This is a genomic window from Microcoleus sp. T3_D1, from assembly GCF_036700405.1.
Classification (GTDB): domain Bacteria; phylum Cyanobacteriota; class Cyanobacteriia; order Cyanobacteriales; family Microcoleaceae; genus Microcoleus.
The window spans coordinates 6,818-64,488 of the sequence record NZ_JAUBOV010000033.1 but is presented as its reverse complement, the minus strand read 5'-3'; the positions used below and the strand labels follow the sequence as shown (position 1 = coordinate 64,488).

Annotated in this window: 53 protein-coding genes and 2 pseudogenes (1 of these 55 cut by a window edge); 21 read left to right on the top strand and 34 right to left on the bottom strand. The window is 45.8% G+C overall.

Annotated features, from left to right (window positions below; all coding sequences use genetic code 11):
- A protein-coding gene (gene ylqF, locus QT992_RS16570) for a ribosome biogenesis GTPase YlqF (RefSeq protein ID WP_333340153.1) crosses the window boundary here: on the bottom strand, nucleotides 1-108 show its start. The gene continues 759 nt to the left of window position 1, outside the view; only the first 108 of its 867 coding nucleotides appear in the window; the start codon lies at nucleotides 106-108; the stop codon falls past the left edge of the window.
- Between the two features lie 225 nt (nucleotides 109-333).
- Nucleotides 334-747, bottom strand: coding sequence for a universal stress protein (locus QT992_RS16565; RefSeq protein WP_333128466.1), 414 nt, complete (start codon nucleotides 745-747; stop codon nucleotides 334-336).
- Nucleotides 748-930: 183 nt separating this feature from the next.
- Between QT992_RS16565 and QT992_RS16560 the strand changes: the two genes are divergently transcribed.
- A complete protein-coding gene (locus QT992_RS16560; RefSeq protein ID WP_333340155.1) occupies nucleotides 931-2,130 on the top strand; it encodes a phosphoglycerate kinase in 1,200 nt (399 codons plus the stop codon).
- Nucleotides 2,131-2,321: 191 nt separating this feature from the next.
- Nucleotides 2,322-3,047, top strand: a complete 726-nt coding sequence (locus QT992_RS16555; protein WP_333340158.1) for a pentapeptide repeat-containing protein — start codon at nucleotides 2,322-2,324, stop codon at nucleotides 3,045-3,047.
- Between the two features lie 95 nt (nucleotides 3,048-3,142).
- Here QT992_RS16555 and QT992_RS16550 read toward each other — a convergent pair whose 3' ends face one another.
- The 9 genes and pseudogenes from QT992_RS16550 to QT992_RS16510 all read right to left on the bottom strand — a co-directional run.
- Nucleotides 3,143-3,247 (bottom strand): hypothetical protein, encoded by a 105-nt coding sequence (locus QT992_RS16550; RefSeq protein WP_445251157.1) that lies wholly within the window; start codon nucleotides 3,245-3,247, stop codon nucleotides 3,143-3,145.
- 52 nt (nucleotides 3,248-3,299) lie between these two features.
- Nucleotides 3,300-4,490 (bottom strand): transposase, encoded by a 1,191-nt coding sequence (locus tag QT992_RS16545; protein WP_333319817.1) that lies wholly within the window; start codon nucleotides 4,488-4,490, stop codon nucleotides 3,300-3,302.
- Nucleotides 4,491-4,587: 97 nt separating this feature from the next.
- The gene (locus tag QT992_RS16540) at nucleotides 4,588-4,950 is read right to left on the bottom strand and encodes a response regulator (protein WP_333340161.1); all 363 of its coding nucleotides are present in this window, start codon (nucleotides 4,948-4,950) and stop codon (nucleotides 4,588-4,590) included.
- 201 nt (nucleotides 4,951-5,151) lie between these two features.
- A complete protein-coding gene (locus QT992_RS16535; RefSeq protein WP_333340164.1) occupies nucleotides 5,152-6,495 on the bottom strand; it encodes an EAL domain-containing response regulator in 1,344 nt (447 codons plus the stop codon).
- A 151-nt stretch (nucleotides 6,496-6,646) separates the two neighbouring features.
- Entirely contained in the window at nucleotides 6,647-7,858 is a 1,212-nt protein-coding gene (locus tag QT992_RS16530) for a transposase (protein WP_333319823.1), read from the bottom strand.
- 520 nt (nucleotides 7,859-8,378) lie between these two features.
- Nucleotides 8,379-8,648, bottom strand: a complete 270-nt coding sequence (locus QT992_RS16525; protein WP_015177486.1) for a hypothetical protein — start codon at nucleotides 8,646-8,648, stop codon at nucleotides 8,379-8,381.
- 222 nt (nucleotides 8,649-8,870) lie between these two features.
- Nucleotides 8,871-10,775 (bottom strand): serine/threonine-protein kinase, encoded by a 1,905-nt coding sequence (locus QT992_RS16520; protein ID WP_333319826.1) that lies wholly within the window; start codon nucleotides 10,773-10,775, stop codon nucleotides 8,871-8,873.
- Nucleotides 10,776-10,904: 129 nt separating this feature from the next.
- Nucleotides 10,905-12,077 (bottom strand): transposase, encoded by a 1,173-nt coding sequence (locus tag QT992_RS16515; RefSeq protein ID WP_333319849.1) that lies wholly within the window; start codon nucleotides 12,075-12,077, stop codon nucleotides 10,905-10,907.
- Between the two features lie 183 nt (nucleotides 12,078-12,260).
- A pseudogene (locus QT992_RS16510) lies at nucleotides 12,261-12,383 on the bottom strand (helix-turn-helix domain-containing protein); the annotation flags it as partial.
- Nucleotides 12,384-12,696: 313 nt separating this feature from the next.
- Here QT992_RS16510 and QT992_RS16505 point away from each other — a divergent pair.
- The 3 genes from QT992_RS16505 to QT992_RS16495 all read left to right on the top strand — a co-directional run bounded on the left by QT992_RS16505 (nucleotide 12,697) and on the right by QT992_RS16495 (nucleotide 15,102).
- Nucleotides 12,697-14,277: a phenylacetate--CoA ligase family protein gene (locus QT992_RS16505; protein WP_333377334.1), complete on the top strand. Its 1,581-nt coding sequence runs from the start codon at nucleotides 12,697-12,699 to the stop codon at nucleotides 14,275-14,277.
- 85 nt (nucleotides 14,278-14,362) lie between these two features.
- On the top strand, nucleotides 14,363-14,779 hold the full coding sequence (locus QT992_RS16500; protein WP_333340170.1) for an element excision factor XisH family protein: 417 nt from the start codon (nucleotides 14,363-14,365) through the stop codon (nucleotides 14,777-14,779).
- Nucleotides 14,767-15,102, top strand: coding sequence for a XisI protein (locus tag QT992_RS16495; protein ID WP_333340173.1), 336 nt, complete (start codon nucleotides 14,767-14,769; stop codon nucleotides 15,100-15,102). Before QT992_RS16500 ends, QT992_RS16495 begins: the two co-directional genes overlap by 13 nt.
- 41 nt (nucleotides 15,103-15,143) lie before the next feature.
- On the opposite strand, the gene QT992_RS16490 is transcribed toward QT992_RS16495, so the two are convergent.
- The 6 genes from QT992_RS16490 to QT992_RS16465 form a co-directional block, all read right to left on the bottom strand.
- On the bottom strand, nucleotides 15,144-15,875 hold the full coding sequence (locus QT992_RS16490; RefSeq protein WP_333340194.1) for a Uma2 family endonuclease: 732 nt from the start codon (nucleotides 15,873-15,875) through the stop codon (nucleotides 15,144-15,146).
- 153 nt (nucleotides 15,876-16,028) lie between these two features.
- Entirely contained in the window at nucleotides 16,029-17,135 is a 1,107-nt protein-coding gene (locus QT992_RS16485; protein ID WP_333340175.1) for a Rho termination factor (modular protein), read from the bottom strand.
- Between the two features lie 267 nt (nucleotides 17,136-17,402).
- Nucleotides 17,403-18,332 (bottom strand): ParB N-terminal domain-containing protein, encoded by a 930-nt coding sequence (locus QT992_RS16480; RefSeq protein ID WP_333340177.1) that lies wholly within the window; start codon nucleotides 18,330-18,332, stop codon nucleotides 17,403-17,405.
- Nucleotides 18,332-19,834: an AAA family ATPase gene (locus QT992_RS16475; protein WP_333340180.1), complete on the bottom strand. Its 1,503-nt coding sequence runs from the start codon at nucleotides 19,832-19,834 to the stop codon at nucleotides 18,332-18,334. Before QT992_RS16475 ends, QT992_RS16480 begins: the two co-directional genes overlap by 1 nt.
- A gap of 279 nt (nucleotides 19,835-20,113) precedes the next feature.
- Nucleotides 20,114-21,166, bottom strand: a complete 1,053-nt coding sequence (locus tag QT992_RS16470; RefSeq protein WP_333319842.1) for a fatty acid desaturase — start codon at nucleotides 21,164-21,166, stop codon at nucleotides 20,114-20,116.
- A 710-nt stretch (nucleotides 21,167-21,876) separates the two neighbouring features.
- A complete protein-coding gene (locus tag QT992_RS16465; RefSeq protein ID WP_333340184.1) occupies nucleotides 21,877-22,158 on the bottom strand; it encodes a hypothetical protein in 282 nt (93 codons plus the stop codon).
- Between the two features lie 120 nt (nucleotides 22,159-22,278).
- Here QT992_RS16465 and thrC point away from each other — a divergent pair, with 120 nt between their 5' ends.
- On the top strand, nucleotides 22,279-23,403 hold the full coding sequence (thrC, locus tag QT992_RS16460) for a threonine synthase (RefSeq protein ID WP_333204358.1): 1,125 nt from the start codon (nucleotides 22,279-22,281) through the stop codon (nucleotides 23,401-23,403).
- Nucleotides 23,404-23,752: 349 nt separating this feature from the next.
- On the opposite strand, the gene QT992_RS16455 is transcribed toward thrC, so the two are convergent.
- Entirely contained in the window at nucleotides 23,753-23,941 is a 189-nt protein-coding gene (locus QT992_RS16455) for a hypothetical protein (protein ID WP_333340187.1), read from the bottom strand.
- 43 nt (nucleotides 23,942-23,984) lie between these two features.
- Between QT992_RS16455 and purU the strand changes: the two genes are divergently transcribed.
- Entirely contained in the window at nucleotides 23,985-24,839 is an 855-nt protein-coding gene (gene purU / locus QT992_RS16450) for a formyltetrahydrofolate deformylase (protein WP_333340190.1), read from the top strand.
- Nucleotides 24,840-24,976: 137 nt separating this feature from the next.
- On the opposite strand, the gene QT992_RS16445 is transcribed toward purU, so the two are convergent.
- From QT992_RS16445 to QT992_RS16435, 3 genes are all read right to left on the bottom strand, one after another.
- Nucleotides 24,977-25,966, bottom strand: coding sequence for a mechanosensitive ion channel family protein (locus QT992_RS16445; RefSeq protein WP_333319847.1), 990 nt, complete (start codon nucleotides 25,964-25,966; stop codon nucleotides 24,977-24,979).
- 405 nt (nucleotides 25,967-26,371) lie between these two features.
- On the bottom strand, nucleotides 26,372-27,895 hold the full coding sequence (locus QT992_RS16440; protein WP_333377332.1) for a peptide ligase PGM1-related protein: 1,524 nt from the start codon (nucleotides 27,893-27,895) through the stop codon (nucleotides 26,372-26,374).
- Between the two features lie 395 nt (nucleotides 27,896-28,290).
- On the bottom strand, nucleotides 28,291-29,907 hold the full coding sequence (locus tag QT992_RS16435; RefSeq protein WP_333377331.1) for a glycosyltransferase family 39 protein: 1,617 nt from the start codon (nucleotides 29,905-29,907) through the stop codon (nucleotides 28,291-28,293).
- Nucleotides 29,908-30,223: 316 nt separating this feature from the next.
- Here QT992_RS16435 and recA point away from each other — a divergent pair, with 316 nt between their 5' ends.
- The 3 genes from recA (at nucleotide 30,224) to QT992_RS16420 (ending at nucleotide 31,977) form a co-directional block, all read left to right on the top strand.
- A complete protein-coding gene (gene recA, locus QT992_RS16430; RefSeq protein ID WP_333342599.1) occupies nucleotides 30,224-31,360 on the top strand; it encodes a recombinase RecA in 1,137 nt (378 codons plus the stop codon).
- Between the two features lie 190 nt (nucleotides 31,361-31,550).
- A complete protein-coding gene (locus tag QT992_RS16425; RefSeq protein WP_333377339.1) occupies nucleotides 31,551-31,724 on the top strand; it encodes a type II toxin-antitoxin system Phd/YefM family antitoxin in 174 nt (57 codons plus the stop codon).
- Nucleotides 31,648-31,977: a Txe/YoeB family addiction module toxin gene (locus QT992_RS16420; protein WP_333377329.1), complete on the top strand. Its 330-nt coding sequence runs from the start codon at nucleotides 31,648-31,650 to the stop codon at nucleotides 31,975-31,977. Before QT992_RS16425 ends, QT992_RS16420 begins: the two co-directional genes overlap by 77 nt.
- 22 nt (nucleotides 31,978-31,999) lie before the next feature.
- Here QT992_RS16420 and QT992_RS16415 read toward each other — a convergent pair whose 3' ends face one another.
- Nucleotides 32,000-32,719: a hypothetical protein gene (locus tag QT992_RS16415; protein WP_333342603.1), complete on the bottom strand. Its 720-nt coding sequence runs from the start codon at nucleotides 32,717-32,719 to the stop codon at nucleotides 32,000-32,002.
- A gap of 612 nt (nucleotides 32,720-33,331) precedes the next feature.
- On the opposite strand from QT992_RS16415, the gene QT992_RS16410 reads away from it, so the two are divergent.
- Both QT992_RS16410 and QT992_RS16405 read left to right on the top strand, forming a co-directional pair.
- Complete coding sequence (locus QT992_RS16410) at nucleotides 33,332-33,805, top strand: Coq4 family protein (RefSeq protein ID WP_333342606.1); 474 nt, start codon at nucleotides 33,332-33,334, stop codon at nucleotides 33,803-33,805.
- 29 nt (nucleotides 33,806-33,834) lie between these two features.
- Entirely contained in the window at nucleotides 33,835-34,059 is a 225-nt protein-coding gene (locus QT992_RS16405) for a response regulator transcription factor (protein ID WP_083888111.1), read from the top strand.
- Between the two features lie 226 nt (nucleotides 34,060-34,285).
- On the opposite strand, the gene QT992_RS16400 is transcribed toward QT992_RS16405, so the two are convergent.
- The 3 genes from QT992_RS16400 to QT992_RS16390 all read right to left on the bottom strand — a co-directional run bounded on the left by QT992_RS16400 (nucleotide 34,286) and on the right by QT992_RS16390 (nucleotide 37,280).
- On the bottom strand, nucleotides 34,286-35,182 hold the full coding sequence (locus QT992_RS16400) for an alpha/beta hydrolase (protein ID WP_333322121.1): 897 nt from the start codon (nucleotides 35,180-35,182) through the stop codon (nucleotides 34,286-34,288).
- A gap of 217 nt (nucleotides 35,183-35,399) precedes the next feature.
- Nucleotides 35,400-36,872, bottom strand: a complete 1,473-nt coding sequence (gene dacB, locus QT992_RS16395) for a D-alanyl-D-alanine carboxypeptidase/D-alanyl-D-alanine endopeptidase (RefSeq protein ID WP_445305391.1) — start codon at nucleotides 36,870-36,872, stop codon at nucleotides 35,400-35,402.
- An 81-nt stretch (nucleotides 36,873-36,953) separates the two neighbouring features.
- Entirely contained in the window at nucleotides 36,954-37,280 is a 327-nt protein-coding gene (locus QT992_RS16390; RefSeq protein WP_333322118.1) for a (2Fe-2S) ferredoxin domain-containing protein, read from the bottom strand.
- 244 nt (nucleotides 37,281-37,524) lie between these two features.
- Between QT992_RS16390 and QT992_RS16385 the strand changes: the two genes are divergently transcribed.
- The 4 genes from QT992_RS16385 to QT992_RS16370 all read left to right on the top strand — a co-directional run bounded on the left by QT992_RS16385 (nucleotide 37,525) and on the right by QT992_RS16370 (nucleotide 41,409).
- Nucleotides 37,525-37,986 carry a CBS domain-containing protein gene (locus QT992_RS16385; RefSeq protein ID WP_333377327.1) on the top strand — a complete coding sequence of 154 codons (462 nt, stop codon included), beginning with the start codon at nucleotides 37,525-37,527 and terminating at the stop codon, nucleotides 37,984-37,986.
- Nucleotides 37,987-38,107: 121 nt separating this feature from the next.
- Nucleotides 38,108-38,782, top strand: coding sequence for a phycobilisome degradation protein NblB (gene nblB, locus QT992_RS16380; RefSeq protein WP_333322114.1), 675 nt, complete (start codon nucleotides 38,108-38,110; stop codon nucleotides 38,780-38,782).
- Nucleotides 38,783-39,423: 641 nt separating this feature from the next.
- Nucleotides 39,424-40,707: a CAP domain-containing protein gene (locus QT992_RS16375; RefSeq protein ID WP_333377325.1), complete on the top strand. Its 1,284-nt coding sequence runs from the start codon at nucleotides 39,424-39,426 to the stop codon at nucleotides 40,705-40,707.
- Between the two features lie 171 nt (nucleotides 40,708-40,878).
- Nucleotides 40,879-41,409: an adenylate kinase gene (locus tag QT992_RS16370; RefSeq protein WP_333343023.1), complete on the top strand. Its 531-nt coding sequence runs from the start codon at nucleotides 40,879-40,881 to the stop codon at nucleotides 41,407-41,409.
- A gap of 69 nt (nucleotides 41,410-41,478) precedes the next feature.
- Here QT992_RS16370 and murQ read toward each other — a convergent pair whose 3' ends face one another.
- The 3 genes and pseudogenes from murQ to QT992_RS16355 form a co-directional block, all read right to left on the bottom strand.
- The gene (murQ, locus tag QT992_RS16365; RefSeq protein ID WP_333343022.1) at nucleotides 41,479-42,393 is read right to left on the bottom strand and encodes an N-acetylmuramic acid 6-phosphate etherase; all 915 of its coding nucleotides are present in this window, start codon (nucleotides 42,391-42,393) and stop codon (nucleotides 41,479-41,481) included.
- A 72-nt stretch (nucleotides 42,394-42,465) separates the two neighbouring features.
- A pseudogene (gene iscB / locus QT992_RS16360) lies at nucleotides 42,466-43,738 on the bottom strand (RNA-guided endonuclease IscB).
- A 505-nt stretch (nucleotides 43,739-44,243) separates the two neighbouring features.
- Nucleotides 44,244-44,618: a DUF3110 domain-containing protein gene (locus QT992_RS16355; protein ID WP_333321172.1), complete on the bottom strand. Its 375-nt coding sequence runs from the start codon at nucleotides 44,616-44,618 to the stop codon at nucleotides 44,244-44,246.
- A 497-nt stretch (nucleotides 44,619-45,115) separates the two neighbouring features.
- Between QT992_RS16355 and QT992_RS16350 the strand changes: the two genes are divergently transcribed.
- From QT992_RS16350 to QT992_RS16340, 3 genes are all read left to right on the top strand, one after another.
- Entirely contained in the window at nucleotides 45,116-51,790 is a 6,675-nt protein-coding gene (locus QT992_RS16350; protein WP_333377323.1) for a translocation/assembly module TamB domain-containing protein, read from the top strand.
- Nucleotides 51,791-51,907: 117 nt separating this feature from the next.
- Complete coding sequence (locus QT992_RS16345) at nucleotides 51,908-52,273, top strand: hypothetical protein (protein WP_333377321.1); 366 nt, start codon at nucleotides 51,908-51,910, stop codon at nucleotides 52,271-52,273.
- A 118-nt stretch (nucleotides 52,274-52,391) separates the two neighbouring features.
- Nucleotides 52,392-53,378, top strand: a complete 987-nt coding sequence (locus QT992_RS16340; RefSeq protein ID WP_333377319.1) for an Rpn family recombination-promoting nuclease/putative transposase — start codon at nucleotides 52,392-52,394, stop codon at nucleotides 53,376-53,378.
- A 167-nt stretch (nucleotides 53,379-53,545) separates the two neighbouring features.
- Here the strand turns inward: QT992_RS16340 and QT992_RS16335 are convergent, their stop codons facing one another.
- From QT992_RS16335 to QT992_RS16310, 6 genes are all read right to left on the bottom strand, one after another.
- Nucleotides 53,546-54,049 carry a DUF2243 domain-containing protein gene (locus tag QT992_RS16335; protein WP_333342373.1) on the bottom strand — a complete coding sequence of 168 codons (504 nt, stop codon included), beginning with the start codon at nucleotides 54,047-54,049 and terminating at the stop codon, nucleotides 53,546-53,548.
- 251 nt (nucleotides 54,050-54,300) lie between these two features.
- Nucleotides 54,301-54,576: a type II toxin-antitoxin system PemK/MazF family toxin gene (locus QT992_RS16330; protein WP_333342371.1), complete on the bottom strand. Its 276-nt coding sequence runs from the start codon at nucleotides 54,574-54,576 to the stop codon at nucleotides 54,301-54,303.
- Nucleotides 54,570-54,818 carry an AbrB/MazE/SpoVT family DNA-binding domain-containing protein gene (locus QT992_RS16325; RefSeq protein ID WP_015174616.1) on the bottom strand — a complete coding sequence of 83 codons (249 nt, stop codon included), beginning with the start codon at nucleotides 54,816-54,818 and terminating at the stop codon, nucleotides 54,570-54,572. The genes QT992_RS16330 and QT992_RS16325 overlap by 7 nt, the downstream gene beginning before the upstream one ends.
- Nucleotides 54,819-54,939: 121 nt before the next feature.
- Nucleotides 54,940-55,164, bottom strand: coding sequence for a hypothetical protein (locus QT992_RS16320; RefSeq protein ID WP_333342369.1), 225 nt, complete (start codon nucleotides 55,162-55,164; stop codon nucleotides 54,940-54,942).
- Nucleotides 55,151-55,447: a hypothetical protein gene (locus tag QT992_RS16315; RefSeq protein WP_333321162.1), complete on the bottom strand. Its 297-nt coding sequence runs from the start codon at nucleotides 55,445-55,447 to the stop codon at nucleotides 55,151-55,153. The genes QT992_RS16320 and QT992_RS16315 overlap by 14 nt, the downstream gene beginning before the upstream one ends.
- Nucleotides 55,447-55,746: a hypothetical protein gene (locus QT992_RS16310; protein ID WP_333321160.1), complete on the bottom strand. Its 300-nt coding sequence runs from the start codon at nucleotides 55,744-55,746 to the stop codon at nucleotides 55,447-55,449. Before QT992_RS16310 ends, QT992_RS16315 begins: the two co-directional genes overlap by 1 nt.
- 502 nt (nucleotides 55,747-56,248) lie before the next feature.
- On the opposite strand from QT992_RS16310, the gene ispG reads away from it, so the two are divergent.
- Nucleotides 56,249-57,469 (top strand): (E)-4-hydroxy-3-methylbut-2-enyl-diphosphate synthase, encoded by a 1,221-nt coding sequence (gene ispG / locus QT992_RS16305; RefSeq protein ID WP_333342367.1) that lies wholly within the window; start codon nucleotides 56,249-56,251, stop codon nucleotides 57,467-57,469.
- Between the two features lie 20 nt (nucleotides 57,470-57,489).
- A partial coding sequence (locus QT992_RS16300; protein ID WP_333377317.1) for a hypothetical protein occupies nucleotides 57,490-57,671 on the top strand: 182 nt, incomplete at its 3' end.

Genomic DNA, 57,671 nt, shown 5'->3' with positions numbered 1-57,671 from the left:
TGGAATGCGGGCATCTCGGACTTCGAGCACCACATCTACCCGCTTTAGCTGTTCTTTTAATGCCCGTTCAGCTTTGGCAATGTGACCGGGATACCAGTGAATTTTCATTAGTTATTAGTTATTAGTCATTAGTCAGCAGTCATTAGTCAGCAGTCATTAGTCAGCAGTCATTAGTCATTAGTCATTAGTTGCTGTGTCAGGGCGGGTTTACGCATACCCTGGATTTACATAATAGATACGGGTGAACCCGCCCCTACAGAATCTACGTTTATTTAGTCGGACACGATATAACACGTGACTAATGACTAATGACTAATAACTAATGACTAATAACTAAGGCACAATCAAAACTGCACAAGGAGACAGATTGATCACCCGATTGGTAACGCTGTCAGACGCCCCATCATCGGTTAAACCCATCCCCCGACAGCCCATCACAATCAAATCGGCCCCAATTTCGTCAGCCACATCGCAAATCGTGAAAGCAGGTTTGCCTTCCCGTTCGATGATTTCAGCTTCAATTCCCTGCTGGGAAAACATCGATTGGGCCTCAGAAAGAAGTTTGGCGACTGCTTCGGGGGAAGTCATCACCTCTCGCGCGGGGGCGTCGGCCTCCTCGGCTGGGGGCTCGACTACCGACAGAATAACTAAGCGAGAACCGTAGGTTTTTACGATATTGACCACCTTTTCGGCAGCTTCGCGGGCTTCTCGGCTTTGATCTACAGGAAATAAGACTGTCTTGAACATACTGCACATCTCCGGGACACGGACTCCGATAAAATGTTTAGGTTAAGCCAATCAGTGCCGTTTGTTCCATCTTCCGTTTTTTGTACGGGCGCGGTTGAATGCGTCCGAGGCCGGGGTGCAAGTTACCAGTGCCGCCATTTCAACGGAATTCGACAAAAACACACATATTAGGAGGTTAATCCTGTGACAAAAAAAACTGTAGCAAATTTATCGGCATCGGACTTATCGGGCAAACGGGTATTGGTGCGGGCGGACTTTAACGTGCCGCTCGACAACGGCAATATCACCGATGATACTCGCATCCGGGCGGCTCTGCCGACAATTCAAGATTTAGCGTCCAAGGGCGCTAAGGTGATTTTGTGCAGCCACTTCGGCCGTCCCAAGGGTGTGACGGAGAAGTTGCGCTTGACGCCGGTTGCTGTGCGCCTGTCGGAATTGTTGGGCAAAGAAGTCAAAAAGACTGACGACTGCATCGGTGATGAAGTCGCTGCTACAGTCGCCGCGATGCAAGATGGCGATGTGCTGTTGCTGGAAAATGTCCGCTTCTACCCAGAGGAGGAGGCAAACGACCCGGAATTTGCTAAGAAGTTAGCTTCTGTGGCCGATTTGTATGTCAATGATGCTTTTGGTACGGCTCACCGGGCTCACGCTTCTACTGAGGGCGTTACTAAGTATCTGAGCCCTTCTGTGGCTGGGTTTTTGATGGAGAAGGAACTGCAATATCTCGGCAGTGCGATCGACAATCCTCAGCGTCCTTTAGCTGCTATAATCGGCGGTTCTAAGGTTTCCAGCAAGATTGGAGTCATTGAAAAACTGTTGGAAAAGTGCGACAAACTGCTGTTGGGCGGTGGCATGGTTTTCACGTTCTACAAAGCTCGCGGCTTGAACGTTGGCAAGTCTTTGGTGGAAGAGGACAAGCTGGAATTGGCTAAGTCTTTGGAAGAGAAGGCGAAGGAACGGGGAGTTACTTTTCTGTTACCTACTGATGTGGTAGTTGCTGACAAGTTTGATGCCCAGGCTAACACTCAAACTGTTCCTGTAGAAAGCATCCCGGAAGGTTGGATGGGTTTGGATATCGGCCCGGATTCAGTAAAAACTTTCCAAGATGCTTTGGCCGATTGCAAAACGGTAATCTGGAACGGGCCGATGGGCGTGTTTGAGATGGAGAAGTTTGCTGTAGGAACTGAAGGTATTGCTCGGTCTTTGGCTGGACTTACTCAAACTGGTACTACCACAATTATCGGTGGTGGTGACTCGGTGGCGGCTGTGGAACAGTTGAATTTAGGTGAACAAATGAGCCACATTTCCACTGGTGGCGGTGCTAGTTTGGAGTTGCTAGAAGGTAAGGAATTGCCGGGTGTTGCTGCTTTAGATGAAGCTTAATTAAGTTAAGTAGGGCGGGCTTGGCCCGCCTTGCTGGAAGCAGGTCTATATCCTTGGCTGCAAATCATTTTTTTGAAAATTTACCGCAGAGGGCGCAGAGAACGCAGAGCAAGAGGAAAGAGAGAAGGATATGGGTTTAAAGTCTACAGTTTGCTAGTATAATTTGTTGGAAGTAGCAGTGAGGTTTGTTTGTGAAACTTAAACTCTTGGCAACTGTAACGGCAAGTTTAGCTTTGTTTGGGCTGGCAGCTCCCGTTAAGGCTCAAAATCCAGATCATGTTAGGCAATTGCTGGAAACTAAAGAGTGCGAAGGCTGTGACTTGAGAAATGCTGATTTGTTCAAGGCTAGCTTGTACAGAGCTAATTTAAGAGGAGCGGATTTAAGCGGAGCAAATCTCTATGAAGCTAATTTGCTAGAAGCGGATTTAAGTGATGCTAATTTGGCAAATGCTAATTTGGTTAATGCCGAGATGTACGGGGCTGAATTGAATGGTGCTAATCTGCGAAATGCGGATTTGTCTAATGCTTTTTTGGGGCGAGCGAATCTGACGAGTGCGGATTTGCGCGGTGCTAAACTTTTTAAGGCGAATCTGGGCGAAGCTTTTCTACTGCAAGCTAATTTGTCGAATGCCGATTTGAGACGTTCGCTGCTGTTTAGAGTTAATTTGAATCGTGCGAATTTAAGCGGAGCGGATATGTCTTTCGCGGATGTGCGCGATACTAATTTGCAGAATGCTATTTTGTCAAATACTAGGCTTCCTGGGGCTCAATTGGCGGGGACAAATATTGATGCGGCGAATAACGTGCGGCAGGCTGATTTGGAACGTGCCAACTTGCGAGGTACGAATTTGGGGCCGGGGGTTTGCGTGAGCACTAATTTTCCTTATTGTGTTTTGAATGTGGAAGAAAAATTTTAGACTCTAGTTCCCAGATTCATCTGTGGAGTAAATCTAAAATCTAAAATCTAAAATCTAAAATCCCCTGGCTGGCGCACCCTAGGTTGAACTCGGAGCTAAGTTTGAGGTGGTTTGTATCCTCTTTCTAGGGCAAATCTCACAAGCTGGGCCCGATTTTCTAACTGTAATTTGCTGAAAATGCTGCCTAAATGAGCTTGCACAGTCCGGGGGCTATTGACACTCCTGGGCCTGAAGGCATGAGGATTCTTCGATCTACGAGCTGACTTGCTCTAATTGGATTTCTCCAACCAAAGTAGAGGTCAATTCTCCCGAAGCGTTGTTTGCATCTAGTGCAAAGGTTCCGGTATGCCCTACCGTAGCCAATCCCCGACTTAGGATATTTCTCGCGGCGTTGAAATCTCTATCTAGCAAACATCCACACTTACAAACATGAGTCCTTGTAGATAGAGTCTTTTTGACAATTTCACCGCAACTAGAGCATTCTTGACTGGTATATTGCGGATTTACCGCAACTGTTACACGCTCGAATACTTTTCCAAAATATTCGAGCCAGACACGGAATTTATACCAAGATGCGTCGTTAATAGACTTAGCAAGACAGTGATTCTGCACCATATTCTTAATTCTCAAATCTTCGTAGGCTATCAAGTCGTTTGACTGAATTACGGACCTTGCCAACTTCACGGCATGGTCTTTACGTTGCCTGCTTATTTTGAGATGGCGCTTGCCGAGAATCTGTCGAGCTTTGCCTCTGTTTTTTGAACCTTTAACTTTCCTAGATACTCGACGATGACTGCGTTTGAGAATGCGTTCGCCTTTTCTCAGGAATCTAGGGTTTTCAACCGTGACTCCATTTGAATCAGTATAGTATTCTTTCAGTCCAACATCTAATCCAATTGTGCTACCAGTTGGCTCTGTGTTTTCCTTTCGGCTGACATCAATACAGAACTGGACGTACACACCATCAGCACGTTTAACCAATCGAACCCGTTTAATTTGGCTAATTTGGTAAAAATGCAGGTCGCGTGTACCTTTGAGTTTAAGTTTGCCAATTCCTTTTTTGTCAGTGAAAGTTATCGATTTTCTGTCATCTGCAAGCTTCCATCCAGTTGACTTGTACTCAACCGAACGGCAGTCTCGCTGGAATTGCGGATACCCTTTTTTACCAGGAATCTTTTTCTTGCAGTTTTCGTAGAATCGAGAGATAGCTGCCCAAGCGCGTTCAGCACTCGACTGCCTTGCCTGGGAGTTGAGTTCATCAGCAAACGGAAACGTAGCTGCCAGTACAGCACAGTATTTATTCAAGTCGTATTTGTTCTTTTTAGGATTGTCCATCCAATAGCGCAAACAGCTATTGCGGACAAACTGAGCGGTACGAATTGCTTCATCTACTGCCTTGAACTGGCTTGATTTTCCGTAAGATTTAAACTCAAAAACTAGCATTGCTCTACCTCCAGTCTTATGCTACCGCAGTCGGCACAAAACGGAGATATGTGCAATGAAAAGTTACAATTCAAGCCGTCCTAGAAGGACGGGGTTTTTAACCCAGTTTTTCGATAAAGGGGACTAACTGTCCCAAACGGGTAGTTCGCAAACGGCGACAAAACTCAAACCCGTCCATTTCCGGCATCATGACATCTGAAATTACCAAATCTGGGGGGGCATTTTCAAAAATCGAGAGCGCCTCAACTCCTGAATTAGCGCATTCCACCCGATATCCTTGACTTTCCAAGTACATTGCTAAGACTGTTTGACAGTCTGCTTCGTCGTCAACCACTAATATTCTTTCCATGACAGGCTTGCACCAATTCGAGTTGGACAGTTCTTGAAACTGCCAGTCCCAAAGTAGGAACTTAATTGAGTTTACCTCCTGCAACTTGATAAAGGCTCGCAATTTCAACACGCCACACTTTCTCAAATCGTCCGATTAGGGGGGCCTAGCGCATAAAAGGGGAAGCAGTAGAGCAATATGGGGAACAATACTTTCTTTGACTCGCCTATCATCAAAAGCTACAAATTTTTATGAGGAAGCGTCCACTTTTATGCAGAAAATAGAAGGTAAAAGAAAGAATTTTATCCTATTAAACAGAAATCTTAGTGACACTTATACTATTCCTAGACGCGACATTGAAAGGTTTTTAGATTTTTCGGGTTCGGACACAGGTACAAAAGGGACAACGCGACTAGGTGCTGCTGGGGGTGGCGCGAACAAACTCGGGTCGGCAACCAACATACTTTCAATTATCGCTGCTGGTTCGGGGCGACTGAACAGATACCCCTGTATGATATCGCACTGATGTTGTTTCAAAAATTCTAGTTCTGCTTCTGTTTCCACTCCCTCAGCAATTACAGTCATATTCAAACTGTGACCAAGTAAAATTACTGCTGTAGTAATAGCAGCATTTTGAGTATCTTCGTTGGCATTACGGACGAAAATTCGATCGATCTTTAAGCTGTCAAAAGCAAATTGCTTGAGATATCCTAAAGTAGCGTAACCGGTGCCGAAGTCGTCAATAGCAATCCGAATTCCTAGAGCTTTTAGTTCGTTTAAAGTAGCGCCTGCTACTGTCGCATTTTCCACCAAAGCGCTTTCGGTCATTTCTAATTCTAAATTCGCAGGCTCTAAACCTGTAGTTTCCAATATTTGCACGATTCGCGCCTTGAGTTCCGGGTCGGACAACTGCCGGGCCGACAAGTTTACTGATATTGTAAAGGGCGAAAACCCCGCCGCCAGCCAACTAGCGGCTTGAGCGCAAGCTGAAAGCAGTACCCACTCGCCAATCTGAATAATTAAACCTGTTTCTTCTGCTAAGGGAATAAATTCGCAGGGAGAAATTATACCTCGATCGGGATTTTGCCAGCGCACTAAAGCTTCGGCGCCGATAACTTGGCCGGTAGCAATATTCACTTGTGGTTGATAATATACCTGAAACTCACCTTGTTCCAAAGCGTGGCGCAGCAAAGCTTCGAGAGCAAACTTTTCAGGAGAGAGGGTTGTAACCTTGGTGGAGTCGTTAACTAAATCTTTGAGTCTGGCTTCTGCTTGGTGAAGCGCGACTGTCAGCGGTTGAGTAATAGTTTGCCGCTTCAAGACGCGAGAAGCAATGGCTCCCAGCAATTCAGCCTTGGTAAACGGCTTTGTCAGGTAATCGTCGGCCCCCAATTCCATCCCCCGACGAAAATCGGTTTTGTCACTTTGAGCCGTGAGGAAAATAAATGGAATTGTTGCAGCTAGCGAGTTTTGCCGCAGAGTCCGCAACACGTCATAACCGTCTAGTTCCGGCATCTGCACGTCGCACAAAATTAAATCCGGTATCTCCGAAAGTGCCATCTGCACCCCAGCTCGACCGTTTTCGGCCGCAATGACCCGGTAGCTGTGAGATTCCAGGAGTTGCAGAAGAGTTTCCCGGATTAATTCGTCGTCTTCAATCACCAAAATTTTGAGCATGATACTTAGATAACAGATGCCACTATATATCTGAACCTGACTAACTCTAGCATAATCAAACTAGCAAATTAATAATTCAGCTAATTAGCCAATAAACCATTAGTTAAATGGCTGAATATTTCCCCTGGGTTCTTAATTGACACTCCTGCGCCTAAAGGCGTGAGGATTCTTCGTTCACCGACCCAACTTGCCCAGACAAGATTGCTCCAGCCTGAGTAGAGGTCGAATCTCCCGAAGCGTTCGGATTTAAAATCCAGGTTCCTACATGACCTGTAGTACCCAAGGCTAAATTCAGGATATTCAGAGCTGCATTCCAATCCCTATCTAGCTCAAGTCCGCACTTGCAACTATGCGTCCTAGTAGATAGAGATTTTTTTACAGTAGTCCCGCAGTTGGAACACTTTTGCGAAGTATAAGCTGGATTAACCGCCACCGTTACTTTGCCGAACTTAATTCCAAAATATTCCAACCATTTCCTGAATTGATACCAACCCGCATCATTAATTGACTTAGCGAGACAATGATTCTTCACTAGGTTTTTAACCCTCAAGTCTTCATAGGCGACCAAATCGTTAGATTGGATTACGCAACGCGCTATTCTCTTAGCGTGTTCTTGACGCTGCCTACTTATTTTGAGGTGTACTCGCCCTAGTCGATTAATGGCTTTCTTTCGGTTGGTAGAGCCTTTCTTTTTGCGAGAAACGCGGCGTTGTCGAGACTTCAGTCGCTTCTCACCTTTCTTATAGAATCTGGGGTTCGGTTCACTATGTCCGTTGCTGTCGGTATAAAACTCTTTAAGTCCAACATCTAAACCGATTGTTCGCCCACTCGAAGTTGTTTCAACTTGGCATTCAATCCTGATTACAAATTGGACATAGTAACCGTCAGCACGTTTAACCAAACGTACCCGCTTAATTTGCTCGACTTGGTAGAAGTTTAAGTCCCACGTCCCTTTCAGCTTGAGTCTGCCGATACCTTTTTTGTCGGTAAAAGTGATTTGCTTGCGCGTCGGGGAAAGTGACCACCCTGAAGTCTTATACTCAACTGAGCGACAGTTTTTATTAAATTTTGGATAGCCTTTCTGACCGGAAACCTGGCGCTTGCAATTGTCGTAGAACCGAGCGATTGAAGTATAAGCACGTTCAACCGAAGCTTGACAAGCATGGGAATTTAAAGTCTTGACAAACGGAAATTCAGCCCGCAACGCTGTGTTGTAGCGATAAAGCTCTTTCTGTCCCACGCCGTGATTGTCCATCCAGTAACGGATGCACTTGTTGCGGACAAACTGAGCGGTTCTAATCGCCTCATCTATAGCAGTGTATTGGGTTGTTTTTCCTTTAACTTTAAATTCCAGAACTATCATTTGACGTGGAAAAACCCTACGGCAATAGTCTAACATAAAAAAGTCGCCCGCTTATGGGCGAGGCTTGAAACCCAAATTTTTGGTCACACTCAAAGAACTGCCCAAATTGGGAAGATTTCGATCTCTTTCAAGAGCAGAAAACTGCTGAGTCCGACTCGTTTGATAAACTTTTATTACAAAATACCCAATATTTCTCATAAAAAAAATAGCCAAGAGTTTCAATGCGCCGATGGCGGAAATTACTCAGGCTATCACTTATATGATGTCCGGTTAATTGTTTATAATGAGTCCGTGTTTGTACTGAAAACTAGAGTTTTCTCTCCAGGGATGAATCAGGATGCAGCCTCCTGATTCATCCAAAAAAAGATACTTGCTTTCAGACAACAGTCGTGGAGAGATAAAAATTTTAGATTAAGGTTCAATCTCCCAGATTCATTTGTGCAGTAAATCTAACCTCTAAAATCGACTAACGGAGAACTTAATTATGGTTCTCTAACCCGAAATCCTATTATGCGCTGCCTTAATTCACAGGCTTAGTGGAATTCGCGCAAAACTTTTCATCTACAATTGCAGAAGTGATACTGACAGCGTGCATGGATGAGGACGGAATTATCAGGTCTTGCGGAACTACCACGGTCTTTTTACAAACCAGCTCGCTACTGCCTACAGAGGCAAAGTTCCAAGCATAAAATTCGGGAGTGCTGACTGTCGCATTGGCCGGATGTAAACCTAGTGCAGTCACTAATACTAATCCAAAAGTCACTAAAGCTACGATCGCGAATCTCAGCATATTCTTTGTTTGAACAGGAAAACTTACCCGATCGGTATTACCTTATTATTACGCGGGTGGATAGAGAGCGTCAATCGATTTTAGATTTTAGATTTTAGATTTTAGATTGAAGCCTTGAGCCCACGGAGAAATTCGGGGGTTCCTTTATCGGTTACAGGTTTTTTATTTCTGGACGGATGAATCCGGGGGCTTGTATCCTGGATGCTTGATTGTCAATAGCAGTTATTCGGCCGTCAGATTCAACTGGTAAGCGATCGGCTCAGATGCTTGAGAAACTACCACGAATTCATAAAAACCAGTATCATCCAGCAATCCAGACCAACTAAGCCCCTCTGCATCTTCCAGCAAAGCTCGCGCGCCCTTTGTCCGCCCCGGAGTATAAATTGACAGTAGAGTAGATTTGCGCGGTGCTTGCAAATTCACCCGCAAAGTTTGATTGAGAGCGAACCTGGCAATGTAAGCTTTCCCTTCTCCGGGTTTGAGATTGCCTGTGAGGCGTTTGCTGTTCGAGAGGCGATCGAATTCAACGCTTTCGACAGTTGCTCCAGCTTGTAAGGCTTCGAGTTGGTCGGCGGTAATTGCTTGCCAAATTTGTCCGATCGGCAAACCGATGATATTGCGATCGCGCGGCTGTTGTGGAAACCAATAAAAAAACCTAGCATCAGCCAAATCGTAGAGAGCCCGACTGCTCAAATTCAGCTTGTTAACCTCAGTTTTCCAGCGATCGATATCAGTAGTGTCGTAAGTACCCAACCGTGCTCTAGCGTCGCTGCTGAGATTTTCCAGCTTGTCGAGCAACTCGTCGCCGATTTTCTGCCACCTTTCGCGCCATTGGCGATCGTCATCGCCTTCTTTTAACAATCGTCCCCCCAATTCCGGGTATTTGGCATAGAAAGTCTCGTCCACAAGGTTGACGTAACCGTTATAGAATCGATCGTCAATTTTGAGCTTTACAAAGCGATCTTGCAAAGCATCTTCTTGCTCCTGTTTCGGGCTTGAAGGCTGGGGAACTTTCTGCACTTTTGATTGCAGATTTAACAAAGAATTGCCCGCAAACCAGCCAACTCCCCCCATACTTGAGAGCACCGCCACCACGAACAAAACCATTTTCCAAGCAGGCATCTTTTGCTGATGGCCAATAGCAGCAACTCGCACCGGAGTTCCCGGCAGTTTTGGCGTGGGGGCGGGTACGGGTATAGGCGAGAAATCCGGCGGCTGCGTGATCCCAAAATCCGGGGCTGGCGGCAAAGGTGGCTGTAAAGGCGGATTGCCGGAGAGAGCGAGCATTACCTCGCGAGCCGAGGAGTAACGCTGGCTCGGCTGCTGAGCAAGCATTTTATCCAGCACCAGGGACAAATTCGGAGACAGAGAACATTCCGCCCGCCAATTCCAATTCAGCGTCTGGCTGTCGAGCAACTGATGGGGTTCCTTCCCCGTCAGCAACACCAAAACCGTGGCCGCCAGAGCGTACAAATCGCTGTGGGGAGAGACAATGCCCATCTGCATCTGTTCGAGGGGAGCATAGCCGAGCTTGCCGATGCGAGTCGCGGGGGCGAGAGTGCCGTTAGCCTCAGCGAAAAGAGACTCTACGGTGGCGGCGACTTGTTTTACTCCCCCAAAGTCGATGAGCACGGGCATTCCGTCAGAACTCCGCAGAATCAGGTTGTCCGGGGAGATGTCGCGGTGAATCACTCCCAAAGAGTGAATGTATTCGAGCAGGGGCAAAATCTGCAGCAGCAATTGATTGATTTCTGCTTCTATGAACCGCAAACCCTGACGCTTGCGGGCGTCGAGCAGAAAGCGGTAGGTTTGACCGGGCACGTAGTCTTGGACGAGAAATAGGTAGCCTCGATCGCTGATACTGACGCGGAAGAGTTCGCGAAAGCGCGGGATTTGATTGTGTTGCAGCTTGTAGAGCACTCCCGCTTCCCGCTCGAACAGTTCCTCGGATTTTTGTAAAGCGTAACTTCCATGTACTTGGGGCGCAAATTCTTTTAAAACGCAGGGTTCGTTAAATCGGTGGGCATCTTCAGCGAGGTAGGTGCGCCCGAAGCCTCCGTGTCCCAATTCGCGGACGATGCGGTAGTGGTTGTTGAGAGTTATGCCGGGGTAGATGGGATTGTTCATTGGAACTTGCTGCGTCTGATTTTCACGCTTGACTGAGACTGGGAGTTTTGGGCGATCGCTGAATTAATCTTGCCATAGTGTTTGACACTCCCACCCCTGAAGGGGATGAGATTCTTTAGGAATTTCGCCCTAAATATCCCAGAGAGACAATTGCTTGTACTCTGGGTTCTCGCCCACACGCCGTTTGCCTTTTTGGGGCAGCGTATTATCTGACGAGCGTTCGTACATTCCGACATTAAAAAGTGTCGTTTGTACTGGTTTCGGCGAGTCCCGCCGTACCTTTTTCTTGACAATATTTAACCCGTAGGTTTCTATTGCCTTAGTTTTCACATTCTTAGCAGCTTGTAAATTAGCATCATCAATATGTCCGCAATTAGTGCAAATAAACTTTTCACCATTGCGACTATTTTTATCAACTTGTCTACATTTACTACAAGTTTGACTGGTATATTTGGGGTTAATTTTATACAATTTCTTGCCTAGCTTCGCAGCCAAATATTCAAGTTTTTGAGTTAAACTATACCAACTTGCATCAGCAATAGAACGATTCAATCCTCGTTTAGCTGATTGACCATTAGATAAAAATCTACCAGCCTCAGACTTAACTGGTTTGCACCGTTTCATCATGTTTTTGACTGGTAAATCTTCAACCGTAACAGCATCAGCTTTTTTAACAATTCGATTAGCCACATCCCATTGATAAGATTCTCGTCGCTGTTGAATCCTGTTATGTAATTTACTCACCCTGAGTTGAGCTTTACTGCGATTCTTGCTTCCCTTTTGCTTGCGACTAACCCGCCTTTGTCTAATTTTCATTAAACGCTTAGTTTTTTTATTAGTAGCAAAACGCGGGTTGTCAATACTACTTCCATCAGACAAGTAAACCAATTTTCCTAATCCCATATCACAGCCAGTAATGGTTTTAATTTCACTGTCTGGGATTATTGGAAAATCTGGTACTGTCTTGTTTTCAATTCTAACTGAAACGTACCAACCATCAGCTTTCTGTCTAACTGTAACCGTCTTGATTTCAAATCCATCTGGAAGAGAACGCGAATTATAAAAACGCATCCATCCGATTTTAGGCAAATAGATTTTATTACCCTTGATTTTAATCCTTCCTGGTTTGTAACTAAAGGATTTAAAATCGTGACGACGTTTAAATTTGGGAAACCCAGCACCCTTGAAAAACTTATTAAAAGATTCGTTAACTCGAACTGTTATTAACTGTAAAACCCCAATATCAATCTCTTGATACCAGGGTCTAGCATCTTTTAATTCTTGCAGGTTTGCATCTTGCATCAAAACTACCGTGCGTTTAGGAGATCGATCTTTCTCCCCTTTTTTATTGGCTTTGCCACCACCACCTTTCCAGGGGTTAGCTAATTGCGTCCCCTTAACTAAACTGCAAGTCAAAGGTGTGATTTCAGCTTGTGTTTTCAAATCGGAATAGCTACCGCAAATAAATTGCTGATGCCAGCCATCAACACGGTCGCGCCAACACCAGTTGTAATTAGCTCGTAACATATCGAGCCATCCCGATAGTTTTTTAAGCTGTTGATTATTGGGGCGCAACTTATACTTGTAACTCAAAATCAATTCGCTCACCTCCTGAAGTTATTTTATCGTATATTGTAGATATTAACGACTTAACGACAGCTTCATATGCAAGACAAATGCAGACGCATCCCGACCCCTGAAGGGGTGGGCTTGCGGCGCGGTCAAACTCTGTCAGTGTTGATTAGTCGATCGGCAGCTTGGCTATCCCCTGTGGTTATTGTGAAAACAGCGGTTTCCTGCTATAGAAGTTTATCTACTGCGCCATATTTTCGATCGACCTCAAAGTGTGTTCAAATTTTTAGTGTCCAGCCCAATGTGCGATCGGGTGTTAGCGCTACTAATTGAATTTTGAGCGATCGAGGTGCCAAATACCCATTTTAAGGAGCAAATCATGCAGCCAGAACAGCGTCAGCGAGCAATGGGGGCGTTTGAAGAGTTTTTGAGGGCGCCGCTTGAGGAACGATTGCAACACCAACAGAATCGAGTTGCCGAATCCGGGGCGATGGCGCTTTTTCAAAAAGTCGCGGCCACAGTACCAGCTTACCAGAATTTCCTAGCTGAACATAACATCAATCCCGCCTCAATTCAAACCTTTGAAGACTTCCAAAAATTGCCGCTAATTACCAAAGAGAATTATTTACGCTGTCACCCGCTACCTCAGTTGTGCTACCACGGCAAATTAGAAACTTGCGATTTCATTGCTGTTTCATCGGGTTCGACAGGAAACCCGACATTTTGGCCGCGTTTTATCAGCGACGAGTTGCAAATTGCCACTCGTTTTGAACAAATATTTCACGACAGTTTTTACGCCGATAAGCGCTCAACTTTAGCTGTCATTTGCTTTGCGTTGGGAACTTGGGTAGGCGGAATGTACACGGCAAATTGCTGCCGCTATCTAGCGAGTAAAGGTTATCCAGTTACAGTTGTGACGCCAGGGAATAATAAGACTGAAATATTTCGAGTTGTGCAGGAACTTGGCGAGCATTTTGAGCAAGTAGTTTTGTTGGGATATCCGCCATTTATCAAGGATGTGATTGATAGCGGAATTGCTGGGGGTGTGGAGTGGCAAAAATATCGAATTAAGATGGTGTTTGCGGGGGAAGTGTTTAGCGAAGAATGGCGGAGTTTGGTGAGCGATCGCACTAATTCTGACAATCTATATTACAACTCTGCGAGCCTTTACGGTACTGCGGATGCGGGCGTTTTGGGCAACGAGACACCGCTGAGCATTTGTATCCGTCGCTTTTTAGCAAAGAATCCCGAAGCAGCACGCAATTTATTCGGGGAATCGCGGTTGCCAACGCTGGTGCAGTACGATCCCAAAAGCCGCTTTTTTGAAGTGAATAATGACGGCACGCTATTATTTTCTGGCGACAACGGCATCCCGCTAATACGCTATCACATCTCGGATAATGGCGGTTTAATTTCTTACGAAGCAATGCTCAATTTTTTGGCTGAATGGGGATTTAACCCTGTGGCAAGTTTGCAGCAAGCAGCAGGTATGAAAGTTTCTGATTTCCCCAGAGGAATTCGCTGTCTACCTTTTGTCTATGTCTTTGGGCGATCCTCTTCGAGGGCTTCGCTAACGCACTTTACCGTTTCTTACTTCGGTGCTAACATTTACCCAGAAAATGTCACCGTAGGTTTAGAAGTTCCCACCATTCGGGAATGGGTGACGGGAAAATTTGTACTGCAAGTCAGGGAGGATTCGGATCAAAATCGGTATTTATCGGTGGTTGTGGAATTAGCAGCGGGGGTGGAGGGCGACGAGGAGATGCAGCAGGCGATCGCATCTTCAATTCTCGCGCAATTGCGGCGGCTAAACAGCGAATTTGCTAATTATGTGCCGCCCGAATATCAGTTACCTGTGGTGACATTAACGGAGACGGGCGATGCGGAGTATTTTCCGATTGGGGTGAAGCACCGATACACGCGGCAGTAAGTAGTTTGAATTGATGATCTATCAGTTTTCAAAAGTCTTGTGTTATTCTATAATTAGGGTGACATTTGATGGTTCAGCTTAAAATATGCCAGCCCAAGACATCTACCACAATAATGTCAGAACCGCCCTAGAAAAAGATGGGTGGACGATAACCAAAGATCCCCTACCCTTAAAAATTGGCAAACGTACTCTCAGCGTCGATTTGGGTGCAGAAAAACTATTTGCTGCCGAAAAGCAAGGTCGCAAAATTGCTGTAGAAGTCAAAAGTTTCGTGAGTGCTTCACCAGTTCATGACTTAGAACAAGCTGTTGGACAGTATATTGTTTACGAAGATATTCTACAGCGAGCGGAACCTGAACGGATAATATATCTGGCCATTCGTGCAGAAGTTTATGCAGAAATCTTTTCTGAACCTATCGGGCAGATTTTGTTAGAGAACAAGAGATTTAAACTAATAGTTTTTGATTCATTAAAGGAGACAATTGTCAGATGGATACACTAGATGAATATCGCCAAATTGTTCGCAATGTTTTAGATAGTTATGCCCAGATTTCTTACGGACACGGAGAAATTAAAAGCAGCGTTATTGTTGACAGCGAACAAAACAATTTTTTACTAATGCACGATGGCTGGCAAGGGCCTAAAAGAATTCACGATTGTATCGTTCATGTGGAAATTATCGACGGCAAAATTTGGATTCAACAAGATGGTATAGAAACGGGAATTACCCCAGAACTTGTAGAATTAGGAGTGCCTAAAGACAAGATAGTTTTAGGGTTTCATCCGTATCATGTTCGGCAACATACGGGATATGCGATCGCCTAAACCAGCTTACAATACAGGAAAATTGAATGAAAGGACGATCGCTAAATTGTATCGGGATCAATATTTAATTCTCGCAGTTTCGCGGCCAGGCGATCGGCTCGTTGAGCTTCTTGTCCGGCTCGTTGAGTCTCCGTTTCTGCAACCTCTTGAGGAGTAGGGACAAGCTCTCCTTCTGCTGTAAAGAAACGCAATTTTCCGCCACAAATTCCGAGACTCAAATCGAGCTGCTGACTCCGCAGATGCCCGAATTCGTTCGGTGCGATTGCTTCATATTCCCCGTCAACTAAATGAAACCCAGCTAATTCTAAAGTTTCTGGGTCAAACCAAAAGTAGTCGTGAGTGCGAAAAGTATCTTGATACAGTTGTTTTTTAAAGTTTTTATCTACATCCGCTGTTTTGGGAGACAGGATTTCAACGATAATATTGGGGTACTTTCCCTCTTCTTCCCAAACTACCCAGCTTTTCCGAGTTTTTCGTTCTGTTCCGAGTACCACAAAAAAGTCTGGGCCTCGGAAGTCCTTCGATTTGAGTTGCTTGGGACTGTAATAAATGGTGAGGTTTCCAGCAGCATAGAAATTGTTTCTATCTCGCCACAGCCATTCTAGACAGTTGAAGAGTAGGATTATTTGTCGGAGATGCAGTTCTGTTTCCACGGGAGGTTCGTCACTGTATAAATCGCCTGAAGGAAAGATAACATTTTCTGGTATCTCTTGTTCTACTATCTCTTGTTCTGGTATTTCTTGGGTAGTAGCTAATTCTGCGGTTGCGGACATGGCTGCTGGGTGAGGAGTAAGAGGTTGTGTGTCTATTTTAGCAAGCTTTTCATATCTCTGCCGAGGACTATTCTGAAAGCCCGATCGCACTTTTTGCCGAAAAGCGCGATCGAACACCGAACAATTAGTCTTTAACTATTAGCAATAGTCGTTTTATTGACCGTCAGTTTGTCTGAGAGCAACCAGAATTTCCGGTCGTTTCATGCGCGCGTAGCCCCGCACTTTCCTGTCTTTGCCGATCGCCTTCAACCGTCTCAGCGAAAGACTTTCGTAGTCTTCCTCTGGGAACGGGGACGGAAACGGCAACTCTAACTGCAACTGCGGTAACTGAGGTTTTTGCTGTGCTTTCGACTGCTTATTAGCCTGCTTCTTAGGCTGTGTTTTTGACGGGGTTTTCGGTTGTGCTTCTGGCTGTATTTCTGAGTGAGTCGCTGCGGCTCCCAGTTGGCGGCGGAGCGTTTCAATTTGATTTTTCAGGTCATTTTCTACGTTTTCAATAGCCTCGGAAACAAACTCATTAATTTTTTGGACTGTGCGTTCTAATTTTATTGACAGCAGTTTTTCCAGTTCATCCAACTGCCTCAAAGCACCTTCAAGATTTACCTCAGAAATAACAGCCGATGTTTGCGGACGGTTGCTGCTCGATTGTTCAATTTTTCTAGCCATTTTATCTACCTTTTCCTGAAATGCTTTTTCCACTTGTTCGAGCAAATGCTTAATCTGTTCTATTTGGTTACGCTCAAAGTTCTGCTCAGTTAGAGCTTTTACGTGCTTTTTTAGCAGGTCTTCATTTTTTTTTACAGATTGTTCTATTTGTTTAGTTAGACTGTCTACCTTTTTTTGAAATGATAGCTCAAATTGTTGCAGTAGAGTCTCAATTTGTGCAGTTTTCTGAGTCGGTTGCGGAGCTAAATGTTCCATTTCGGCTTGAGCAACAGCTACCTCCTCGTCGGTCATTTCAAATACCCACGCCCACATTTGCTCGATGCCGAGTTCTTTAGCCACAATACACCAATCTGAGCCGCAGACTACTTCATATTCTTCTTCGTTGCTGTAAGCTTCAGTGGGGCGTACAATTAAAGGAATCAAGTTGCTGCCTTGCTCGATCAAACTTCTCCTGAGAGCTTCGCGGCGTTCGCGAGGAATTTCGCCCCGATGAAACTCTGGTACTGCAATTTGGGAAGTGTAAATCTGACTGTGACTAATTGGCTTAATCCGCAAATATTCAACTATTCGGTTTTGATCGGACGATCGATCCATCTTGTTACAAGTCCCCTTTTGTCATTAAAATCTGGTGTGTAGGTATTTCTGTATATCTACGCGGCTTCCCGTGGGGTGACATCCCTCGCGATGGCGTCCCGCCCTCGCCCGTGCTACGGCAAAAGTTACTGCAATTCCTAAAAAAAGCGACTGTGATGAGTTTAACTGCCTGCGGGACACCAATGATCCACTGCTTTACTCATCTTTACTTATTTTGGAGTAGAGACTCACTGAGTCAAAGTTGCGAGTAGCCGCAGGAGTTGCGAGTTATGAGTATTTTTGCCACTTGTCAATTATTTTAACCATTGTTTTGTCGGTTAACCCTTTAACACGTTCCACCACATTTGCAAATGAGACAAACGGCCGCGCATCTCGCTCTTTGAGTATTATTTGGATTACTGGAAGCTTCAAGCCAGCATCTTTCAAATTAGCCGACAGTTGATTTTTCTCTAAAGTATTGAGTGCTTCCAACAGCGACATTGATTCGGAAGCTACGTTTTCAAATTCTGGTATCCTCTCTACCACCACTTGTTTTTCGGGTGGCGACTCTGATTTCAACTCATTAATTCTGTTTTCTAACCCAGCTTCAACTAACAGAGGTACTTGTTGTAAGATTCGGTTTTCAAGTTCTTGTATACTCTGCGCTAAAACTTTTTGTTCACGGGCGTACTCGGCTTTTAATTCATTAATTTGACTTGCAAACAAGGCTTGAATATTTGTTAGTCGCTGTTCTAAACTAGATGAATCTTCGGGAGTTTCATTTTCACCTAAATTAGGGACTTCTACCGAAGAAACCGCGTTTGTTATTGAATCTGCGGGCGGCGACGAAGTATTTTCGTACAAAAACCCGGTTTCTGGGTTATCAACTAAATTCTCATTTTTGGCTGATTTCCTCAGCGCTTGAACTTGTTCCAAAAGCAATTCTTCATTTTCGGGTTCAAGAATAAATGCTCCGATTGTCTCGCCTTTTTGAGGGTGAATTTCCCTGGCTTTCGCAGCAGCGTAGTATTCAAAGTCTCCGTCTACTATCTCGTAGGCATCCATACCGTTGCGACGGACAATTATGGGGTTGATCAATCCTCCTAATTCTAAAATCAGTTGCGCCAGTTTCTCCAAATCCGGCTCTGCAAAATTGGAACGGGGCACTGCGGATGTAATTTTTTTCACTGCAACCAGTGACGGAGATAATTTTTTCATTAGTTTTTACCTATTTTTTCCAAAACTTCCATTGCTAGCATTTCAAATTCTTGGGATGCGATGGAATCCGGCTTAAAGTCTAGCACTGAAATGGGATCGGCGATTTCCATATTTCCCACGATTTGAAATTGTTCTGCACACTTGGCCAAATCATCTCTCTCGTAAATTACGCTGTCCATGATTTCCAGGCCGTAGCGTTTGGGAATTGCCTCCCTCCGCTTGGGCAAACTGTACTGTACAAATTTACTATTAGTTGAGATTTTGCAAGAGAGTACGCCTAAAACTTCTAGTGGTTTCTTGCCAATTTGTTTTTTGAATCCGTTGACTTTTTTAATAAAATCCTTGACATTAATCAGTCCTTGATTGGCAAAAGGTTTTAAGTCAGAAGGAATAATTAAATAATCCGCCGCAATTAGAGCAACTCTAGCATAAAAATTCAAAGATGGCGGCGTATCAATCAGTACAAGATCATATTTATCCTGTACTTCTGCTAGTTTCTGAATTAAAATCATGCGGCTGTAATCTAGTTGATTGAGTTCCGTTTCATATTGCATTAAATCTATATGGGAAGGAATCACATCAATTTCGGGATGGCAAAAATTAGACTTGCGAGCTACTTGTGCGATGGAAAAAAATTCTTCTGATTGCAAAACTTGAAGAATATTATTATCTTTCAAATCGTCTTGTTCTTCATCCTCAAATTTTACTAAACCAGTCGCAAAGGTTGTATTCGCTTGACTATCTAAGTCGATTACCAAGACTCTCTTACCTTTCTTGCTCAGCGCTGCCGCTAAATTGACTACTGTTGTAGTTTTGCCAACGCCGCCTTTATTGTGGTAAACTGCAATGATTTTCATTGTATTTTGAGTTTTTGGGGGAACGGTTACATCGGATTTAACTTGAGGCTTAACTGGATTATTTTCAGGTATTTGTTGGGGTTCAGAGATTTGACTTGGCTCAGGTTCTGCGGGGGCGGGATTCTTGGGCTGTACTGGGACTTCGCTCATTAACTCAGGACTAACCAAATTAATTTTACTATCTTCCAGTTTGAGATTATCGGGATTTTTTATAAAGTTTAAACGATCTCTGCCAATTAAAGCGATAATTTCCTCAATTCTATTTTCAAGGTCTTGTCCAGCACACTTAAAGACTAGCTGAATATCATCGGCGACTCTTTCGTAAATTCTAATTTCTTTACCGTTAGTTATGAGTCCGTAGCGGATGCTCAAACTTGTTAAATAGCGAGTTAGTTTTCGCAGGTGGCGGTCTAAATTTTCCTTCGGATGTTTTGCCTCCATGACTACACTCATCGGCGAGTCTGTCTCGACGACTATGGGGATAACTTGGGTGGCAAATGAGAGGAAGTCTAGACGAATATTCCCAAATGCTATTTCTTGGTGCCAAGTGTCGGGCGTATAGCCTAACTTTGGTAGCAGATAGCTGACAATGAGTTTGCTTTCTACTTCGCTTTCGTTGCGACAGTTATTGGGATTGAAAGTCATTCGATTTTAGATTTTAGATTTTAGATTTTAGATTGGGAATGACTGATTTAATAATGGTACGGATTGTGATATTGACAGTAGGGCGCGCATTTAAGTTGTATATTCAGGGCGGGCGGGACGCCCACCCCACAAGACTTTATTTTTTTTTACCGACAATTTAAATGCCGCAACAGCTTAGGGCGCGCATTCCGTCCTTTACAAAGGCTACGGAGTTTAATATCGAAAAACCCGGTTTGTCAAACACAACCGGGTTTTTAGGGGATTAATCGCGTTTCAAACTTACTTGGTTTGAGCGTTAAATTCTTGCAATGTCTGATAGCCGCCAGCGGGATTGTATAGGTGACAGTTGTCGGCAATCCGCTTCATTAAAGACCAAGAAAATTCTGTTTCGTAGAGATGATCTTGCCAATTTTCCTTTAAGCTGCTGTGGGCGAGGCGCAAATTGTACCAGGGAATAGCAGTTGAAAGGTGGTGGGGAACGTGCACGTTAATGTCGTGGCACAGAAACTCTACCCAGCGGGGATAATCGCAGTGAACTGTTCCCGATAGTTGCGCTTGGGCTTCGTTCCATTCTTCGGGTTCTTTAAATGAAATGTCTGGTGCTGTGTGGTGAACGATCGTAAAAGTGCTCATCCAGAAATGGTAAACCAGCCAGGGCATCAACCAAAATTTGACAAATCCCCAAATGCCTGTGGTTGCAATTAAAATCGGGAATCCGATCGCAGCACCGATTAAAACGACCAAAACTGAAAACCGCACTTGTTCTTGTTTCTGTTGGCCTTTGAAGCGCCACCACATAAAGTGCACTTTTGCCCAGTGGGCGATCGAGCCAATCCACCACATCCGACCGAATATTAAACTATAAGCTATTTGTAAAGCCTTGGGCGCGGCAGCGTAGTCTTCTGCTGTCATCGGCTGCCAAGCATTATCTTCGCCAAGTTTGTTGGTGTGCTTGTGGTGATAGTTGTGCCCGTGCCGCCATGCGTGAAACGGATAAATTAACGGCAGAAATGCAATATGTCCGACTAAATCGTTTACCCAGCGGCGGTTAGCAAATGACCGATGACCGCAGTCGTGGCCGATCACAAAAAAACCGGTTAATCCGGTACCTGTGAAAATCCACATCAGGGGTAGTAGAAACCAAGGAGATACTGCTATGCCCCAGTAACCGACCGCTACTAGCAAAACGTTGACGATTACTTTTGTCCAAGCTTTGCGGGGGTTTTTGACGAATACTTCCCGCGGCAGGGTTTTGAGAATATCTTTGAGGCGCAGGTTGGAGGTGTCACTTGCGGATGTCAAATTTAGTGGTTTTTCGATCGATGCTGTCATAAATAGATTTCGATTCTCCGTATGCCATGAGGATGGCTTAACAAATTAGCGCCATAAAATGTCAGCTCGTTGCCAGCTTGTGGCAGACGAGTTGAGCAGTAGGCAAGCGCGTTTTAGCAAATGCTAGCGAGCGCTATCCGCAGTTAGGAATTTCTAGCACTTTTGGCAAAAAATACTGCGGGTAGCAAAACCTTTGTTTTTTTGACACTCCCCAACCTAAAGGTGTGGGGATTCTTAATTCAGCGACTAACCTTTAAGTGCTACGTCCTTGCGGCAATACTCAAACCTTTTAACCGTAGAAATCCTACCAATTAACGAGCCCGATTCGCAGTCACCCCAGAGGGCCTATCTCCAAAAGCGTACTAGGATATTGACCTAGAATTCGGGTATGCCCTACCCTATCTAAAAAAAGTGAATTGTTTTTTTTTCTGGTTATGAGGCTGTATTAAGGCCCTAGCTGTTTTGAGAGTTTTCGCCGCTCTTTGTCCCCCGGTTTACGCCTAAAAGTGTGTCTGAGTCCCTGTTTCACGAGGGCGTTGCGAGTTTAACCTTGACTTTTATAGTATACATACTACACTACAAAAACCAGCAATTCCCTGATTTTTGGGAATGGGTTTAAGAAATTAAAGCCGTCCTGGAAGGACGGGGTTTTAAACCCAATTTCCCGATAACACAGGGGTAGCACAGTTGGCATTAGGCGCTGTTGTCTGCTAATTGCTCTTGCTGCCAGAAATCGGGCCCTGAGCCGGCAAGCCAGCGAGCGACCGTTGCTGTTTGAGGCTTTGCACTTCCAGCAGCAAGGATTCGATTTCTGCTTGCAAGTGCAGGAACTTAACTTGCTGGTCGGCTTGGTAGGGGCACTTCACCAAATCTACTTTGCGGGCAAAACTGGTCGATAGGGTAGAAGAACTAGCCATTTCGGGGTTGCTCGCGGCGACTTGAGGCCGGGAAAGAGTGGATGAATTATTTGACATTAGTAATTGAGTAGACATATCTACACATTCACACCATTAAGTTACTTTAACCTGAACCGATCGTATTAAACATCAAATTAACCGATCGAGCTAAAATTAGTGTAAATTCCTTAGCCATTGCCTAAAACCATTGACATCGTGACCCTGATTCTACCTGCTACAGACTCTGCTGCTAACTCCGCTGCCCGCGCCGCCGAGCCGAAACGCTACGGCTGGCCCGGCTTGATCGAAGCTTATCGCCCCTACCTGCCGGTGACGGAAACCACGCCGGTAGTGACGCTCCAAGAAGGCAATACTCCCCTGATTCCAGCACCTGCGATCGCCTCTCTCATCGGTAGAGACGTGCGCGTCTTGGTGAAATACGACGGCCTCAACCCCACTGGTAGTTTCAAAGACCGGGGGATGACAATGGCGATTTCCAAGGCGAAGGAAGCTGGTGCCGAAGCTGTAATTTGCGCCAGTACCGGCAATACTTCGGCCTCGGCGGCCGCCTACGCCCGACGCGGGGGAATGCGAGCTTTCGTGTTGATTCCCGAAGGTTACGTGGCTTTGGGCAAGCTGGCGCAAGCTTTGCTTTACGGTGCGGAAGTAATTTCGATTGGCGGAAATTTCGATCGAGCCCTTGAAATTGTCCGCGAAATGGCCGTTAACTACCCCGTGACATTGGTCAACTCCGTGAATCCTTACCGTTTGGAAGGCCAGAAAACCGGCGCTTTTGAAGTCGTTGACGCTTTAGGCGATGCCCCCGACTGGCTGTGCATTCCCGTCGGAAATGCGGGAAACATCACAGCATACTGGATGGGTTTTTGTCAATACCACCAAGCCAAAAAATGTTCGCGCTTGCCGCAGATGATGGGATTTCAAGCCGCCGGGGCTGCGCCGTTGGTAACGGGCTCACCGGTATCGCATCCAGAAACCCTGGCGACGGCGATTCGGATCGGCAACCCTGCTAGCTGGAAACAGGCGATCGCAGCTTCCGAAGCCAGCCGCGGCAGTTTTGCTGCAGTCACCGACGCCGAAATTCTCGACGCTTACCGTTTGTTAGCATCGCAGGAAGGAATTTTCTGCGAACCGGCGAGTGCAGCTTCTGTGGCCGGTTTGCTGAAGGTAAAAGACCAAGTTCCGACTGGGGCGACGGTAGTTTGCGTGCTAACTGGTAACGGTTTGAAAGACCCGGATACCGCAATTAATCACAGCAACAATCAATTTAAAAGCGGCATTGCTCCGACTTTGGATGCAGTAGCTGGGGCGATGGGATTTTAAGAAGTTAGTTGTCAGTTGTCAGTTGTCAGTTGTGTTCTTTGTGTCCTCTGTGATTCATTTAAACTAAGATATTGCACCGGCGGTCAACAACCTGTAGGGGCGGGTTCACCAACAATATCTAACAAGTACCCACAATCTGAATAAACCCGCCCCCACCCAACAGTAAATCGCAATCTACCTCTTTTAACATACAAGGGGCTGCTTACTCAATAGCTTTCAAGGATACCAAAAGACTAAAAAAGCCGCCCCCACCCCGCGCGAAAGTCCTCGATTGATATTGTTGTAAGATATCAGTTTAAATTCACATCTTGCACCAATATAAGAAACAGGCAAGATGCCTGTTCCACTCTTAGTTAAAATCTTTTGTGGGGAGTAGGGGTTGGGCCGAAGAACCCGCCCGTAAGCCCATCGAAACAGGCTCTCCGGCCTGTTCCACAAAATATAAATTTTCTTGTGGAACAGGCCGGAGAGCCTGTTCATAAAAGGCTAATTGAGAATGGTGCAACATCTCAGTATCAATAAACTCCTGTGAACTCACTTTTTTATCAATAAACTCAGCGAGACAATTTTGTCATTATCTTATGACTAAGCCTACTGCAACCCTGTTAATTTCCTGTCCCGATCGCAAAGGGCTTGTCGCCTTACTTGCTAACTTTATCGCCTCCCACAACGGCAATATTATCCACGCAGATCACCATACAGATTTTACCGCCGGATTATTTCTGAGCCGGCTAGAATGGCAATTAGATGATTTTGACTTAACCACCGAACAAATAACACCTGCTTTTAGTGAAATTGCCAAGGACTTACAAGCCAACTGGCAATTGCATTTCTCTCAGAAAATTCGACGCATCGCAATCTGGGTAAGCCGTCAAGATCACTGTTTATTAGACTTGATTTGGCGACAGCGAGCGCAAGAAATCAGAGGTGAAATTCCGCTGATAATCAGCAATCATCAAAATTTAAAGCCCATTGCCGCACAATACGGGATCGACTTTGAGTATATTCCCATTACTAAAGACAATAAAGCTATTCAAGAAGCACAACAGTTAGAAATTCTTAATAAATATAAAATTGATTTAGTAGTTTTGGCTAAATATATGCAAATCTTGAGTCAAGACTTTATCAGAAAATTTCCCAATGTGATTAATATTCACCATTCATTTTTACCCGCGTTTGTGGGTGCAAACCCCTACGAAAGGGCTTATGAAAGAGGGGTAAAAATTATCGGTGCAACAGCCCACTATGTTACACCGGATTTAGATGCTGGCCCGATTATCGAACAAGATGTTGTGCGCGTCAGTCACCGCGATGAAGTCTCTGATTTGATTCGCAAAGGTAAAGATTTAGAAAGGGTTGTTTTAGCAAGGGCGGTGCGATATCATTTACAAAATCGTGTTTTAGTTTACGGCAATCGGACTGTGGTTTTTGCTTGAAAATTAGGCATCATATCAATCCTGGTTTGTTACTCCTTCGATCGCTCGGCGAGTGATATCAATTCCGGTTGCACGATCGCAGTGTAGCGACTCCCAAAGTTTGCTGAACTTGACATTCTTCATGACTTGTGATGCGGTTAAGATTTTCCGTTGCCGTCTTGTTGCGATCGCCCTTGGGTAAATTTTCGCAAAGAGCGGCCCATACGACGAGGTTTGGGAACTTTACTTTTACCTGCGGGCCATCCTTCGCGCTGCTGGGAGCGATCGCCATCGGTCTCTTCGGTTTGGTCGTGAAACAAGATGTTCCGCGTGGGATAAGGGAAATCGAAGCCGTTTTCCACATATAGCTTTTTTTTAATAGCAGAAATTACCTTGTCGCGCGATCGCAGATCGTCAATTCGGCGCGGCGGAGCAATCCACCACCGAACGCGGATCTTGACCGTACTTTCTGCTAGATCCATCGCCAGTACATCGGGTGCAGGAGCTTTCAAAACCTCCTTTATGCTGTAGATTGCTTCCAGGATTAACTGCTTGGCGTGGTCAATATCGTCGCCGTAACCAATACTAATATCGTATTCCATGCGGCGTTTATCGAAAGCAGTATTCACTGTCACCGTATTCGTAAACAATTCGGCATTAGGAATGACAATCCGGCGACCATCATAGGTTTGGATTGTTGTAGCGCGCGTCTCAATATTTTCTACCGTTCCCTCAAAGTTTTTAAACACAATCTGGTCATCGATTCGGAACGGTTCCGTCAACAGAATTAGGATACCGGCTAAGAAGTTTTGCAAGATATCGCGAAAGGCAAAACCAATCGCCACCCCGCTAATTCCCAGCAGTTGCACCAAATCGCCAGCTTTCAAGGTGGGAATTACAATCGAAAGAGAAATAAATAGACCAACTAGAACGATCGCACTCTGGGCTAACCGTCCTAACACCAGCCCCAAATTTCGAGCTTGGTGGTGGTGGCGGGTAACTCGCCTGACAACTCTCTTAATTTGCCTACCCACAAAGTAAAAAATTGCAAAGACAATTAACGCCAGCACAATATTAGGCAGCATGATCAGAAAGCCGTCGATCATGCTCTGAATCTTTTTCCAGACTATGGATATCTCTGCCTTCATGAAGTTTCCTCGCGCATCAGTCGTTGTCGATAGTAGTAGAATCTAGCTCGATTAAGTTCTATCTAAAGACTGTAGGTTGGTACGACGCGAGGAAGATTTTTTGGCACTCCTCAAAATTTTGAATGCAGATTATAGGTTGGGATATAGTACATTTACATCGATTAGTAGATGATCCGTAGATGCGGAATAATAAAAAAGCTGATAGATTAATGCAGCCTAATTGCAGTTAAGGCAAAAACAACGCATCGGTGACTAAATCCCATCTGCTAAGGAATGAGAATTAAATAACTTCCACTCTTGAAAGTGGGATGGGCGTCCCGCCCGTCCAAAACGGACGGGCGGGACGCCCATCCCACAATAACAATTAAAATTGTAAGTTATTTAATTCGCGATCCTAAATGAGATTTAGTATGAGGTTTCGCGATCGAGCACTTTCACAACTTTGTTATACCTCTCCTCAGCTTCTTGCTGCGAATTGCCGATACTCGTCACTCCCAATTTGCCAAACTCCGACAAACAACCCATTAAATGAAACACACTGCCCGTCTCTGTACCGCTGTCAAAGTGCAGTTGATTGTCAGCAATAATATCCATCAAATCGTTCGGTAATAATCCCCGATAGCGCTCTTTTTTCAAATTGTCCGAAGCGAGATAATATTTCGGACGGCCCTGCTGGCTGTAAAATAATCCGGTAGTACGATCGTACCGACCGTTTGTTAACAGCTTCAAAGCCATAAACGGATGAGTTGTGCCTCCTTTACGTAAGTTAATTTCTATTGCTTGAAGATCCCATTTTCCATCGGATTGCTTTACAGCGAGAAAATCTACTCCAAATCTCTCTAAAGCACCTTTTTCGGCTAAATTTTTCCCAACTTTCCATCCCAATTCTTGCAACGCCAGCCGGTAAGATTCGTCCGCTGGAAATCGGCAACCTAAGAAAATTTGGCCGTCGGGGCCTCCTAAAATCTGGTCGTGAGTGGAGAGGATTTCTACTTCGCCGCTGGGAATAATTCTGCCTTGAACACTGGGCGAGAACTTTTCTTCTCCTTCGATAAATGCTTCGGCAATTGCCCCTAATTCGGGAATGCGGCTGCTAAAATTTTCCCAGGTTTCGCCCGTTGCTTGAAAGCGCAAATTATGGAAGTGCTCGCCAATTGCCTTCGCTCTTTCTGTAGGTGCTTTACTCGCCAGGGAACGCAGATCGAGAATTGCATTTCCTTCCCCCGAAAAACCTTCATTTAACTTAATTACGATCCGCTGCAAATGTGGCTGCCGTTCCCACAACTCGGCCGCAGATTCTGCTAAATCTTCCGCATTCCAAACCAACTCGGAACCGTCAGGATAAGGCACGCCACATTCTTTAAAAATTTGCCTGCTACCGCTTTTTGTTCCCCAGTATAACAGATCTGGATCGCTGGCCCACAAAGGAATCCCCAATTTAACAGATAACTCCCGTTCTAAGGGGGTCGAGTTATAACAAACCATATAAGATTTTGTCGGCCGCACTGCTTGACGAATGCGCTCCATCAAGCGGGGGCGCTCTAAAATTTTCTGGGTGAGGGATTTGGCAGAAGCATCGTAAGCACTGAACAGCAAAAGCCGATCGCGCGCGTGAGAAAACGGAATTCCCGGCAGCAATTGCAGGTAATAATCCACAATCATCGGGTGCAATGGCTCCGAGGTAATGTAAATTAAGCGCGTGCGGGGATTTCGCAGGCGAATCAATGAAAATAAATGCCGCTCTTCGTAATGGTAAGCACCCTCAACTTTCTGCATTTCTTGCTGATCTAAGCTGACAGAAGGAATGATAATAATGTCACAATCTCCGCTGTCGAATTCTTCTATCGCTCGCCAACGTTCGCGTAATTCTGTCTGAAGATTGCGAAACTTCTGCGCGGATTCGGAAGATGAATTATTTAACTCTTGCATTACGTTTTCTCCTAAGTATTCAAATAATTATTGCTGATGGTGTCGGGTGTGTCAGCCCAGATAAGTACGGACTGTGCACCGTGCCCTTCTTCGTGTCAACAAACATGTTAAACCCAGTCAGAGACTCCGGTTGGATAATATAGGCCCAGATCCCCCCTAGCCCCCCTTAACAAGGGGGGAACCGGAAATGGCTCAAAGTCCCCCCTTCTTAAGGGGGATTTAGGGGGATCGAGACTCGGCTATAAACGAGAGATACAAAAGGCTTTCGGCTTAAGTTGACACTCCGAAAGGCTTTTGCCGTATCCCTACAGCGTCGGAGACGGCACGGTGCGGTATCCCTACAAATGCTCGCGTACAATCTATCTGTATCACTATCACTACTTTTGGGAATTGCTCTAAGAAGCTCGCCGCGCTCGAAAAAGCCTGGCATATTCCAATATTGGCTCTAAGCGGCGTTGATTTTGCTTGAGTGCCGAGATCAATTTTTCCGAAGGGCCCAACACCAGGGGAGCCGAATATTTGTTCAGCATCTCGATTTCTGGCGACTGGCTCAGCAGCATCAGCCGCACGTCTTTGTCGAGCAAATAACTCAGAGACAGCAAATCTCCCATGTTCGTAAAATCGTTGCCGCGATCGCTAATTACAATTGTATCTTTAATCGATCGGTTAGCTATCGCCTCTTTGTTAATAATTTTCGCAACTTCAGCATTAAAATAGCTCAAGTCTTTGCTCCACCAAGTATCAGAAAAAGCGCTGACCGTACAGGATGCTACACTTGCTGTAAAAACCAGGGCTAAAATGACTTGCCAAAACCGCTGCTGAATTTTCACGTTACTGGCGAGCAAGTAAGCAACTGCTAGCTGCACTCCCGGAAAGCAGGAAATCAGATAGCGGCTGACGGCCGAACGTTTGCCGCCTAGGATTAGATCCGGTAAGGCCAAGATCAAAAAAGGTACAAAAATTGATGTTAAAATAAACAGCCAAGTTGAACTGCTAGTCCGGCGGCAGATTGTGTAAAGGGCTGCCGCAATTAACAGCAAAAATGGCAATCTCAGCAGATAAGTCCAGATATTATCAAAGCCTAAGTCGAAGTCAAAAAATAATGCTGTAAAGCTGAGCGTCCACAATTTGACAAGATACAGCCAACCCGGAGATACTCGCGTCCAATCTGTCGTAGCTGATGCTCGTCCCAGGTTGGTTGCCAGCACGTAAATCCACGGAAGATACAATATTAAAGCTGCTGTTACTGCTAAAAAGAATTGGGAATTAGTTACATGACCTCGCAATTTTGTTTTTTTAACAAACAACCAGTAAGAAATTATAAAAACTCCGTGTCCGATGAGTGTTAAACTGAAGAAAGGGTGAGTGTAGAAACCAAGGGCGATCGCCAGCGAGTAAAATACCCAATTTTTCCAACCCCGCAACCGCACTGCTCTCAGCAGCAGCCAACTACTGCCAATAACTGTGGCTGTCAGCAAACTGTACTGCCTTGCTGTCTGAGCAAACAATATGTCAAAGGGTGATAAAGCCAAAAGTGCTGTTGCTAATAACCCAGCCAAATTCGAGGCGAAAAGTTCCTGAGCTAAACCGTACATCAAAGGCAGCGACAGCAAACTCAATAGTGCTGGCAAAGTGCGCGATGCTGTTAGAGAACTGCCAAATTGCTGCATCCACCAACGAGCCATGAGAAAGTATAAAGGCGGATGCTGCGGGTCTTCTAGTGCTAAAGAACGAATCGTGTCTGCTTCTGTAGTTCCCGGTTTAATCCGCTGATATTTTTGCAATTGTGGTGCGGGAACAATCCGGTTTTGGAATAGTTGGTCGTCGATTTCTTGGCGGGTGAAACCAGCGGCGCGGATTGATGTGTAAACTTCGTCGTGCCAGTAAAGCTTGCGATCGATCTCAAAAAACCGAAATCCGATACCTAGTAAAATGCCGATCGCCAATAAGTTAATCAACCAGCCGGAATTTTTGGTATTAACAGATGTGTCTTGATGTGTTGTAGATCCCATGCTTGTCCTAATTGTGGCGATTACTTGTTACCAGGAAGAGCCTGGTAACACAGATCCGGAGGCTCTGCCTCCAATTTTAATGTAAGCTTTTCGAGGCAGAGCCTCGCTTACATCGGTTCCCAGACAGAGCCTGGGAACCAGTTAAATATCTTCTACATCTTGGGCATTCTGAAGGCGGGAGCAGGCTGAACCACCCCAAAATCAAGAATCTTCAACCAAATGCTCCCAGAACCTCCAGACCCCAAAAATAACTGCTAACATACGTGTTGTACAGTTAATCAACAAGCTCCGCAAGGGGTCTACCCGCGTACCGCAAATGGCAAAAAAAGAAGCGTCTATAAAAACTTCCACTGAAAACTCAGAAAAGCAAAAAGCCCTAACTTCCGTACTTTCCCAAATCGAGCGCAGCTTTGGCAAAGGGGCGATCGTCCGATTGGGAGACTCCACTCGCATGAGGGTAGAAACCATTCCCACCGGAGCCCTGACACTGGACATTGCTTTGGGCGGCGGTTTGCCAAAAGGCCGAGTCATTGAAATTTATGGCCCGGAAAGTTCCGGTAAAACCACTCTAGCCCTCCACGCGATCGCCGAAGTCCAAAAATCCGGCGGAATCGCAGCCTTCGTCGATGCCGAACACGCGCTCGATCCCACCTACGCCTCAGCTTTAGGCGTCGATATTGAAAATCTCTTAGTTTCCCAGCCGGATACCGGCGAAATGGCCCTAGAAATAGTCGATCAACTCGTCCGTTCCGTCGCCGTCGATATCGTAGTAATTGACTCCGTAGCCGCCCTCGTCCCCCGCGCCGAAATCGAAGGCGACATGGGCGACTCCCACATGGGTTTGCAAGCGCGTTTGATGAGCCAAGCTTTGCGGAAAATCACCGGCAACATCGGCAAATCCGGCTGTACCGTCATTTTCCTCAACCAATTGCGGCAGAAAATCGGCATAACTTACGGCAACCCCGAAACAACAACCGGCGGCAACGCACTCAAGTTCTACGCCAGCGTGCGGCTTGACATTCGCCGCATTCAAAGCTTGAAAAAAGGTACCGAAGAATACGGCAACCGCACGAAAGTTAAAGTTGCTAAAAATAAAGTTGCTCCGCCTTTCCGTATTGCCGAATTTGACATTGTATTTGGCAAAGGCATTTCTACTTTAGGCTGTCTGACTGACTTGGCCGACGAAATGGGAGTAATCATCAAAAAAGGTTCTTGGTATAGCTACAACGGAGAGAACATAGCTCAAGGACGAGACAAAGTGATCCAGCACATGGAGAAAAACATCGATTTCAAAAATGAAATTGAGGAGCTAGTTAAAAAGAAACTTGAGACTGGTGCTCTGGTTTCTGCTAATTCTGTCGCTCCTATTGAGGTAGATGATGTAGATGAGGTAGATGATGTAGATGATGTAAATGATGTAGATGATGTAGATGGTTTGGACGAAGAAATCTAAGTTTTTTAGTCCTCAATTGTTACTCGTTTACTGGTTGTTTACTCGTTTTACTCGTTACTTTCGCAAAGAACGAAAGTAACGCTCAACAGCGACAAGCGAGCCTCGAATTTAATTTTCGCTCGGCTTCGGCTCGCTTGTCGCTTACACGGGTTAAGAGGCACAGCCAGTAAACCAGTAAACCAGTAATACCATCATCACGAGACGGGATGCGGAGGATGCCGTGGTGATGTCGCTAGAGTTCTTTAATAGTTTGCTGGAAACAGTTCATTTACTTAAATCTCCCGCCAATGCTGCCCATTTGGAGCGTTCTATTGCTCAGTTTAAGCAGGGGAAAGTGGTGGAGCGAAATTTGTTGGATGACTAGAAAGTTAGCATGGACGGATGAGGCTTGGGGCGATTATTTATATTGGCAAGGGCAAGATAAGAAAACGTTAAAACGAATTAACAAGCTAATTGAGGCAACAATCCGATTGCCCTTTGAGGGGATCGGAAAGCCAGAACCACTGAGGGAGAATCTGGCGGGAGCCTCTCATATTTGTAAAAATACTTCTCCTGGCTCCTTCCTTCTGCCTACTGCCTCAAAACTCCTATTTCTAGCGGAGGGCTGCTTTCATTGAGATTCTCCCTATTTACGAACACTTATTCAGGCAGAGAAACGGGCTGAACGTATTGAGAATTAGCGCGCACATAACAGCCTTGTCTTGTCAGCATCCAGGGTTGACCGTTCGCCATCGTAATCGCATTTGCTCCCCTGAGTTCAGCAGCAACTGTATCTCTATCCGCGCGGTAAACTTGTTGAATTGCTCCGTTTGCGGTCTTGCGGCAGTTGAGTTGTCCATCTCGCGAGGTCACTCGCCAAGCAGGCCAAGTTACAAAACCATTTGTTGGACTCAACCAAGTATTAGCATTGCTAAAAGTATAGTCGCCACTTGCATTAGGACGCGGTAAAGCTTCGACTAAATTTACTTTAAATGTCTGGCCAATAGAAGGACAATTTTCTCCTGCTTTCACCTTCCAAGTAACTTCGGCTCCCAATTGGCTGCTTCTTCCCACTTGACGCCTGACAATGGCAATATCTCCAGAACAAACAATTTTTGTGCCAGGGCCGGTCGCACTGTCTGTGAAAGTCCCATTGTAATAGTAAGAGCCTACTGCTCCTTCGGAACGGGTAATTTGAATATTGCCAAAAAATTCCCGATTGCCTACTTTGGTTAAGTAAAAACCGCTGCGATTGTTTCCTTTTTCTGACAAGTTTAAAGTAGTTTTACCGTTAGGATTAACATAAGTGGTAGCGCTAGCAGCAGCGCACCAAATCAATGACACAACTCCTGTGGATAACAAAATGGAAAGTTTTTTCACAGCAACACCTTGTATGAATCTCTACTTTATTTGTAGCTGTTGGTGAACATATTTGACCAGTCGCTCACATGAGTGACACTCATTTGAGCGACATTCTAACGACATAGGGGCAATCGCCCATGATGACCACTACAAATTGGGCAACCACGGGGGATTGGCACTACTGCGTAATTCCGAAAAATCAACTCTGGATAACTTCACCTTACTTCAGCTCCCTTCAGCTCTCTTCACTTGTATGCACCTGCATCACGAGGCCTGCAAGCTTCAACTTCTGACTCATTGCAGGTTCCAATAATTAGCAGCAGAATAAATTTATATACGTAAGTAAGGGAGTTCCAATCACCGCTAAATACTGTAGATTTTACGGGTACTTCCCGGTGGGTTAAGTGGCGATTAGAAAAACTAGGGCGATTTTTACAGGTAGCAGATTTCAAATCTAAGAATGCTTGTAAAGAAATGTAAAAGCTCCTGATAGCCGATTGCTGTGACAGAAAGTACGATTTCTAAGCTGAGTCCGTAAAAAAAGTCGTCTTGATTCATCGCAAAAATGAACTTGACAAACACAAATTAATTTGCCAGAGAGTTAAATCATTGTTCGAGGGAGAATAAATCATGGCTGACGGTCAATTAGAAGTTATATTAAAGATTGCTCAAACAATTAATCCTCAAATTGAGAGCGATCGACCTTTTGAAATAGACTTGGAAAAATTGCGCCAACTGCCAGCAGGAACATTAGGGTGCGAAGTGGCGCGATTTCTAGACGAACAAGGCTTTGAGCCGATCGCATCGGGAGACTGGATTCAGCGAAACCACGACGTTTGGCACGTGCTGACTGGTCTTTCAGCTTCAACAGAAGATGAATTGATACTTCAAGCGTTTACTCGCGCTCAAGTCTTTCGCCCTTCCTGTGCGATTTTAGTGTTAGTTGGACTGATCGGTGGCAAATGCGCGATCGGACAAATTATCAAAGGCTTAAAACACGGAAAATTAGCCACTCGGCTAATTAATTGGGACGTTGCATCTGATTGGGAAACTCCTTTATCTGAAGTTCGAGAGAAACTCGGGATTGTACCCTTAATTGATTAGATTTTAACTCGTTACCTCATTGGAAAAGTATGCAAAGCACAAGTTACAAACCGGAAATTAGCCTGAGTCCACGCGAAAGAGCGATCGCGCAATTAGTAGCCCAAGGCCTGCCCAACAAATGTATTGCCAAAAATTTAAATATCAGTCACTGGACGGTTGCTACTTACGTGAGGCGGATTTTTATCAAACTCGGTGTTTGTTCCAGAACTGCGATGATTGCACTGCTGATCCAAGAAAATTTGCTCTGGGACTAATAAATAAGTAGGGTGCGTCAGATATTAGGAACGGGCAAGATGCCCGTTCCACAAGAACATTGAATTTTTGTGGAACGGGCATCTTGCCCGTTCTTATGTGCAAGCGTTACTTTTTTTCTATGCCACAGCCACAGAACCAGAAGAATTTCTCAGAAAACTCAGCAATTATTGAATTTTTGTGGAACGGGCATCTTGCCCGTTCTTATGTGCAAGCGTTAATTTTTTTCTATGCCAAAGCCACAGAAGCAGAAGAATTTCTCAGAAAACTCAGCAATTCTCGATTCACCGTTTGCGGCGCTTCCTGCTGAATCCAGTGACCACAGTGAGGAACTAATTTCAACTTAAACGGAGCCGTAATTAATCTGTCTAAACCTTCTACAAGTTTGTGGCTCAAAAACGCATCATCTTCTCCCCAAAGCACCAAAGTAGGAACTGTCACAGGTTCTAATTTCTGCCCCAAATTCCAAAGCCTCTGCGGATGAAACATCTGCCGGTAATAATTGATAGCGGCGGCTAATACTCCCGGCTTTTCTAAAGCAGTCTGATAAATCTTAGTTTCCTCAGCGCTAAAAGATCCTTTGCGAACAGCTTGTCCTTGGAAAACATTGTGAACAAAATCTTTCAAGTTTTGCCGGATCAACAATTCGGGAATGCCGGGAACCTGAAATGCCAAAACGTACCAACTGCGGCGGATTTGATCTAAATTGCTCGCCATTTCCTGCATGAATCGCTGCGGGTGCGGAGCGTTTAAAATTGCCAAGCGGTTGAGTTGTTCGGGGAATTTTTGAGCTAAGTGCCACGCGATCGCCCCTCCCCAATCATGACCTACAACGTGAGCTTTTGTATAACCGAGGCTCGCAATCAAACCGCGAATATCGGCGCTTAGGGTATCTAAATCATAGCCGCTTTCCGGCTTGTCGGAATCGTTGTAGCCCCGCAAATCCGGCACTACCACCTTGAAATGACGCGCTAAAGCAGGGATTTGATGACGCCAAGAGTACCAAAACTCTGGAAACCCATGCAGGAGGAGAACGAGCTCGCCTTCTCCTTGAGAAACGCAGTGCAGGCGGATGTTATTGGTTTTGACAAAGATGTGTTGCTGTTCGGAATCTAAAGAATTCATAGTGGGAAAGTTAGACTTATTTTCGGGAAGTACAGAACCCGCCGACTGGTAGCAGGCTAAAACGTCCCAATGGTGTTAATTTTTCTACTTTTATTGTAGCTGCTTTTCGATCCCCGCCGCTGCAATCTAATGAAACTTAAAACTTGTAGGGTTTTTGGGTGTCCGGTTTTTTATGCGTAACTACTGAACTCACGTTTTTTACCTTAAATCTGTTGTTTTAACAGCGGCGCAGGCGATTCAATAATAGCACAATTTCGTCCGTTGCCGATCGCATTTTTGCCGTCGATAGGTCAGATTGATTGACGATAATGCTAAACACCAGCGGCTCGTAATTCGGAACTTCGATATATCCCGACAGCGCCGAAACTCCGCTCATTGTTCCTGTTTTTGCTTGCATAATTACGCGATTTGGTGTAACATTAAAGCGATTTTTCAAAGTGCCGCTCTCGCCAGCGATCGGCAGTGACTGGCGGTAAATAGATGCAGCAGGTGAATTGGCCATAAATCTCAAAGTTTCCACTAAGGCTTCTGGAGTAATTAAATTGTGGCGAGACAAGCCGGAACCGTCGGCTAATCTGTAGCTGTTTGGATTTACTCCTAATTGAGTTAAAACTGTTTTTAACTCTTTCAAACCCATTTCACCTGTATCCTCTTGTGGCACAGGCATCTTGCCTGTGAGTGTTTGTGGCACAGGCATCTTGTCTGTAACTTTCCCCAACAATCTCAATAAAACTTCTGCATAAAGATTGTTGCTTTCGCGATTAGTTTCTCTCACCAATTCCGCCAGCGGCGGCGATTCAACGGTCGCTAATTCTTGATTTAAATTGCGAGAAGCCGATGCAACTAAAGCCTGTTTAACAGGAATTCCCTCAGCCGCCAAAACTTGCTGAAACTGCTGCAAAAAATTATTAGCAGGGTTGACAACTGCGACATAAGCTGATTCAGGTTCGCCACCAACTTTCAACTGTCCGCTAAGTCGAATTATAGGTCGATCGAACTCCCTGCCAACTTCAATAAACTCAGATTCGTTTTGAGCGACGGTAACAGTATTGTTCTGAAGTTGCCACTGATTTGCCAGCTTTGGTTCGGCAAAAGTAACTTTCAGAGGTTGCCCGATCGCCTGCGGGGACAAGAGAAGGTCGATCGCGTTTTGATTGAAAATTAAACTGTTAATCGGCGCTCCGTAGCCAGCTTGCGCGTCTTCCCATTCCCAATTCGGATTAACTGCACTGCCTTGAAAATAGCTGTCATCCCCAATCAACTGGTTAACTTGACTGATTCCCCGCTGCTTCAACTGCTGCGCCAAGGATTTCAACTGAGCCTCAGCAATGCTCGGATCTCCCCTGCCGGCAACGTACAAACTGCCATTTTCGCCGCTGTAAACCGATGTCTTAATCCGAAAGTCTGCACCGAGTTTCTGCAAAGCAGCGGCTGTGGTTAGCAGCTTGGCATTTGATGCTGGAATAAAATATTTTTGGGCATCGCGGCTGTAAAGAGTAGTAGTAGAAGATAGAGGTTGAATCAAAATGCCCCAGCGCGATCGGCTAAATTCGGGACGGTTGGCGATCGCATCTACTTGCGCTCCCAATTCCCCCGGACAAATATCCCCAGCAACCGCCGACGTTTGCGCCATAACCGCCGACGGACGCCCCAGAATTAGGACTAACAAACTCAGCGCAATTCTTTGGATTTTCAAAGTGCCAGTTCCTTAACAATAACTATTAAAATTAGATGCGCCAGAGCTTGGAAGTTTCACCGAATCAAGTCAATATTAATAATAATAACGCGCATGAATTCTCGGATTGAATAGCGCCTCTACAGGTTTTCCCTCTTTGAGGTGGTCTTCCACAATCAAGGGTACATCACTCGGTTTAACTCGACAATACCAAATTTCGTCCGGGGTAACTCGTACAGTCGGGCCAGTGGTGCACTGTCCCTGACAACTACAGGCTTCCACTTTCACCCCTGCAACTTGTTGAGCTTCAAAAGCAGCTAGCACTGCTGCTGAACCATTTTTCAGGCAAGATTGATACTGGCAAACCAATACACAGCGCGCTTCTGGTTGGGAGTCTGGTTCTGTGGCTGGAGATTCTGGCATTGGTAAGGATTTATCCGCTCTTTAAGATATCTTAACAATCTTGTCAGACCGATCGCTCGCCGGAGAGAGGCAAAGCGCAGAATTTTATAGTGCGATCGAAAAAAACAGCAAAATTCTGGCATTCAAACTTTTTCCTTCCTTCTACCTTCTAACGAATCCCTTCAGCAGAGCTGCCTTTCTTCAGTCTGTGCCGCCCTTTGCCTATATGATCGATAAGGAGAGATAACTCAATCAACCGCTAATCATGCCAAAAACAGTAGCCGATGTAATGAGCCGCGAGCCGATTTTGGCGCGACCCGAAATGCCCTTGAACGAAGCGATTAAAATTTTAGCCGATCGACGCATTAGCGGTCTTCCCGTCGTAGATGAGAATGACTTGTTGGTAGGAGTCATCTCCGAAACCGACTTGATGTGGCGGGAAACCGGCGTAACTCCGCCCGCTTACATAATGGTGCTCGACAGCGTAATTTATTTGGAAAATCCCTCTCGTTACGAGCGAGAACTCCACAAGGCTTTAGGACAAACAGTAGGAGAAGCCATGAGTACAGAGCCAGTTACCATCGGGCCCGACAAATCTGTCCAAGAAGCTGCCAAACTGATGCACGATCGCAGCATCCATCGATTGCCGGTGGTCGATACTGCGGGTAAAGTAATCGGCATCCTCACTAGGGGAGATATTATTCGCTCGATGGCTGCCGAATCTTAAATTAACTGTTGCAGTTCCAAGACTGTATCAGAAAATGAGTCGAGCGCTCTTTCAATCTCCCTCACTTTTGGCAATTACCAATTACCAAATCTAAAATCTAAAATCTAAAATCTCAAATCCGATGAGCATTACCCCTGAGTCTGTCGAACAATTGCTGAATTCCGAGGATTTTGGCGAAAGACTGCGAGCAGTCAACCAACTGCGGCAACTAGAACCCGCGATCGCCTATAAACTGATTCAAATTGCGATCGGCGACAAAAACGTCCGGGTTCGCTACGCAGCAGTCAGCCAGATATCAACCCTCGGCACGCAGAATCTGCCGAACGCTTTAGAGGTACTGCGAAACAGCCTGAACAACGACCCCGAACCCGACGTGCAAGCAGCAGCAGCCGATGCTTTGGGCGCATTGAAATTAACCGATGCTTTAGAAGATTTGCAGCAAGTTTATAGCAGTACCTCTGAATGGCTGGTGCAACTGAGCATCGTCGCGGCTTTGGGAGAAATGGGAGATCCGAAAGCCTTTCCGATGTTAGAAAATGCCCTCACTTCTGAAAACGAATTGATTCAAACCATTGCCATCAGCGCATTAGGTGAATTGGGAGATAAACGGGCGCTGCCGCTGCTGCTTCCCTACGCTTCCAATGCAGATTGGCAGATCCGTTACAGAGTCGCCCAAGCTTTGGGGCGGTTGGGCGGTGCAGAAGCACAGACAGCTTTGGAAATTCTCGCCAAAGATGAGGTCGATCAAGTTGCTCAGGAGGCTAAAGTCGGACAAGAAAATAGTTTGAAATCTTGAGATTGCTTTCGCGATCCGGAACAACCCTGCGCGGTTGTGAATTTTGAATTAATTTAGATTTTTTTGTGAGGATTCTACTAAAAACTTAGTTGGCGATCGCACACAGAATTCAGAAACCCGGTTTCTTCCTATATTTGTCGTTCCTCTCTGCAAAACTCGTAGAAACCGGGTTTCTAGCCAGCCAGCGGGCTGGGTGCGCCGCGTAAACCATACTAATCAGGAAAAATCTCAAATCTCAAATCTCAAATCTAAAATTGTATTGATGCCACGGGCGATCGCACATGGGAGCATCTCAGTTTTGTAAAAAGCATTTTTTTTTATTGTAGTGCGAGCGTCCCCGCTCGCGTATTGTACAATACGCGAGCGGGGACGCTCGCACTGTAAATGCAAAACTGAGATGCTCCCATCGCAAATTCCTTTGAAACTATCCTTAAATTCGAGCGTACTCTTCCCTTTACCAATCATAGCGGGGCTCTTGACATCCACACTTTGACAACAGCTATAATCAAAATAGATACAGCAGCGGCAGGGATTAACACAATTATTGAATTGTGTCCAGCCAGCTAGCGATCGGGGAAACTATCGTTAAGAGGGTAAGTCATCTACCAGCAAAAAAACTCTTAAAACTCGTGAACGTCCCCATGCTTGAACAACTACAAAATTCCGGTTATCAGTCCTCTGACATTTTAATAGGAGAGCGATCGGCCTCTCAAGTAGCACCAAGCCCAACCAATCAAAACTTTATTAATAGAGTTTTAGAACTTACCAACATCGAACGCAGCAAATTGAGTTTGTCCCCGCTAACCTTAAATACTCAGTTACTAAATGCGGCGGCAAATCACAGCCAAAACATGGCACTGCAAGACTTCTTTTCCCATACCGGAAAAGATGGTTCGTCATTAGGAAGTCGGATTTCTGCAACGGGCTATCAATTCTCAGCGGCGGCAGAAAACATTGCTGCGGGCTCTTCTACACCCGAACAAGTTGTATCATCGTGGATGAACAGCAGCGGCCACCGGGCTAACATTCTTAACCCGAATATCAAAGAAATTGGGATTGGTTACTATTTCTTAGCCGACGATACTGGCACAGAAAATTGGAATCACTATTGGACGCAAGTTTTTGCGACTTCTCTTGACGGTAGTGTCAATCCCGCACCGACACCGACACCTACTCCCACACCTACTCCCACACCAAACACTATATCTATTACTTCGCCAATACCCAATGCTACAGGGGACGGCAGCCCGACACAAGCACCCAAAAATACAGCCAGTGGCGGCAATTATTTCCTATCAGATAGTGCCGATACTCAAATACCAACAAATGCTGCGGGATTGCCAATTTTTGCCCTTTCCGGCAAAGACAATATCACGGGGGGAGAAGGTGCTGATAGCATTAATGGAATGCAAGGTGCGGATACAATTAATGGCGCAGGTGGCAATGACAGCTTATCCGGTGGCAAAGAATCCGATTTAATTGATGGCGGTGTTGGCAATGATTTTATCAGCGGCAACAATGATAACGATCGACTAATCGGAGGAGACGGTAACAATACTATTCGCGGCGGCAAAGAAGATGATGTCTTGATTGGCGGTAACGGATCCGATGTGTTGGCGGGCGATCGCGGGCAAGATATTCTGACGGGCGGCGGCGGAAATGATACGTTTATCTTAGCAGGAGGTTTGTCTGCTTCGGCTACTTTAATTGGTGCGGATGTGATTACCGATTTTGTGGCTGGGGATAAAATTGGTTTGACTGACGGTATCGGATTTGCCAATTTGACTTTTGAATCTGTGAGTTTGCAGTTGGATGGAGGCGCAAGCATCCCTTCTACGGCGATTAAGTCTGGCAGTAATTATTTGGGAATCGTGCAGGGTGTAAATCAAAGTCAGCTTACGGCGATCGTTTTTGTGAATGGGTAACGGGGAATCGGTAGTGTAAAATTTTACTTATGCAGCTTGTAAGGTGCGTCAGTTGGTAGGGATTGGATAGGTAGCCCAGATTGTCGAAGCTGACGCACCCTACTACTTCAGTTGTTATAGCAATTCTCCCAAATCTTGCTACAAACTGCATGATTACTAAGAGGGATAACTATGAAAAAAGTAGCCGTGTTTGGCAACGCTGGAGGCGGTAAATCAACTCTCAGCAAGAGATTATCAGAAATCACTGGTTTGCCACTTTACGCCTTGGATAAGATTCAATATCAATCTGGGGGCGCTGAGGTTCCAAATGAAGAATATAAGCGTATCCATGAGAAAATTTTGGCTACTGACCGATGGATTATAGACGGTTTTGGTTGTATGGAAACCGTCTGGCTTCGACTCAACGAGGCGGATAGTCTGGTTTTTGTCGATCTGCCCTTATACGTGCATTTCGGGTGGGTGACTAAACGGCTGATTACAGGTAAGTTTATACCGCCAGAAGGCTGGCCGGAAAAGAGCCCCATCTTGAAGAGTTCAATTAATAGTTACCGCGTTCTTTGGTTGTGTCACAAGTATTTGACTCCCAGATATCGCGAGTATGTCGATCGCGCCCAAAATACCAAAAGTGTTTATCACATCAGATCCACTGAAGAGATTTCACAATTTTTTGCATCGATATCGCAAATGACAGTTGACAGTTGACAGTTGGCAGTTGGCAGTTGTTAATGACTAATGACTGCTGACTGCTGACTGCTGACTACTGACTACTGACTAATGACCAATCGATGCTACTGCCGATCGCAAATTCCCTTGAAACTCCCCCAAAATGCGATCGCACTCTTCCTTCTCCAAATTAGTCCAGTGCATCATCAAAGCTAACTTAACAGACTTGCCACTTTTTTCGAGCAAAAAACCCGCTTCATCCCGGTTCAAATCAGTCAAATCTTGCAACATCCGCACAGCCCGATCGCGCAATTTCTTATTAGTTACTGCCACATCAACCATCCGATTGCCGTAAACCTTCCCCAGCTTCACCATTACCCCAGTCGAAATGATATTTAAAGCCATTTTTGTGACTGTACCGGCTTTCAAGCGCGTCGAACCAGCTACTACCTCCGGGCCAACCAACAACCGAATATCAACATCAGCCTCAAAATTGACTTGTTCGACGGGTACGCAGGCCATAAACACAGTCTTCGCCCCCCGCTGGCGTGCCGCCTGCAAAGCGCCCGCGACAAACGGCGTCGTACCTCCAGCCGTAATCCCGACAACTACATCTAGATTATTAATGTGACGGTGGGCGATCGCCTCGGCCCCATCCTCAGCCCGATCCTCCAAATCCTCCGAACTCCGCACCAAAGCCCCCGCACCCCCGGCAATTATGCCCTGTACGAGTTCTGGCGGCGTGCAGAAGGTGGGGGGACACTCGGCCGCATCCAGCACCCCCAAGCGCCCGGAAGTACCCGCACCGACGTAAAACAGGCGGCCTCCTTGACGCAGAGACTCTGCTGCAATGTCGATCGCATGGGCTAACTGTTCGCGGGCGCGGGCGATCGCGCTTAAGGTTTGGGCGTCTTCCCGGTTGAACAAGTCCACTAATTCGATCGAACTGAGTTGGTCTAAATTCTCGCTGTTGGCATTCACCTGTTCCGTCAGCAGATGCCCTCTTTCTTCTAAATTTTTCATCTTTCTTCCCCCTTGGAGACTCGCGCTGTACCTGTACCCAGGTCAGCAGCGAGAGGAAAAGGGGGGCAAGGTTTATGCTGCATACGAATAACCATCCTTTCTGTGAACAATTGAACAATATTTGTGGCTAATTCCTGACACCAATTCGCTCGGCGGAAATATTGAATGAGCCACTGGTTCTTACGGCAACACGTCCAACGTATGTACCAATTTTCTTGCCAGAGGTTACAATCGCTTTGACGATATCTCCCGTTTGAAAACCTTTAACAAACTTAAGTCTGGGGACATAGCGAGATGGAAAGCCGAATTTGCCAGTGCGGCACATTTGACGTGTCCCGTGACCAGTTGCTTTGATCGATAGTGGCTTGCTTGTTAAAATCTTCAATGACTCAACCTTTCCGACACAAGCTGCATCTAGCCAATGAGTTTTAGGTAAATTTAATTGAATGCGGTTGAACTTCGTTAAGCCACCACTACCTGTAGAAACAGGCTTGCCTGTTGTACGGAGTCGATTAAATAATGCCCAGCGAGTTGAGTTAACGGCTGCTGCGTCTTTTAACGGACGTTTTGCTTGAGATAGAATCCGCTTCAAAATCTCTGGCTTTTTAGACAAGAATTGCTCAACATCTTGAGTACCTTTCTTTTTGTTGCAAGCATCGCAAGCAAGGCAAAGATTAGAAATGCGATTAGATCCGCCTTTGGCTTTGGGATGAATGTGCTCGACTTGTAGCGGTGTATTTATTTCACCACAGTAAGCGCATTTTCTCTCCCATTTGTTCAACAAATACTCGCGCATCTCATAGCCATGCAAAACGCCTTGTTGGTACTCGATTCCAGAGATTTCTGGGTTTTCTAATTGCTGTAAGTCAAATCGCACAAGCTCTTGAGCAATAGAAGCAATGGGGGCGAGTTTCATCAATCTAGTCACCCATGTCAGTGTTGTTTCGACGCGGTGCTGCAAACTTGGGGCTAGCCAACCTTTAGGGCGAGTCCTGTTTAAGAATCTGGCCCGACGATAGCGAGTATGGCGATTCCTCCTGCCTCTACGCAATGAACGGCGAGATTCCAGACTGGCTTTAATAGCTTGTCCTCGGTGTGTTAACTCTGCACCAAAGATTACGTTTTCTCCTTGTATTAACGCAATTCCCGTAGTTCGAGAGCCAGGATCTATTTTGAGAGTGATTGGTTTTTGCGGTACTGTTACCTCTACTTTCAAAATTAGCGTGAATGGATACCTTTTGAAGACAGCAGCTTTGCCATTAGTTAGCAATTTACGTGCCAATCCGGGGCGGATTGGATTGAGCGGTCGTTTTTTGGTATCAAGTACAAAAACCAAATTAGACATTTAAGTCCTCCCTTACGGGGTAATGTTTGCTTCGTCAATGTTTAAGGTCGGTAACTATCTTAAAAGCACTGGCTTAACCCTTACACCTGTTTAACTTTTAAGTTCTAGAGCGGAAGACTAGCACGCATCCTCCGGTAGGTACTTCAACGCTTACCTTAAACGTAGTGGGCGAACCACTTAGACTGGTCAACTAGGCTCTTTCTGTGCCCGCGCTGTCTCGGTACTCCGAGCAGCGCCGGGTGATTGACGTTTTTTGATTAGTCATTAGTCATTGGTCATTGGTCATTGGTCATTAGTCATTGTCATTAGTCATTAGGTGTACAAAATAGGGTACGCACTGCCTGCCCGCTGGTGAGCTTGGTGAAGTCGTGACTCAAAGGCTCGAAATTTGCGCTTGCGGGCGATCGGCTAAATCTACTTCCTTTGAGAGAGGCAATTCCCCATTACCCATTACCCATTACCAATAACTGCTGACTAATGACTAATGACTAATGACTAATGACTATTACAAAAGTCCTTCGAGTCGGCGGCGAATCGAATCCAGTTCGTTTTGGGAAACGTCAGAATCCGGCTCCGGCTCTGGCTCCGGCTCCGGCTGCCACTTAGTCTGTGTTACATTGTTTTCTGGCGGAATCTCCAGCGCGCCGGCCGGCACCAGTTCCCAATCATAATCAACATCATCGCAGAACTCCTTAATTTCCTCATCGTCCATCGCCTCGACAGTGGGCTCTGGGAAATCCTGAGCTTCCAACATCACGCCAAAGCGGGTGGCGTCGTCTTCTGACTCAAACATCAGAACTTTATTGCGATCGCCGAGTTGAATGGTATGAATTCCCTCATTCTCGGTGCGGGCATTGAAGAGTAAGACGAACACTCGCATAAGTTTTAAAGACCTTCTTAACCACCGTTTTTTTATCTTAGGAGCGATCGTGCGATTTTAGATTTTAGATTTTAGATTGACTGTCGGTTTTAGGTGGTGTTGCGTGTTTTGATTAAGTTCGGTAAAGGTTTCTGGAGTCTACCCTGGAGGGGGACGTGTTTAGATTTTAGATTTTAGATTTTAGATTTTAGATTGACCACCGAGCCTGCACTAGCGGGATCGAGAGGATTTAGGGGAGTTGGAGGACTTGGTATTAGGTGGTGTTGCGTGTTTTGATTAAGTTTAGTAAAGGTTATTGGACTCTGCCCCGGAGTGGGACGTGAATCTTGAAATTCGATCCTCTGCTGCAAGCAACGCTAACGCCCGATCGGCACTTCCGATCTCACTTGTGAGTCTACCAAAGGCAGAAGCCACGCTGGCGGATCGCAGAAATTATACCTGTCTAAAATCGGCTGATTCCCTTAATTCCTGAATTCTCTGATTTCTGAGAAACACCCATGACTAACTCGGACGATAACAAAAATCAACTCGCACCCCGTCCCCACCGCCGCTGGTGGCGTCTGCTGCTGCTTAGCGGTACAGGATTGGGCATTATCGCCTTGGTTGGGGCGGCGCTAGGATACCAGTGGGTGCGGGAAAAGTTAGCTCCTTTGGTGGAAACGGAAGTCAGTCAGTTGCTGAAGCGGCCTGTGCAACTCGGACGTTTGGAGGGATTTTCTCTGACAAGTTTGCGATTTGGCCGATCGACTTTACCTGCAACTGCTACCGATCCCGATTACGCCTCTACAGAAGCAGTTAAAGTCAAGTTTTCGGTTTTGCAACTGCTGTTCACCCGCACTCTCAAATTAGATATTACTTTAGTTCAAGCCAACGCTTATATCGAACAGGATGCTCAAGGCCGCTGGGTTAATCTTCCCACAGCAGAGCGGAAATCTCCGGGTTTATTTAAAACTGAAGTTGAAGCAATTCGAGCTGAAAATGCCAGGGCGCTTTTGGTGCCGAGTCCCCCAGTCGGACAGAAAAGTTCGGCTCCGATTTCTGTAAATTTGAAAAATGGCAGTGCTTTATTTCGCGACCAAAATCAGCGCGTTCTCTACGAAGTCAACGGTCAGTTTACTAACCGCGATAATTTTATACTTAAAGCTGATTCTATGTTACCTGCAGCTCAAACTAACCTGCAGTTGCAGGGTCAAAATTTGCCTTTGCCCGACCTCGCTCGCTTGCTAAGACTTTCCAGCATTTCTTTACAAAAAGGTCTTGCTAATGGCAATTTGACCGTGCAAGTGCGAGACAATAAAGTATCGGGAATTACCGGAACGGCTAGTTTTGGAGGAGTGCAAGCGAGTATTCGTCCGCTGAAACAAACTATACAAAATAGCAGCGGCCAGTTGCGGTTTCAGGGAACTAATTTTATTGTCGATAGTCTGGCGGCTAATTACGGTCTAATTCCCCTTAGAATAGCAGGAACAGTTGCAACTGGAACTAATTTTAATTTGGAGAACGCTAGCTTCAATCTAACAACTAACGTGCAACCAGTTGCTTTTGCAAGTGTTGTCAGTGCGGTGGAGACAGAGTTAGGGCAGAAAGTAGTATTACCCGTAGCTGTTGCAGGGGAAGTGAAGGCGGATGCCAAGCTGACTGGAACAGTTGCAATGCCGGTGCTCACAGGTACGATCGCCTCGACAAAACCCGCTACGGTCGATCGACTGCAATTAAATAATATTAGCACTAACTTCAAATTGGAACGCGGGAGAATGGCTCAAACCCCAACTCCCGATTCTCAATCTTCTATTCCCCCGTTTTCCTCTTTAGCTTTGACTTTGAGCGATATTTTGGTAGTGCCGGCGGCGGGGGGTAAACTTGGCGGGAAAGGTCAAGTTGATATTGCTTTGGGAAGTAATAATTCTCCATCTGGTTTGGTGTTTGACTTGCAAGCTGAAAACTTGCCCGCAGATAATCTAGCCCAAATTTACGCTCTCCCCATTCCTGCTACTGTTACAATTGGCAGTGTGTCCGCAAAAGCTCAAATTTTCGGCCCGTTAGACAACATTCAAGCTAGAGTTCAATGGCAAGCACCGCAAGGGACTTTCCCCGCTGCGGGCTCCATTCGAGCCGGAGGAAATTCGGCGGATTTGCAAAATACTGTTGTGAAAATTGGCGACGCTTCTGTTAACGTGGATGCTGCGCTAAAAGACCGTCAATGGCAAGCTTTGATCGAGGGCAATGGCGTGGATCTCAACAGTTTGCAGCAAGTCCTGCCAGACCTTAATTTGCCTCCTGAACTAGCAGGTGTATTCAGCGGCACCGTCGAAGCTGCGGGCACTCTGGACGATTTGAGTTTAAATGCGATCGCTGCGACGGGCAAAGGAACGCTGAATATTGCTGACAGTATTGTTGATGTTAATGGCGAACTAGAATCTGGTCGTTGGCAAGTTTTTGGCAACACAGAAAAAGTAGCTGTCAATCAATTGATTGATATTGGCTTGCCGTTTTTAACACGGGAAAATACCGCCAATCTCGACAATCTAAAATCCAAAATCGAAAATCTAAAATCGTTAAGCGGACAGCTAGCCGGTGAATTTAAAGTTGCGGGCAATGTTGACGATTTGACGGCGGGCGGAATCAATGTTACTGGCAACGGTAGGCTCAATTTTGCCGACAGCAATGTGAATTTAAACGGAGAATTGGTAGGGGGAAACTGGCAAGCAACAGCAGAAACCGATCGCACTTCCATCAGCCGGTTGGTAGATTTGACACTGCCGATTTTAGATGCGGCTTCAGCATTCAATCCCGAAAATCAGCAATCTGCAAATCTCAACAATCTAAAATCCAAAATCCAAAATCTAAAATCGATTGACGGACTGCTATCGAGTCAATTTACAGCATCGGGAAGTCTTGACAATTTGACTGCTAGCAGCATCAATGCCATCGGCAGCGGCAGACTCAATCTTGCCGGTAGTGATGTTAATTTTAAAGGAGAATTGGTAGCCGGAAACTGGCAGGGAACAGCAGAAACCGATCGCACTTCCATCAGCCGCTTGGTAGATTTAGGATTGCCGATTTTAGATGTGGCTTCAGCATTCAATCCCGAAAATCCCCAAACAGTCGCCAACCTCAACAATCTAAAATCCAAAATCCAAAATCTAAAATCGATTGACGGACAAATATCCAATCAAATTCAAGCCAGCGGCAGTCTTGATAATTCAACCGCCGCTGACATAGGCGTCAGCAGCAGCGGCACACTCAATATAGGGGACGGTACTCTTGCTTTTAGAGGTAAATTAGAAGACAGACGCTGGCAAGCTTTCGCCGATGCCGATCGAGTTATTCTCAGTCGCTTAGAACAAACAATCCGCAATCTCCAACTGTTTCCACTAACGGCGACTTTGCCTAAAGGATTTGACGGCAGAGTTAACGGCGAATTCCAAGCAGCGGGCAGTTTGGATAACTTGACAGCGAAGGGAATTAGTGCTAGTGGAGAAGGAGTGATTGTGGTCGATCGACTCGGGGCGATCGATACTACGGCCAAATTAGAAAACGGCAACTTGCAAGCATTGCTGGAAACCAACGGAATTGCCGTCAGTAATTTAGAACAAACCCTCAAACAAACAGGTTTGCTGACAGCGGATTTACCGCCAGAAATTAACGGAACCCTCGACGGCCAAGTCCGCATTTTGGGAACAGTAGATAATCTAACCGCCAACAACATCACCGCCAACGGCGACGGACAAATTCGACTCGCCAACGGCGGAGGAATTGTCAATGCTAAAGGCCGCGCCGAATCGGGGAATTGGCGCGCGTCAATTGAGGGCGAGCAAATTGCTCTAAGTCGCTTCCAGCAAGCCTTTGAGTCGCAGCGACAAAGCTTGCAAGCCCAAGGTGTAGTTTCTGGTTCCCAAAATCTCCCGCAGCTTGGAGGACTGTTTAACGGCAATATCAATTTATCCGGCGCGATTGGGGCGGGCACGGGGGCACCGCCCCTACAAAATGTTCGCGCCGGCGGCAGTTTCCGCATCTCGGAATTGCCGTTTTTGAAACAACCTTTTGAGGCAGTATTTAATTGGGATGGCAAACGGGTGGAAATTGAGAACGCCACAACTCCCGGTTTGACAGCAAACGGCTTTGTTAACGTCGAACTCGAAGGTAAAGGAGGGCCGTCAATTTCCAACTTAGATTTGGATGTCAAACTCGCCAACTTTAACCTGGAAGCCTTACCGACTGAACAATTAGCATTTTTGAGACCAATTGGTCTCAAAAATCCTTCAGAGAATAATCTTCCCCTGCGCGGCAATGTAGATTTTACCGGCAGCCTCACCGGAACCCTCGCCGCCCTCAGCTTAGTTGGCGACGTGGAAGTGCGGGATTTAGCAGTAAATCAAGTCGCTTTTGACCCGGTACTGGCGGGGAGTGTGAATGCCGATGCTGGGAAAAGTGTAGATTTGCGTTTGGCCGGTCGCCAAGACAAAATCGAAGTAGCTTTAAATCCATCTTTTCTGCCGACATCTTTCTTAATTCAACGCGGGGAATCTGTGGCTAGGGGCCAAACCGAGGGAGAAACTTTGCGAGTTAATTTAAGCGATTTTCCCCTCGCTGCTTTGAATCTATCACCCGGTAAAGAGGCGGGTTTGGGGCCGATAACTGGTACGGTTTCGGGACAAGTAAATGTGCCCGGTTGGAAGATGCCGTTAAATCCGGCGACTTTGCAAGCAAGCGGACAAATTGCGATCGCCCAACCGGCGATCGGCTACATTAAAGGTGACAGTTTCCAAGCCGAATTCAGCTACGCTAACGGCAGCGCTACTCTCACAGATGGCATATTCCGCCAAGGCAGCGGTCAATACTTAATTTCCGGTAATGTTCAAACAGGCGCAAACCCGCAATTTGCCGGGAAAGTTAAGGTACAGGAAGGCAATTTGCAACAGGTTTTAACCGCTTTGCAATATTTCAATTTAGGCGACTTGGCTAGAGGCTTAAAACCTCCCGTTTACGGTGACAGTGGCGACGTGCAAACTGTAGCAGTGGGAGAATCAGAAGCCCCGCTAATCGAACAGTTGCGCCGTTTGGCAGAAATTGAAATACTTTTGCAGCGACAGCAGGCAGTGGAAAAATCAGAAAAAGTGCCTCCCTTATCTCAATTGCAAGGCACTTTTGACGCGGAAATTGCTGTCGCCGGTTCTTTGGAAACGGGTGTGGAAGCTCAATTTGACGTGGAAGGTGATAACTGGCAGTGGGGAGAATATGTCGCTGAAACGTTCAGCCTTGAAGGCAGTTTTCAGGACGGGATTTTAACTGTTTTGCCTTTGGAAATTCGATCGGGAAAAAGTGCGATCGGCTTTTCGGGACAACTGGGGCAAAAAGCTCAATCCGGGCAGTTGCGGGTAGAAAATGTGCCCGTGGAAGAGTTGGCAGAACTGGTGGAATTGCCTTTTGTGGATGTCACAGGAAATTTGAATTTGCGGGCGAATTTGGCCGGCAGTTTGGAAAACCCACAAGCCACCGGGGAATTGAGTTTGCTGGAAGGTACGCTAAACGGAGAACCGATTAAACAAGCCGACGGCAGTTTCAGTTACAGCGATGCCCGCCTGAATTTTGGCGGCAGCGCTTTGATAACTCAAACTGAACCGATTGAGGTCGCCGGAAGTTTGCCTTTTGAGTTGCCGTTTGCAGCGGTGAAGGCCGACAGCGATCAAATTGATTTGAGGGCGAATTTGCAAAATGAAGGTTTGGCAATTATTAATGTATTGACTCCGCAAGTTGAGTGGGTCAGCGGTCAGGGACAGGTGCAAATTCGCGTGGGAGGAACGCTGCAAGACCCTGTAGCGCAAGGAATTGCGAATTTTGAAAATGCAACCGTCCGCGCGCAAGCCTTCCCAGAACCGCTGACAGGGGTGACTGGGACGGTGCGCTTTGAGGGCGATCGTATTCGGGTAGAAGGAATTCGGGGACAGTTGAGTCAGGGAGAAGTTGTCGCCCAGGGCGTGATTCCGCTGTCTGTGCCTTTTGCGGAGGGCGATGTCGATGCGGATAATCCTTTGGCTGTAAATTTAGACAAGTTGGCAGTGAACCTGAGAGGATTGTACAGCGGCGGCGTAGTCGGTCAAGTGCAGGCAAGGGGCACGGCTAGGCGTCCGCAGTTGAGCGGTAATATTGAACTGTACAACGGTGAAGTATTTCTCCGAAGTCCCGGCGGCGGCAGAACTGAGTTAGCTTCTTCCTCTTCTGCTTCTGATTCAGATTCCACATCTTCTGCTTCCCCTGCGACTGAGGTTTCTGATTCCCCTTCTGCTGCGACTTCCCCTTCCCCTTCCCCTTCCCCTTCCTTTGAAGTTGGATTGAACGATTTGCGGCTGAATTTGGGCCGGGGAATTCGGGTAACGAGTGCGCCGATATTGAGTTTTCAGGCGACTGGGGGCTTGACGGTGAACGGAACTTTAGATGACCTTCGCCCGGAGGGTACGATTCGGTTGACTTCCGGGTCAGTGAATTTGTTTACAACGCAGTTTAGACTCGATCGAGGATACCCGCAGACAGCTACCTTTGTACCAACACAAGGACTCGATCCGACGCTGGATGTGAGATTAGCAACTTCGGTGCAGGAAGTAACGCGGTTCCGCATTCCCGGCACATCTGTAGCCTCTGAAATAGCAGACGAACCGACAACTTTCGGCAGCGTGCGGAGTGTCCGAGTTCAAGCGTTAGTGCAGGGAAGGGCTTCTCAGTTGGGGGAAAATCTGGAGTTGAGGAGTTCTCCGAGTCGATCGGAAATAGAGATTGTAGCGCTGTTAGGCGGCAGTTTCGTGGAGACTTTGGGACAGGGAGATAGTACACTGGCGATCGCAAATTTAGCCGGTGCGGGTTTATTGAACAACCTTCAATCTGCGATTACTAACGCCACAGGATTAAGCGAATTTCGCTTATTTCCCACTCGAATTAGAGGCAACGAAGCACAAAGTGCTAGTTCCAGTTCTGGTGCGGGTTCTCTCGGTTTAGGTTTAGAAGTTGGATTTGACATCACGCGCAATATTTCAGCATCAATTATTCGAGTTTTGTCAGCAAATCAACCGACAGAATTTACTGTGCGCTATCGATTGAGCGATAAACTTTTACTCAGGAGTTCCAGTAATTTTCAAGGAGACAACCGTGTCACTGCTGAATATGAATTGAGGTTTTAGGCATCAGCCAACAGCCAACAGCCAACAGTTACCAATTTCTAAATAATTTGCTATAATAGTAACAGCAGCAAATTGGTACTGCTAACCCCACACACAAGGTTAGAGGAGTTAAGTCAAATGGCAAACAAACTCCAAGTTAATACACAGTCGATCGGCTACAGCGACTTGTACTGGAACCGCTTTAGTCCGAGAGTGGCGACTATCAGCAGTGTCCGCAACGCCAATCATTGGGAGGGCGGATTTCTCACCTATATTGCATTTCCCACAAAAGTGGAAGCTACAGCAGCAATGAAATATTTGCTCTTGCATCAAAAAGCTGCTGATGTCGATATGCGGAAAGCCAAGCGAATGAAAGCAAAAGGCATTCGGTGGGAACTCAAAATTCGGGGTTTAGCTTTTAATGAAGTGCTGAAACTGGCAACAATGGATATAACTGGAAAGCTAGTTATGTCACCTGCAACTACTACTGAAGCCACAGGCTGATAATTGAAAAACTTCGTAGTTGCGCTAAGGGTGGTAAAGCGCAACTACCAGCCTAAAAATCCCTAAAAGATTGCATTTTTCTTCTTCCTTCTTCCCTCTTCCCTCTTCCTTCTATAATATGCGTTTCATCAGCCCCAAAACAGACTTTGCATTCAAAAAAATATTCGCTTCTTCCGAACATCCAGAAATTTTAATCAGTTTCCTAAATGCCATGCTGTATAACGGAGAACCAACAATCCAAGAAATAGAAATCATTGACCCTTATTCAGCCGGCAGCGTTACAGGATTGAAAGACACTTACCTCGATGTCAAAGCCAAGATTACCGGCAACAAAACCGTGATTGTGGAAATGCAGGTACTCAACGTCGCCGCCTTTGAAAAACGGGTAGTGTACAATGCAGCGACAACCTATTCTACTCAACTCAAAGCCGGAGAAGGTTATTTAAAGTTAAATCCAGTCATTGCTTTAACCATCACCGACTTTATCTTATTTGAAAACACGGAAAAACTAATCTCTAACTTTGAATTCACAGAAACAGAAGAGAAATTCGTCTATCCCAACTGCGAGTTAAAGTTAGTGTTTGTGGAGTTACCGAAATTCAAAAAAGAATTGAATGAACTCGAAACTCTGCCGGAAAAATGGATTTACTTTATGAAAAACGCGCCCTCTTTGGAAGCAGTACCAGATACATTGGGGTCTATTGAAGAGATTAATACCGCGCTGGAAATTGCCAACCGAGCAAATTTGACACTAGACGAATTGAATGATGTAGACAAGCGAGAAATGTTTATCCAAGACCAAATCGGGTCTGTGATGAAAGGGATAGAAATTGGTCTACAACAGGGGATTGAACAGGGAATACAACAGGGAATCGAACAAGGAATCGAACAGGGAATCGAACAGGGAATCGAAAGGGGTAAAATTGAAGGGGAAATAGGATTAATTATGCGTCAGATAGTGCGGCGGGTGGGTGATGTTACACTGGAAGTTCAAACTCGCATCCAGGGGTTATCTGCGGAACAGTTAGATGATTTAGGAGAAGCTTTGTTGGATTTTAGGAGTCAAGAGGATTTGATTGCGTGGTTGGAGTCGGCGGCGGGATGAACTGATGAGTTAAAAAGAGACTCAATCGATTTTAGATTTTAGATTTTAGATTTTAGATTGAAGCATTGAAGCATTGACCCCACGGATAAATTCGGGGGCTTGTTTATCGGATACACGTCAGGGATTTTTAACGTGGATTTGGTATAATTCCCAATCTCTGCATTCCTTTAAACTTTAGTATCTGCGGGAACTTCCCTCTGTACCAGCATCCAACCTAACAGCGCTAAACTAACTCCAAGAATGAGAAATCCTAAATCCCAAGCTAACTCGTTGATACCGGGTTTGACGTGGTGGATTCCCAAAATTTGATGGTCAACAATGCCTTCAACAAAGTCAAACAATCCAGCACCAATTAATATTGAACCCAAAAAAGTTTGAGTTGACAAAGGAACATCTTTGCGCTTCACAGCACTCCACAAACAGAAGATTCCCGCCACTGTTACCAACCAATCCGCAGCGTGAAACAATCCATCTCCGAGGGTATTTAATTCTAAACCGGCAACGGTAGCATCGGTTTTAACGCTGCTAAACATATGGTGCCACTGGAGGAGTTGGTGCAGCACAATGCCGTCAAAAAAGCCGGATTGACCGATACCGAGGAGAATTCCTGCGATAATTAGAGGTCGGCGGTTGTTAACAGCGGTGGCTGGTGAGTTTGTGCGATCGTCCAATGGAAAACCTCAGATTATTTAACTGCTGAGCCTGGGTCGGTGAAGGGATTTGCCAATACATTTTTTAGTTTTGCTGGGGAGGAGGGGCGATCGCATCATCCGCGCGATAGATTTCTGGATACTCTTGATGCTTAATGCCAACTACAAATCTAGTTTATAATTTGATTAACCATTCATCAACAGTCATATTCTCAAACAAAATAGGTTGAATTCGCCTCAAAACTTCCTCAATTATATCTGATCGACATTCACTAAGAAAACTTGCCTGCCTTGCGCGATAATCTTGCATAACGGAGTTGATCCGTCATAATTACACCTGTTATCGTTTCACCTTCGGGAATGGGAAGATAAAACGGATTTTTGCGTTGTGTGTTGCTAATGGGACAGACGAACACAAACCCCATTTTTTGGTTAAATTTAGTTTGACTCACCACCAGTGCAGGCCTAGTCCCCATTTGTTCGTGTCCTGCTTGAGGGTCAAAATTGAGGCGAATAAAATGACCTCGTTCGGGGATATAGTTTACCAAACTTCCTCTCCTTCTGGTTTTCCCCAAGAGACTTCTTCGCTAGATTCTATTTCGCCTGCCAATAATTCATCTAGGGTATACTTTGATATTTTATTATTTACAGGCTCTATGACCAGTTTCCCATTTTCTATGCTGCAAATTACTGAATCTTCGGCTTTAAGGTTGAGAAACTTTACTATGTAGTCTGGTATTGGCAAAGCCAAGGAATTACCTAATTTGCTGATGTGTATTTTAGCGGTCATACATTTGCGATATTAACACTCAGGTTTATTTATTCTAACCCAATATTGGGCGGGGCGGGTTTATTGAGATTGCTGTTTATAAACATAGAGGTTGGTGAACCCGCCCTTACATAACCTTTGTCTATGCAAATACTGCTTCTACGGCTTTCGGCAATGCGATCGGCACAAAATATGTAACTGGATACAAATAATCTTCGCCGGATTCATCAATAACTCGAATAAATTGATGTTCCGCAGCGCGATTGTCCGGTATCATTTGGTAGATTTTTCGCACTTCCCATGATGCTTGATAGTCTTGATTGTTAATGCAAACTACAAATTGTGTTTCTAAGTTAAACTTCAACATATTTGCATAAAGTAGTCTGTTCAGAAGCAGTTGCCTCTGTCAACAAAATCGTCCCCTCAGTTGTCAATTCCCATCTATCGCGAGGCGAACCTGTTTCTACATATCGCTGAACCAAGCCATCAGCAGCCAGTTTTTTTAAGACAACCATCATGTCAGGTTCTCGCGGTACATCTCTACGGGAAAGTGCATTCGCGAGTTCGTACCAACTCCACTTTCCTTGACCTTTAGCTACTAATTCCAGCAGCACTAATTCAAGCTGGGTTAATTGAGTTAGGTTTTTCATCAAAATTCCTCTACGCTCGGATGAAATAAAACGCCGAATCCTTGTTTTAATTTATAATCTTCAAGAGTAGCTGTGTGAGCATTGTTCCCAAGTTCATAAGCCTGATCCGGGTCGGCTGGTTGTCCAGTTGGGTAGCCAAGCTTTTTATACCTGAGATACTCGCGTAACTCGTGAGTATAAAAGCGTAAATCAACAGGCTCAGCTACAAGGGTCTGGGTGGTGATACCTCTTAACCTTTCAACCATTCTTAGCTCAGCTTCACCAACGGGATTAAATCTGCGAACATGAGCTTCAACCAAGGCAACGCCTTTATCAGTAATTTTAACATTTTGATAAGATAAGTTGAGAATCTTGCCGCCAGCTTTTGAGGGATTGAAAGGTCTGCCACTTGTTGCACCTTTTTCTATCCTTTTATTCTATTGACCTTAATCTACTGGCATAAGTGTTTGAGACTCAAAACTATCTAGATATTTTTGCCAGTCGGCGATCGCCCACAATAATTTTAAATTGTACCTGAAATTTATCAACTGTTAAACAAGCCCCCGGATTCATCTGTGGAATGGGCCTCTTGCCCGCCCGGAATGTTAAATTTTAATACTAAAAAATCGATCGCCCGATCGCTCAAAACTACATAATGTGAGTTACAAGTTCGTAGGCGTAAGCCGGGGCGTAGCCATCGTACTTCTATCAAAAATCCTAAATCCCAAAACCTCATTGCCCAAACAGACCCTTTCTATGGCAACCTAAAAAACAGCAGACACAATTTTATAAACTCTAATTACAGAACACTAGCAACCAGTTATGCAAACTCTGCCGAACCCCACTAAAACCGCATCTAGCCAACCCACCTTCGACACCACCATCAAACGCCGCAAAACCCGGCCAGTCAAAGTCGGTAGCGTCACCATCGGCGGCGGCAACCCCGTCGTCGTACAATCGATGATTAACGAAGACACCCTCGACATCGACGGATCAGTCGCCGGAATTCGTCGCTTGCACGAGATTGGCTGCGAAATCGTCCGCGTCACCGTGCCCAGCATGGCCCACGCCAAAGCTTTAGCCGAAATCAAGCAAAAACTGCACGCCACCTACCAACCCGTGCCCCTCGTGGCCGATGTCCACCACAACGGCATGAAAATTGCCCTCGAAGTGGCCAAACACGTAGACAAAGTGAGAATCAATCCGGGACTTTACGTGTTCGAGAAGCCGAAAGCCGACAGAACCGAATACACCGACGCCGAATTCGCCGAAATTGGCGAAAAAATCCGCGAAACCCTGGAACCTCTGGTGATTTCCCTGCGCGACCAAGGCAAAGCTTTGCGAATCGGCGTTAATCACGGTTCCCTCGCCGAACGGATGCTCTTTACCTACGGCGACACGCCCGAAGGCATGGTAGAATCCGCCCTGGAATTCATCAAAATTTGCGAATCCCTCGACTTCCGAAATATCGTCATTTCCCTGAAAGCCTCCCGCGCGCCCGTGATGGTTGCTGCTTACCGCTTGATGGCGCACCGGATGGACGAACTCGGCATGGATTACCCGCTGCATTTGGGCGTCACGGAAGCAGGAGACGGCGAATACGGCCGCATCAAATCCACCGCAGGCCTCGCACCTTTGTTAGCTGACGGCATTGGCGACACCATCCGCGTCTCGCTGACAGAGGCCCCAGAAAAGGAGATTCCCGTCTGCTACAGCATTCTGCAAGCCTTGGGACTGCGGAAAACGATGGTTGAGTATGTCGCTTGTCCTTCCTGCGGTCGCACTTTGTTTAATTTAGAGGAAGTGTTACACCAAGTGAGAGAGGCGACGAAGCATCTCACGGGTTTGGACATAGCAGTAATGGGCTGTATTGTCAATGGACCGGGAGAAATGGCTGATGCTGATTACGGCTATGTCGGGAAGCAACCGGGTTATATCTCGCTGTACCGGGGCCGGGAAGAAATTAAGAAAGTCCCGGAAGACCGAGGTGTGGCAGAATTGATTGACTTGATTAAATCGGACGATCGCTGGGTCGATCCTTAGCCCCGTCAGGAACAGGCAAGATGCCTGTTCCACAAAAAAACATCAAGCTTCTTGTGGGGTGGGCTTCTAGCCCGCCCGAAGAACAGGCAAGATGCCTGTTCCACAAAAAAACATCAAGCTTCTTGTGGGGTGGGCTTCTAGCCCGCCCGAAGAACAGGCAAGATGCCTGTTCCACAAAAAAACATCAAGTTTCTTATGGGGT

What these genes read in the sequence shown, in the direction of transcription:
- QT992_RS16465 (WP_333340184.1), bottom strand. Translation starts at nt 22,158, where the DNA reads ATGTCTACTCAATTACTAATGTCAAATAATTCATCCACTCTTTCCCGG.
- nblB (WP_333322114.1), top strand. Translation starts at nt 38,108, where the DNA reads ATGAGCATTACCCCTGAGTCTGTCGAACAATTGCTGAATTCCGAGGAT.
- QT992_RS16440 (WP_333377332.1), bottom strand. Translation starts at nt 27,895, where the DNA reads ATGCAAGAGTTAAATAATTCATCTTCCGAATCCGCGCAGAAGTTTCGC.
- QT992_RS16345 (WP_333377321.1), top strand. Translation starts at nt 51,908, where the DNA reads ATGGCAAACAAACTCCAAGTTAATACACAGTCGATCGGCTACAGCGAC.
- QT992_RS16490 (WP_333340194.1), bottom strand. Translation starts at nt 15,875, where the DNA reads ATGTCCGCAACCGCAGAATTAGCTACTACCCAAGAAATACCAGAACAA.
- QT992_RS16485 (WP_333340175.1), bottom strand. Translation starts at nt 17,135, where the DNA reads ATGGATCGATCGTCCGATCAAAACCGAATAGTTGAATATTTGCGGATT.
- QT992_RS16475 (WP_333340180.1), bottom strand. Translation starts at nt 19,834, where the DNA reads ATGACTTTCAATCCCAATAACTGTCGCAACGAAAGCGAAGTAGAAAGC.
- QT992_RS16325 (WP_015174616.1), bottom strand. Translation starts at nt 54,818, where the DNA reads ATGACCGCTAAAATACACATCAGCAAATTAGGTAATTCCTTGGCTTTG.
- QT992_RS16480 (WP_333340177.1), bottom strand. Translation starts at nt 18,332, where the DNA reads ATGAAAAAATTATCTCCGTCACTGGTTGCAGTGAAAAAAATTACATCC.
- ispG (WP_333342367.1), top strand. Translation starts at nt 56,249, where the DNA reads ATGCAAACTCTGCCGAACCCCACTAAAACCGCATCTAGCCAACCCACC.
- QT992_RS16565 (WP_333128466.1), bottom strand. Translation starts at nt 747, where the DNA reads ATGTTCAAGACAGTCTTATTTCCTGTAGATCAAAGCCGAGAAGCCCGC.
- QT992_RS16400 (WP_333322121.1), bottom strand. Translation starts at nt 35,182, where the DNA reads ATGAATTCTTTAGATTCCGAACAGCAACACATCTTTGTCAAAACCAAT.
- recA (WP_333342599.1), top strand. Translation starts at nt 30,224, where the DNA reads ATGGCAAAAAAAGAAGCGTCTATAAAAACTTCCACTGAAAACTCAGAA.
- QT992_RS16500 (WP_333340170.1), top strand. Translation starts at nt 14,363, where the DNA reads ATGCCAGCCCAAGACATCTACCACAATAATGTCAGAACCGCCCTAGAA.
- murQ (WP_333343022.1), bottom strand. Translation starts at nt 42,393, where the DNA reads ATGAAAAATTTAGAAGAAAGAGGGCATCTGCTGACGGAACAGGTGAAT.
- QT992_RS16520 (WP_333319826.1), bottom strand. Translation starts at nt 10,775, where the DNA reads ATGAACAATCCCATCTACCCCGGCATAACTCTCAACAACCACTACCGC.
- QT992_RS16340 (WP_333377319.1), top strand. Translation starts at nt 52,392, where the DNA reads ATGCGTTTCATCAGCCCCAAAACAGACTTTGCATTCAAAAAAATATTC.
- QT992_RS16435 (WP_333377331.1), bottom strand. Translation starts at nt 29,907, where the DNA reads ATGGGATCTACAACACATCAAGACACATCTGTTAATACCAAAAATTCC.
- QT992_RS16545 (WP_333319817.1), bottom strand. Translation starts at nt 4,490, where the DNA reads ATGCTAGTTTTTGAGTTTAAATCTTACGGAAAATCAAGCCAGTTCAAG.
- QT992_RS16405 (WP_083888111.1), top strand. Translation starts at nt 33,835, where the DNA reads ATGCAAAGCACAAGTTACAAACCGGAAATTAGCCTGAGTCCACGCGAA.
- QT992_RS16355 (WP_333321172.1), bottom strand. Translation starts at nt 44,618, where the DNA reads ATGCGAGTGTTCGTCTTACTCTTCAATGCCCGCACCGAGAATGAGGGA.
- QT992_RS16515 (WP_333319849.1), bottom strand. Translation starts at nt 12,077, where the DNA reads ATGCAAGATGCAAACCTGCAAGAATTAAAAGATGCTAGACCCTGGTAT.
- QT992_RS16445 (WP_333319847.1), bottom strand. Translation starts at nt 25,966, where the DNA reads ATGAAGGCAGAGATATCCATAGTCTGGAAAAAGATTCAGAGCATGATC.
- QT992_RS16350 (WP_333377323.1), top strand. Translation starts at nt 45,116, where the DNA reads ATGACTAACTCGGACGATAACAAAAATCAACTCGCACCCCGTCCCCAC.
- QT992_RS16375 (WP_333377325.1), top strand. Translation starts at nt 39,424, where the DNA reads ATGCTTGAACAACTACAAAATTCCGGTTATCAGTCCTCTGACATTTTA.
- QT992_RS16410 (WP_333342606.1), top strand. Translation starts at nt 33,332, where the DNA reads ATGGCTGACGGTCAATTAGAAGTTATATTAAAGATTGCTCAAACAATT.
- QT992_RS16390 (WP_333322118.1), bottom strand. Translation starts at nt 37,280, where the DNA reads ATGCCAGAATCTCCAGCCACAGAACCAGACTCCCAACCAGAAGCGCGC.
- QT992_RS16470 (WP_333319842.1), bottom strand. Translation starts at nt 21,166, where the DNA reads ATGACAGCATCGATCGAAAAACCACTAAATTTGACATCCGCAAGTGAC.
- QT992_RS16370 (WP_333343023.1), top strand. Translation starts at nt 40,879, where the DNA reads ATGAAAAAAGTAGCCGTGTTTGGCAACGCTGGAGGCGGTAAATCAACT.
- purU (WP_333340190.1), top strand. Translation starts at nt 23,985, where the DNA reads ATGACTAAGCCTACTGCAACCCTGTTAATTTCCTGTCCCGATCGCAAA.
- QT992_RS16420 (WP_333377329.1), top strand. Translation starts at nt 31,648, where the DNA reads ATGCTGCCCATTTGGAGCGTTCTATTGCTCAGTTTAAGCAGGGGAAAG.
- QT992_RS16535 (WP_333340164.1), bottom strand. Translation starts at nt 6,495, where the DNA reads ATGCTCAAAATTTTGGTGATTGAAGACGACGAATTAATCCGGGAAACT.
- QT992_RS16385 (WP_333377327.1), top strand. Translation starts at nt 37,525, where the DNA reads ATGCCAAAAACAGTAGCCGATGTAATGAGCCGCGAGCCGATTTTGGCG.
- QT992_RS16525 (WP_015177486.1), bottom strand. Translation starts at nt 8,648, where the DNA reads ATGCTGAGATTCGCGATCGTAGCTTTAGTGACTTTTGGATTAGTATTA.
- QT992_RS16315 (WP_333321162.1), bottom strand. Translation starts at nt 55,447, where the DNA reads ATGAAAAACCTAACTCAATTAACCCAGCTTGAATTAGTGCTGCTGGAA.
- QT992_RS16530 (WP_333319823.1), bottom strand. Translation starts at nt 7,858, where the DNA reads ATGATAGTTCTGGAATTTAAAGTTAAAGGAAAAACAACCCAATACACT.
- QT992_RS16495 (WP_333340173.1), top strand. Translation starts at nt 14,767, where the DNA reads ATGGATACACTAGATGAATATCGCCAAATTGTTCGCAATGTTTTAGAT.
- QT992_RS16320 (WP_333342369.1), bottom strand. Translation starts at nt 55,164, where the DNA reads ATGTTGAAGTTTAACTTAGAAACACAATTTGTAGTTTGCATTAACAAT.